50 protein-coding genes and 1 riboswitch (1 of these 51 running past the window's edge) are annotated in these 57,671 nt (G+C 46.1%); of the genes, 13 read left to right on the top strand and 37 right to left on the bottom strand.

Annotated features, from left to right (window positions below; genetic code table 11):
• The 7 genes from RT269_RS08725 to RT269_RS08695 all read right to left on the bottom strand — a co-directional run.
• Positions 1-348, bottom strand: the 5' end (the start) of a protein-coding gene (locus RT269_RS08725) for an NAD(P)H-dependent amine dehydrogenase family protein (protein WP_313181918.1). Its footprint begins 693 nt before the window's first position; 348 of the gene's 1,041 nt are visible here — the first part of the coding sequence; it begins with the start codon at positions 346-348; its stop codon lies beyond the left edge, outside the window.
• A 108-nt stretch (positions 349-456) separates the two neighbouring features.
• The gene (locus RT269_RS08720; protein WP_313181917.1) at positions 457-1,311 is read right to left on the bottom strand and encodes a MerR family transcriptional regulator; all 855 of its coding nucleotides are present in this window, start codon (positions 1,309-1,311) and stop codon (positions 457-459) included.
• A 263-nt stretch (positions 1,312-1,574) separates the two neighbouring features.
• Positions 1,575-2,534, bottom strand: a complete 960-nt coding sequence (locus RT269_RS08715; protein WP_313181915.1) for an ABC transporter ATP-binding protein — start codon at positions 2,532-2,534, stop codon at positions 1,575-1,577.
• Positions 2,521-3,525, bottom strand: coding sequence for an ABC transporter ATP-binding protein (locus RT269_RS08710; protein WP_331664115.1), 1,005 nt, complete (start codon positions 3,523-3,525; stop codon positions 2,521-2,523). The genes RT269_RS08715 and RT269_RS08710 overlap by 14 nt, the downstream gene beginning before the upstream one ends.
• Positions 3,526-3,534: 9 nt before the next feature.
• On the bottom strand, positions 3,535-4,404 hold the full coding sequence (locus tag RT269_RS08705; RefSeq protein ID WP_313181912.1) for an ABC transporter permease: 870 nt from the start codon (positions 4,402-4,404) through the stop codon (positions 3,535-3,537).
• A gap of 4 nt (positions 4,405-4,408) precedes the next feature.
• A complete protein-coding gene (locus RT269_RS08700; RefSeq protein ID WP_092240164.1) occupies positions 4,409-5,344 on the bottom strand; it encodes an ABC transporter permease in 936 nt (311 codons plus the stop codon).
• Positions 5,345-5,357: 13 nt separating this feature from the next.
• The gene (locus RT269_RS08695) at positions 5,358-6,896 is read right to left on the bottom strand and encodes an ABC transporter substrate-binding protein (protein WP_313181911.1); all 1,539 of its coding nucleotides are present in this window, start codon (positions 6,894-6,896) and stop codon (positions 5,358-5,360) included.
• A gap of 206 nt (positions 6,897-7,102) precedes the next feature.
• Here RT269_RS08695 and RT269_RS08690 point away from each other — a divergent pair, with 206 nt between their 5' ends.
• A complete protein-coding gene (locus RT269_RS08690; protein ID WP_313181910.1) occupies positions 7,103-7,801 on the top strand; it encodes a response regulator transcription factor in 699 nt (232 codons plus the stop codon).
• Positions 7,802-7,805: 4 nt separating this feature from the next.
• Positions 7,806-9,293: a sensor histidine kinase gene (locus tag RT269_RS08685; RefSeq protein ID WP_313181908.1), complete on the top strand. Its 1,488-nt coding sequence runs from the start codon at positions 7,806-7,808 to the stop codon at positions 9,291-9,293.
• Positions 9,294-9,543: 250 nt separating this feature from the next.
• Here the strand turns inward: RT269_RS08685 and RT269_RS08680 are convergent, their stop codons facing one another.
• From RT269_RS08680 to RT269_RS08670, 3 genes are read right to left on the bottom strand one after another with little or no spacing between them, the layout of a single operon-like run.
• On the bottom strand, positions 9,544-10,272 hold the full coding sequence (locus RT269_RS08680) for a ChbG/HpnK family deacetylase (protein ID WP_313181907.1): 729 nt from the start codon (positions 10,270-10,272) through the stop codon (positions 9,544-9,546).
• Positions 10,273-10,289: 17 nt separating this feature from the next.
• Positions 10,290-11,615 (bottom strand): family 4 glycosyl hydrolase, encoded by a 1,326-nt coding sequence (locus RT269_RS08675; RefSeq protein WP_313181905.1) that lies wholly within the window; start codon positions 11,613-11,615, stop codon positions 10,290-10,292.
• A 5-nt stretch (positions 11,616-11,620) separates the two neighbouring features.
• On the bottom strand, positions 11,621-13,234 hold the full coding sequence (locus RT269_RS08670; protein ID WP_313181904.1) for a PTS transporter subunit EIIC: 1,614 nt from the start codon (positions 13,232-13,234) through the stop codon (positions 11,621-11,623).
• A gap of 186 nt (positions 13,235-13,420) precedes the next feature.
• Between RT269_RS08670 and RT269_RS08665 the strand changes: the two genes are divergently transcribed.
• Positions 13,421-14,182, top strand: coding sequence for a MurR/RpiR family transcriptional regulator (locus RT269_RS08665; protein WP_313181903.1), 762 nt, complete (start codon positions 13,421-13,423; stop codon positions 14,180-14,182).
• 44 nt (positions 14,183-14,226) lie between these two features.
• Here the strand turns inward: RT269_RS08665 and RT269_RS08660 are convergent, their stop codons facing one another.
• The 23 genes from RT269_RS08660 to RT269_RS08550 form a co-directional block, all read right to left on the bottom strand.
• Positions 14,227-14,970, bottom strand: a complete 744-nt coding sequence (locus tag RT269_RS08660) for an ABC transporter ATP-binding protein (RefSeq protein WP_313181902.1) — start codon at positions 14,968-14,970, stop codon at positions 14,227-14,229.
• 64 nt (positions 14,971-15,034) lie between these two features.
• Positions 15,035-16,045 carry an ABC transporter substrate-binding protein gene (locus RT269_RS08655; RefSeq protein WP_313181901.1) on the bottom strand — a complete coding sequence of 337 codons (1,011 nt, stop codon included), beginning with the start codon at positions 16,043-16,045 and terminating at the stop codon, positions 15,035-15,037.
• 22 nt (positions 16,046-16,067) lie between these two features.
• Positions 16,068-16,829 carry an ABC transporter permease gene (locus RT269_RS08650; RefSeq protein ID WP_313181900.1) on the bottom strand — a complete coding sequence of 254 codons (762 nt, stop codon included), beginning with the start codon at positions 16,827-16,829 and terminating at the stop codon, positions 16,068-16,070.
• Complete coding sequence (locus tag RT269_RS08645) at positions 16,798-17,094, bottom strand: thiamine-binding protein (protein WP_013271682.1); 297 nt, start codon at positions 17,092-17,094, stop codon at positions 16,798-16,800. The genes RT269_RS08650 and RT269_RS08645 overlap by 32 nt, the downstream gene beginning before the upstream one ends.
• Before the next feature lie 157 nt (positions 17,095-17,251).
• A riboswitch (TPP riboswitch) is annotated at positions 17,252-17,361 on the bottom strand.
• 47 nt (positions 17,362-17,408) lie between these two features.
• Positions 17,409-19,484, bottom strand: coding sequence for a heavy metal translocating P-type ATPase (locus tag RT269_RS08640; RefSeq protein ID WP_313181898.1), 2,076 nt, complete (start codon positions 19,482-19,484; stop codon positions 17,409-17,411).
• 44 nt (positions 19,485-19,528) lie between these two features.
• Positions 19,529-19,822 (bottom strand): DUF6110 family protein, encoded by a 294-nt coding sequence (locus RT269_RS08635; protein ID WP_313181897.1) that lies wholly within the window; start codon positions 19,820-19,822, stop codon positions 19,529-19,531.
• Positions 19,823-19,926: 104 nt separating this feature from the next.
• Entirely contained in the window at positions 19,927-20,541 is a 615-nt protein-coding gene (locus RT269_RS08630; RefSeq protein WP_313181896.1) for an HD-GYP domain-containing protein, read from the bottom strand.
• A gap of 44 nt (positions 20,542-20,585) precedes the next feature.
• Positions 20,586-21,041 (bottom strand): transcriptional repressor, encoded by a 456-nt coding sequence (locus RT269_RS08625; protein ID WP_313181958.1) that lies wholly within the window; start codon positions 21,039-21,041, stop codon positions 20,586-20,588.
• A 98-nt stretch (positions 21,042-21,139) separates the two neighbouring features.
• Positions 21,140-21,277: a FeoB-associated Cys-rich membrane protein gene (locus RT269_RS08620; protein WP_054740533.1), complete on the bottom strand. Its 138-nt coding sequence runs from the start codon at positions 21,275-21,277 to the stop codon at positions 21,140-21,142.
• Positions 21,278-21,339: 62 nt separating this feature from the next.
• Complete coding sequence (feoB, locus tag RT269_RS08615) at positions 21,340-23,523, bottom strand: ferrous iron transport protein B (protein WP_313181895.1); 2,184 nt, start codon at positions 23,521-23,523, stop codon at positions 21,340-21,342.
• Positions 23,524-23,597: 74 nt separating this feature from the next.
• Positions 23,598-23,816, bottom strand: coding sequence for a FeoA family protein (locus tag RT269_RS08610; protein ID WP_313181893.1), 219 nt, complete (start codon positions 23,814-23,816; stop codon positions 23,598-23,600).
• A gap of 16 nt (positions 23,817-23,832) precedes the next feature.
• A complete protein-coding gene (locus tag RT269_RS08605; protein WP_024291471.1) occupies positions 23,833-24,048 on the bottom strand; it encodes a FeoA family protein in 216 nt (71 codons plus the stop codon).
• A gap of 250 nt (positions 24,049-24,298) precedes the next feature.
• Positions 24,299-26,359: a M13 family metallopeptidase gene (locus RT269_RS08600; protein WP_313181892.1), complete on the bottom strand. Its 2,061-nt coding sequence runs from the start codon at positions 26,357-26,359 to the stop codon at positions 24,299-24,301.
• Positions 26,360-26,447: 88 nt separating this feature from the next.
• A complete protein-coding gene (rpsA, locus tag RT269_RS08595) occupies positions 26,448-27,545 on the bottom strand; it encodes a 30S ribosomal protein S1 (protein ID WP_313181891.1) in 1,098 nt (365 codons plus the stop codon).
• Entirely contained in the window at positions 27,526-28,377 is an 852-nt protein-coding gene (ispH, locus tag RT269_RS08590) for a 4-hydroxy-3-methylbut-2-enyl diphosphate reductase (RefSeq protein ID WP_313181890.1), read from the bottom strand. The genes rpsA and ispH overlap by 20 nt, the downstream gene beginning before the upstream one ends.
• Entirely contained in the window at positions 28,368-29,063 is a 696-nt protein-coding gene (gene cmk, locus RT269_RS08585; RefSeq protein ID WP_313181888.1) for a (d)CMP kinase, read from the bottom strand. The genes ispH and cmk overlap by 10 nt, the downstream gene beginning before the upstream one ends.
• Complete coding sequence (locus RT269_RS08580) at positions 29,060-30,316, bottom strand: NAD(P)/FAD-dependent oxidoreductase (RefSeq protein ID WP_313181887.1); 1,257 nt, start codon at positions 30,314-30,316, stop codon at positions 29,060-29,062. The genes cmk and RT269_RS08580 overlap by 4 nt, the downstream gene beginning before the upstream one ends.
• A gap of 116 nt (positions 30,317-30,432) precedes the next feature.
• A complete protein-coding gene (gene pap / locus RT269_RS08575) occupies positions 30,433-31,932 on the bottom strand; it encodes a polyphosphate:AMP phosphotransferase (protein WP_313181886.1) in 1,500 nt (499 codons plus the stop codon).
• Positions 31,933-31,957: 25 nt separating this feature from the next.
• Positions 31,958-33,079, bottom strand: a complete 1,122-nt coding sequence (locus RT269_RS08570; RefSeq protein WP_313181884.1) for an aldo/keto reductase — start codon at positions 33,077-33,079, stop codon at positions 31,958-31,960.
• Positions 33,080-33,310: 231 nt separating this feature from the next.
• Positions 33,311-34,642, bottom strand: a complete 1,332-nt coding sequence (locus RT269_RS08565) for a 6-phospho-alpha-glucosidase (RefSeq protein ID WP_313181883.1) — start codon at positions 34,640-34,642, stop codon at positions 33,311-33,313.
• A gap of 11 nt (positions 34,643-34,653) precedes the next feature.
• Entirely contained in the window at positions 34,654-36,261 is a 1,608-nt protein-coding gene (locus tag RT269_RS08560) for a PTS transporter subunit EIIC (RefSeq protein WP_313181882.1), read from the bottom strand.
• Between the two features lie 249 nt (positions 36,262-36,510).
• Positions 36,511-38,175, bottom strand: a complete 1,665-nt coding sequence (locus RT269_RS08555; RefSeq protein WP_313181881.1) for a glycoside hydrolase family 13 protein — start codon at positions 38,173-38,175, stop codon at positions 36,511-36,513.
• An 86-nt stretch (positions 38,176-38,261) separates the two neighbouring features.
• Positions 38,262-39,176, bottom strand: coding sequence for an AraC family transcriptional regulator (locus RT269_RS08550; protein WP_313181880.1), 915 nt, complete (start codon positions 39,174-39,176; stop codon positions 38,262-38,264).
• Positions 39,177-39,388: 212 nt separating this feature from the next.
• Between RT269_RS08550 and RT269_RS08545 the strand changes: the two genes are divergently transcribed.
• The 6 genes from RT269_RS08545 (at position 39,389) to RT269_RS08520 (ending at position 47,497) form a co-directional block, all read left to right on the top strand.
• Complete coding sequence (locus tag RT269_RS08545) at positions 39,389-41,206, top strand: sensor histidine kinase (RefSeq protein ID WP_313181879.1); 1,818 nt, start codon at positions 39,389-39,391, stop codon at positions 41,204-41,206.
• A 1-nt stretch (position 41,207) separates the two neighbouring features.
• Positions 41,208-42,743, top strand: a complete 1,536-nt coding sequence (locus tag RT269_RS08540; protein WP_313181877.1) for a response regulator — start codon at positions 41,208-41,210, stop codon at positions 42,741-42,743.
• Between the two features lie 107 nt (positions 42,744-42,850).
• Positions 42,851-44,128 carry an ABC transporter substrate-binding protein gene (locus RT269_RS08535; protein ID WP_313181876.1) on the top strand — a complete coding sequence of 426 codons (1,278 nt, stop codon included), beginning with the start codon at positions 42,851-42,853 and terminating at the stop codon, positions 44,126-44,128.
• 24 nt (positions 44,129-44,152) lie between these two features.
• The gene (locus RT269_RS08530) at positions 44,153-45,031 is read left to right on the top strand and encodes a carbohydrate ABC transporter permease (protein ID WP_331664113.1); all 879 of its coding nucleotides are present in this window, start codon (positions 44,153-44,155) and stop codon (positions 45,029-45,031) included.
• A complete protein-coding gene (locus tag RT269_RS08525) occupies positions 45,031-45,861 on the top strand; it encodes a carbohydrate ABC transporter permease (protein WP_313181875.1) in 831 nt (276 codons plus the stop codon). The genes RT269_RS08530 and RT269_RS08525 overlap by 1 nt, the downstream gene beginning before the upstream one ends.
• Before the next feature lie 16 nt (positions 45,862-45,877).
• Positions 45,878-47,497, top strand: a complete 1,620-nt coding sequence (locus tag RT269_RS08520) for a glycoside hydrolase family 13 protein (protein WP_313181874.1) — start codon at positions 45,878-45,880, stop codon at positions 47,495-47,497.
• A gap of 59 nt (positions 47,498-47,556) precedes the next feature.
• Here the strand turns inward: RT269_RS08520 and RT269_RS08515 are convergent, their stop codons facing one another.
• The 4 genes from RT269_RS08515 to RT269_RS08500 form a co-directional block, all read right to left on the bottom strand.
• Positions 47,557-48,294 carry a MurR/RpiR family transcriptional regulator gene (locus tag RT269_RS08515; RefSeq protein ID WP_313181872.1) on the bottom strand — a complete coding sequence of 246 codons (738 nt, stop codon included), beginning with the start codon at positions 48,292-48,294 and terminating at the stop codon, positions 47,557-47,559.
• Positions 48,295-48,472: 178 nt separating this feature from the next.
• Complete coding sequence (locus tag RT269_RS08510; RefSeq protein WP_313181871.1) at positions 48,473-49,792, bottom strand: aspartate kinase; 1,320 nt, start codon at positions 49,790-49,792, stop codon at positions 48,473-48,475.
• Between the two features lie 121 nt (positions 49,793-49,913).
• On the bottom strand, positions 49,914-50,495 hold the full coding sequence (locus tag RT269_RS08505) for a hydrolase (protein ID WP_313181869.1): 582 nt from the start codon (positions 50,493-50,495) through the stop codon (positions 49,914-49,916).
• Positions 50,496-50,542: 47 nt separating this feature from the next.
• Entirely contained in the window at positions 50,543-51,010 is a 468-nt protein-coding gene (locus RT269_RS08500; protein ID WP_313181868.1) for a DUF523 domain-containing protein, read from the bottom strand.
• A gap of 471 nt (positions 51,011-51,481) precedes the next feature.
• Here RT269_RS08500 and xdh point away from each other — a divergent pair, with 471 nt between their 5' ends.
• The 4 genes from xdh (at position 51,482) to RT269_RS08480 (ending at position 57,624) form a co-directional block, all read left to right on the top strand.
• On the top strand, positions 51,482-54,103 hold the full coding sequence (gene xdh, locus RT269_RS08495; RefSeq protein ID WP_313181866.1) for a selenium-dependent xanthine dehydrogenase: 2,622 nt from the start codon (positions 51,482-51,484) through the stop codon (positions 54,101-54,103).
• An 82-nt stretch (positions 54,104-54,185) separates the two neighbouring features.
• On the top strand, positions 54,186-55,217 hold the full coding sequence (locus RT269_RS08490) for an XdhC/CoxI family protein (protein WP_313181864.1): 1,032 nt from the start codon (positions 54,186-54,188) through the stop codon (positions 55,215-55,217).
• A 101-nt stretch (positions 55,218-55,318) separates the two neighbouring features.
• Positions 55,319-56,524, top strand: coding sequence for an FprA family A-type flavoprotein (locus RT269_RS08485; protein WP_313181862.1), 1,206 nt, complete (start codon positions 55,319-55,321; stop codon positions 56,522-56,524).
• Between the two features lie 206 nt (positions 56,525-56,730).
• Complete coding sequence (locus RT269_RS08480) at positions 56,731-57,624, top strand: LysR family transcriptional regulator (protein ID WP_313181861.1); 894 nt, start codon at positions 56,731-56,733, stop codon at positions 57,622-57,624.
• The last annotated feature ends 47 nt before the right edge of the window (positions 57,625-57,671 follow it).

The raw sequence follows: 57,671 nt of genomic DNA, 5'->3' as shown, positions 1-57,671 counted from the left end.
AGCAGTGGTCCATGGATAGATGGCTTCCTCACAGGTCGTCACCACATTGATTCCTCTGGAAACACATTTCTCGAAATGAGGATATACATCCTCCATAAAGCTGAACAGGGTTACGACGGCGATGTCTGCATCGCACTCATCAAGAACCGCATCTGCATCGCTTCGGATGGGAACACCGATTTTAAACCCAAGGCCGGCAAATTCCCCTGCATCCATGCCTACCACATCAGGGTTCACGTCAATGGCTCCTACAATTTCCGCGCCATTTTCATATAAATATCTCAGAATATACTTTGCCATTTTTCCGCAGCCATACTGTACCACACGGATTTTTTCATTATTCATCATCGTCGTCATCCTTTCTATAATAAGAACCTGTTATGGAGCCTAGCTCCTGATGCATTCATTATAAAGGTTATAGATGGTATCAGGTCAATGGAGCAAAATCACCAAATATCAGGACATACGGACCGGTACCTGCAGGCGCAGGAACATGCCCCTTTCTTTATAGTCAAGAGGCATCTCAACAATGACTTCGCAGATGTAATCTCCGATTACCGTATAGTGATTCTCTTCTATGGCCGCCAGCAGCCGGTCAATATATTCTTTTTCTTTGGAAAACCGGTCACAATATATGCAAAGATAGGAATTGGCCGGTATGACGGTAATCAGTTCTTCCTCAACGTATTCCTGGTCCACGAACACGAACACCTGAGTGGAATACAGGTTTCGTTTCATAAAATTCTCCCGCTTTAATATGGTCCCTGCATTGGCAAAGTAAAACGGAGATATCTTACGGGTTCCCATATCCTCCTTTAAGCTGCGTAAAAGACGTTCGTATTCATCGATTTCATAGTCATAAAAATTGGTTTTCGTCTCTTTTACATACATCCGGCGTTTTGGTATGTACTCCATAACAATGGCCCCATCGGGAGGAGCCGCCTCATAACGGTCATAGCTGTCAAGCGTCCGTTCAATGGCGCGTTTTTGAAGATTAAGTTCCACAATCTTCTGGTCAATGGCATCTCTGTTCTCCCTGAGGAGCTGTTTTACCCGGCCCATATCCCACTTTTTCATGTGAATCCGGATCTCCTTTAAGGGCATCCCTAAGGCTTTCATGTACCGGATCATGTCAAGCTGGGCGCTTTGGCGAATGTCATAGTAGCGGTATCCGGTGTTTTCATCCCTGTTTACGGGAGAAAATAACCCTTCCCGGTCGTAAAGCCTCAGGGTCTGCTCTGATATGTGATTGATTTTAGCCATTTCTCCGATCGTCATTTTTTTAACATCAAAATTTGTCAATTTTATCATATTCATCAATCTCCGCAGTCAATCATGGTGGTTTCTCTCTTTATTATACAAAATAAACTTGATACTTACAATAAGGTTTTTGATATTTTCTTCACATAGTTTAAGCAAAAACAGCGGGCTAAAAATAGCCCGCACAATTTATTTTAACTCTTATCGCTAAACAAATATCTAAAAATACCCTCTCCTCCACAGATTCCATGTATTGGCATTGGGTGGTATGATGAACTACGGTGGTATGGTGTACTACGGCGCCATAAGCTTTATTACTTTGCAAGCGTACACGCCACAAAATGATCCGGTCGCAGCTCCTTAAGCTCCGGATTCTTCTGCAGACATTGGTCGCAGGTGAAGTCACAGCGCCCAGAGAACCGGCACTCGTCGGGTAAGTTTACCGGGGAGGTGATCTCGCCCTTAATCAGCTGACGCTGCGGCCGGCCCTTTCCCACTACCGGCTGTGGAACTGCTGCCAGCAGTGCCTTGGTGTATGGGTGGATCGGCTCTGCGAACAAATCGTCGGAGTTTGCCTTCTCAACCATCTGCCCCAGATACATGACTGCGATATCGTCAGAAAAGTATTTTACTACCGACAGATCATGGGTAATGAAGATGTAGGAAAGGCCGCGGTCCTTCTGAAGCTGCTTTAACAGGTTTAAGATCTGTGCCTGAATTGATACATCGAGGGCGGATACCGGCTCATCACAAACGATGAGTTTGGGATTTACAGCCAGGGCACGGGCAATGCCGATTCTCTGGCGTCTGCCGCCATCAAGCTCATGGGGGTAGGAATTGACGTATCGGGATGAGAGGCCGACAGTCTCCATCAGCTCCCGTGTCTTTTTCTCGATGGCCGCTTTGCCGCTGACCAGTTTGTGTTGGATCATTGGCTCACTGATGAGCTGCATGACGCTCTGCCTGGGATCCAGAGAGGAAAAAGGATCCTGGAAGATGATCTGCATTTCCGTACGCAGCTTACGCATCTTTGAAGCGCGATAAGCGGTGATGTCCTGTCCGTCAAAAATAATCTTGCCGGAAGACGGCGGGGTCAGCTTTAACAGGGTCCGGCCGGTGGTGGACTTGCCGCATCCGGATTCCCCAACGATTCCCAACGTCTTTCCATACTCCAGCGTAAAACTGACACCGTCTACGGCATGAAGCTGTCCGGCCGGTGTATTAAAATATTTTGTCAGATTTTCAATTTCCAATACATAGTTACTTCCCGGCATCCTGATACCTCCTGAGCTTGAAATTTTTGTCCTCATAAGCCAGGCAGGCCACGAAATGGGTGTCACCATTTGGTTTCAGCTCCGGCTGTACCTGCTGACAGCGCTCTGACACATAAGGACAGCGCTCTGCGAAAGAGCAGCCTTCCGGTAAGTTCATGGGATCCGGCATCATACCCTGAATCGGTTCCAGCTCCTCGCCGCGCTTTTTTAAGTTTGGCATGGAGTTGAATAAGCCTTCCGTGTATGGATGACGGGTCTGATTGAAAATTTCATCGGCAGTACCTTTTTCCACGACCTTTCCTGAGTAGATAACCGCCACTTCATCACAGATCTCGGCTACAACGCCAAGATCGTGAGTGATTAAAAGCATAGACATCTCGTATTGTCTGATCAGTCCCTTCATCAGCTCCAGTACTTGTGCCTGAATCGTCACATCCAGGGCGGTAGTTGGCTCATCGGCAATCAGCAGTTTCGGATTACAAGCCAGCGCAATGGCGATGACTACACGTTGTCTCATACCGCCAGAGAACTGATGGGGATAGTCACAGGCACGGCTCTCTGAAATGCCGACCATCTTAAGCATTTCTTTCGCCCGCTCCATGGCTCCTTCCTCAGAAATATTCTCATGCAGAAGGATACTCTCTGCGATCTGCTCACCGATGGTCATAACCGGATTTAAGGCCGTCATTGGATCCTGGAAGATCATGGCAACATCGTTGCCCCGCATCCTTTCCAATTCCTTTGGGCTCTTCTCCAGCACATTGTCGCCATCCAGCATGATGACTCCGTCCCGGATAACTCCCGGCGGATTCGGCACCAGATTCAGAATAGAAAGGGCGGTGGTCGTCTTTCCTGCACCGGTTTCCCCTACCAGACCCAGTGTTTTTTTCTTGCCAAGCTGCAGATCAAGGCCATTCACAGCCCGGACACAGCCGTCATCTGTCTCATAATTGATCACCAGGTTCTTGATATCTAATATAATTTCGTTCATACTCATCACCTACTTTTTCAGTTTTGGATCCAGCGCATCCCGCAGCCCGTCGCCTAAAAGATTTAAAGCCAGTACCGTTAACATGATGGCAAGTCCCGGTATTACGCAGATATAACTGGAATTTCGGATAAAGTTACGTCCCTCGGAAAGCATTGCCCCCCATTCCGGTGCCGGGCTTGGAATGCCAATCCCCAGGAAGCTTAAGGAAGAGGCTGCAATGATGGTAGTACCGATGGAAAGGGTAATCTGAACAATGATCGGGGAAAGACAGTTGGGAAGGATGTGCTTTGCGATAACCTTCCAGGTGGGAAGTCCCATAGCATAGGCTGCCTCCACATATTCCTGTCCCCGGATGGTCATAACGGAAGCACGGGCGATTCTTGTAAATGCCGTGGCAACCGTCACACACAATGCCAACAGCAAATTCATCGTGTTGGTTCCGAACAAGGACACAATAACAACTGCAATCATAATATTCGGCACTGCATACAGGATATCGTTTGTTCTCATAACTACCTGATCGATTATGCCGCCGTAGTATCCGGCTAAGGCGCCGCAGATCACACCGACCACCAGACCGATGGCCACGCTTCCCACACCAATTACCAGGCTGTAGCGGGCTCCGTACAAGACTCTGGCGAATATGTCACGTCCCAGGTTGTCGGTGCCGAACCAGTGTTTCGCATTTGCCGGCTGCAGCTTTAATGCAGGGTTGATCCCAATCACTTCCGTGTCATAATCGAAAATGAAGCCGCTGGCAATGGCAACCACAACAAGCAGCACCAGAAAACCAAGACCGATCATGGCACCTTTGTTTTTCTTAAGCCTTCTCCAGACCTCCTGGGCCTGAGAACGGCTTTTTACAGTCTCTGCTGCCATGATATCACCTCTTTTTTATATACTGCGCCTTGATTCGGGGATCAAAGAATGCATATACTACGTCCACCAGTACATTTACGATACTCATGAGGACGCAGGACATGATAATCGCCCCGGTAACCATCGGCGTGTCCCGTTTGGAAATAGAATCGAAAATCAGCCTTCCGACCCCCGGCCAGGCAAATACGGTTTCGGCCAGTACGGATCCGGTCAAAACGTTGCTGAGCTGCATACCGACTACGGTGATAATCGGAATCAGGGCATTTTTCAAACCGTGGCGGAGAATCACCCGTTTCTCATCCGCTCCCTTAGCCCTGGCAGTTCGCATATAATCCTGACGGAGCACGTCCAGCATAGAAGAACGTGTGGTCCGGGTAATCAGTGCAGCTAGTCCCATGCCGACTGTCACAGCAGGAAGAATCAGGGATAATGGTCCATTACGGCCGCTGGATGGCAGCCAGCCCAGCTTTAGTGAAAACAGAAGCATGAGCATGAGTCCAAGCCAGAAGTTGGGCATCGAAACACCGAAAAGTGCAAATACCATCCCAAGATTATCCTTCCAGGTATTCTGTCGTATGGCAGTGTAAATGCCAAGGGGAATGGCAATCAGCACGGACACGAAAACAGAGGCGCAGGCCAGCTGCATAGTGGCCGGCAGTCTTTGTATGTAAGTCTCAAAAACATCTTTTTTGGTTACATAGGAGGTACCCAGATCGCCCTTTAGCATTCCGCCCATGTACTTGAAATAACGAATAACAAAGGGGTCATTAAGCCCTAGCTCTTCTCGGATTATCTCGATCTGGGCCTCTGACGCATTGTCAGGGGCCAGAGCGAGAACCGGATCTCCTCCCGTCATGTTCATAGCGGAGTAGATCAGAAACGAAGTTATCAGGATCACCGGGATCATGAGAAGCAGTCTGTTCAGTAAATATCGTCCCATAAGCAAACCTCTTCTATTCTGTCACGTAAGCGAATCTCCAGTCGTGGTTTCCGCCGCCATATAAGTAGGTGTCCTGCAGATTCTTATTGTAGGCAATGATTAAGTTCTTAATGTACAGCGGGACCTGAGGGACTGCCTCAACCAGGTACTTCTGCAGTTCCTTGGAGTATTCCAGGCGCTTGTCCGGATCTTTCTCAGTCAGAATCAAATCCGTCAGCTCATCCGCCCTCGGATCGGAGTAGTGATGATAATTGCTGCCGGAACCGGTGTAGTACAGGTCACGAAATACGAAATCAACCTTGCTGTCCTCGTTCCATCTCCACAGATACAGGCCCTGGGTACCGTTTACGCATTCGGTTTTCAGCGTAGCCGGCTCTACGGTCTGGATTTCGATATCCATACCGATTACTTTTAAGTTCGCCTGAATCAGCTGTGCTACCTGGCCGTAATCGCTCTCGTTGGAGATAAGCAATGGAATTTTGCCGCCTGGGGTATAGCCGCTCTCAGCCAATGCGGCTTTTGCTGCCTCCACATCATACGGGAAACCCACCATGTCATCGAAAAAGCTCCACAGGCCACGGTTTAAAATGGTAGTCTGGGTCTGTCCCTTCCCCATCAAAACCACATCAATGATTGATTCACGGTCGATCGCATGTGCCACCGCCTGTCTTACTTTTAAGTTGTCCCACGGAGCTTTTGTTACATTGAAGCCAAGATAGAACAGACGGGTTCCAGGTCTCTCAAATACGGTTACATTTTCATCAGCTTCCAGATCCGGCAAGTTGTCCATGGACGGATCGATACAGACATCAATCTCACCGTTTTGAAGGGCAATGGCTCTGGTAGAAGCTTCTTTGATCGGACGGAAGGTGATGCGGTCGGAGCCCCCCTTCTTGTCTCCCCAGTAATTCTCATTCTTTACGAAGGTTACCTGCTCATCCGGTTCCCACTTATCCAGCTTGTACGGGCCGGAACCGATCAGATATGGCTCGTCCATACCGCTCTCATAAGCTGCCTTGGACTGAATACTCACCGGAACAGAGGCAAGGGACTGTAAGAACTCGTTTGAGTAGCTGTCAATCACCAATTCCACGGTCAGGGAATCGATAACATTGACTTCAACAAGTCCCTTTAATACGCTGAGCTCATTTTGAAGGCCCATATCATAAGTGAACTTAACGTCCTCTGCAGTAAGCGGAGTCCCATCGGAGAAACACATGTTATCATACAGTTTGAACACGATGTGGGTGTCGTCCTTAAACTCCCAGCCGGTGCACAGGCGCGGCTCGATCGTGCCTTCGTTTGTGAAGAAAATCAGAGTTTCGTGAGTGAGCTTTAATACAATGTTGTTGGTCGCATCCTGTTGTTTCTGTAAATCCAGGTTGTTAATATCGGCGGCGGTTCCGATAACCAGTTCCTCTTTGCGGGAAGAGGTGCCCTCCTCAGACTTGGCCTGGCTCTCTGCTTTGTTGGTGCTTGGGCTTCCCCCGCAGCCCGTAAGAACGAACATAGCAAGACCTGCAGCAAACAGTAACTTAATCCATTTTTTCATCTTTTCCTCCTGTCACTTCTTAATGCATATGTTTAGATTCTACAAAGTTCTATCACATATGTTGATTTTATTGTTAATTTTATAATAAAATATATATATGGCAATCATGTGGCATTTTGCGTTCAAATTTGTGAACTCTTAGTCAAAAATGACATGGAAATGTCATAAATTCCTATTATAGTAGTTATAGAAAGGGAGGTACATGAATGATAACTATACTGATCTGCGACGATAACCGGCAGCTTGTTTCCGTACTAGCCGAGTATTGTGCCAAGGAGGGTTACACGGTACACAGAGCTCATGATGGACAGCAGGCACTTGACCTATATGAAAGAGAGGATATCGATCTGGTACTTTTGGATATCATGATGCCGGTCAAAGATGGATTCGAGGTGTGCCGGCAGATCCGCAGCAGCTCCACGATTCCCATTATCATGATCACGGCACGGGGAGAGGACTTTGAGAAGATCATGGGGCTGGATATTGGTGCCGACGATTATATTGTGAAGCCTTTTTCACCGGGCGAGGTGATGGCCAGGATACGCGCCATTATGCGGCGTATCGATCAGGCTTCGGGAAATCTGCAGCAGAAGCAGTTATTCATGTATGACAATTTAAAGATCTCGCTGGACAACCTTACGGTGACGGTAAATGAATGCCCTGTCAACCTGACAAAGAAGGAGATTGAACTTCTCTGGCTGATGGCCACCCACCGTAACAGGGTGTATACGCGAAACAATCTGTTGGATCTGGTGTGGGGCGTGGATTATTTTGGCGACCCACGCACCATAGACACCCACATCAAGCGTCTCCGGTACAAGCTGTCTGATTTAAGCCACCCTAACTGGCAGATCAAGACAGTCTGGGGCTCCGGATACAAGTTTGAGATCAGGCAGGAGCGGTGACAGAATGAAACGGAAACTTTCAGCGCAGATCCTTCTCTATTTTACCGCAGCACTTGTTTTGATGTGCAGTACGGTAGGAGGGATTTTTCTGATTATTTATACCAGAACTACAGTGCATAGCTATCGTTCAGGCTTCATACAGAAAACAGAGGCCATCGCCCACTCTCTAAGCGTGTATTTTGAGCGGGAGTTACCAAAGTATTATCCGATTGAGTCGGGGCTTAAAGAGCAAATGAAACAGTCCAACTTAAGTCTGGGCATTTATCTGGATTTCATGGATAACATTGCCTTAAGTAACCTATGGATCGTGGACAGCGCCACACAGACGATCCACGTAGAATTTGGCAAATATAATATCACCTATTCCTCCATTCCCGCAGATGTGCGGACACTTATTGATCAGGCCATGGGGGGAGAAACCTCCGTCAGTGAACGGTGGTCTGATCAAATGCTGGAAAAAAACTTCATTATTGCTTCACCGGTTCAGTTCTCTGATGGCAGGACGGTGGCGGTGGTTGTCATCCATGCCCGCACCGGCGACATGTTCTCCACAATTATGGAAGCTGGCTGGGTGCTGGCTGGAAGTATGCTCCTCGCACTGCTGGTGTTAATCGTTCCGTGTCTCATATTCTCGCGTAACATTGTAAATCCGCTGAAATGTATGGTAGAAATTACCGTAAGGATGACCAAAGGTGATTATACGGCAAAGACCGGCGTGAAACGCCAGGATGAGCTTGGAGTCCTTGCGGGTAACATCGACATACTTTCCGTACGGCTTAAAGAAGCGGACCGCCAGCAGGCGGAATTAGAGCAATTGCGGAAGACTTATATCTCTAATATTTCCCATGAATTACGCACTCCGGTGGCGGTGATCCGCAGTTCCCTGGAAGCACTCTGTGATGGGGTTGTGACCGGTCAGGAGCAGGTAGAGGCATACTATAGGGAGATGCTTTCGGAGAGCGTACATATGAACCGGATGGTCAATGACCTTTTGGAACTGTCCCGATTGCAAAATCCCAGCTATCATATAGAAAAGCAGCCGATTGACTTTATGATGGTCGCAGAGGATGCGGTCCGGACCTTGAGGCATATCGCACAAAATGCTGAGCATGTCATAGAACTGAATACAAAGGGCGGTGAAATATTTCCTTTCTGCGGGGATTATGGCAGATTGCGCCAGATGTTAGGAACCGTGTTGGACAATGCCATTAAGTTTTCGATACCGGGAGAGCCAATCCGGGTGTCGGTCACTATTGATGTCAGCGGCTGTACTGCAATAATCAGCAACAGGGGGACCGGCATTCATGAAAAGGATCTGCCCCATGTGTTTGAGGAGTATTATATGTCTATTGGCGAAGCCAACCGGACAGGAACCGGTCTTGGTCTGGCAATTGCGAAACGGATTGCGGACCGCCATGGCATTGGCATCGAGGTTACGTCAGTGCCTGGTGAGAAAACTTCTTTTATCTTCCGGATCCCCTGGCAGAGATGATTGTAGAACTTACCAAACAAGCCTCTGGCTGTTTACAGATAACAACAGCAGCTCCCCCATAGTATCATTTTCCAGACAAGGAGAAAAGGTGTGGTTTTTCCCTGTCGAACCTATACCCGTTCTGTCGGAGCAGACTACTTTTTAAGGCGCAAAAAACCTGCAGAGTATGATATTTCTCTGCGGGTTTTTTATCCTTAATTCTTAGCTTTCCAATATAATGCATTGGATCGGGCTACTCCCTGTTATATGATCACAACTGACTGTAATTGATCAATTCGACCGAATATTTTTGCAGCAAATCTTTTGTCTTGCTGCTAACCAGAAAATCCAGTTCCGCAAGGCGCTGCAAATTGTAAGAGGATGATTGAATCAGATATGAGTCCACATAAGCTGGGTGGCTCATCAGTTCCACATATGGTCTTGAAGAGATATCGTCCATATGATCGTACACATAAGACAGCCCCGGTTCCCCGTGGTACGTGCGGAATTGTATAAAATCCACGTGGGGAAAGCCTGATATATCGTGGTTTCTCAGAGGCAGCTTGTATTTTTCAGCGAGTGCCCTGGCTGCCGCAGCCATAACAGGATTGCTGTCCGTTGTAAATAAGTGGGAGTCCAGATGGGTCGGTTTTTTACCCGTCACCTCCACAAACCGTTGGTATTGAGCCTCCAGCTCTGCCAGGATATCCTCCGGCAGATAATTGTAGGAGGCGGACAGATTTCGTGGCTTAATAAAAGACCCGTCCTTTCCGGTCAGGGTGCTGCCGTTGGTTAAAGGCTGCCCAAGGGCGATGTTTAAATGCAGGCCGACTCCCAGTGAGGGGCATTCTTTTGACAGGCCGGCAGCGTGCCGGAAGCCTGGAGTATTAGTTAAAAGTGTAGTGGATGTAAGTACCCCCTGCAGATGAGCATCTATGATCCCATAATTGACAGCCCGGCAATAACCGAAGTCATCTGCATTTATAATCATTTTACACATAGATACAATCCTTTCTGTCAGGTCAGTTTGGGCCAATAGTCTTTGTTTTCTTCCATCAGTCGGTCCAGGATCTTTCTCGCTTTCTTGGCATCTGTGACGGTGCGGTTTAACGTCAGCGCCTGCAATGCTTTTGTGTAGCTGCCTTCAAAATAAGCTTCGCAGGTCAGGCGTTCGTAGGCGTACTGGTTTTCCAGCAATGCTTTATAAAAAACAGAGACAGGTCCGGTGTGGAATGGTTTCGGCCCGCGGCTGCCCAGCAGGCAGGTCACTTCCACGACTGCATCATCCGGGAGGTTCTCGATGATACCTTCATTTTTAACCATTATAATATAGTACGCATTTTTATTTAAATAAATAGCTTCCGCTATGGAAAGGATCATATCACCGTGAGCTTCATTTTTTACTACATGGATTCCTTCCAGACTGTTTTGACTGACTGCCCGCCGGCATTCGGAAAACACATGTTTTTCACGGCCATCCATGACTTCGTTTGCTCTGGTATAATTGGGGTTCAGCTTGGAAGCCTTGTACTCGGGATAGATATAGTATTGGAGGTAAGTGGAAGGCACATACTCATCAAAATCATGAACCATATCCTGTACCAGTGCGTAAGTATCCAGCCAGGAAGGGTCGCGCTCAGCGGCATCGGCAGGCAGAAAGCCCTTATCCTTTATCCGCTCCTTTAGATGGGGCAGCAGATCCTGGCCGTTCTGATTGTAAAGATGGGTAAACCATCCAAAATGGTTGAGTCCGAAATAGGTGGGTTCCAGGGATTCGGCCGGTACATCGAGTAACTTGGCGAAAGAATGAATCAGGTTGATCGGCTGGTCACAGATATTGAGAATCCTTTTGTCATCAGGAAACTCCCGCTGCAGGCCGTAGGCTACGATTGCGGCTGGATTGGTATAATTCAGGATCCATGCATTTTGGCTGTGTTTACGCACATCCTTTACAATTTCGATCATGTCTTTTAAGGAACGGATCCCGTAGGCAAAACCGCCGGGTCCGCAGGTTTCCTGACCGAGCACTCCGTATTCCATGGGGACTTTTTCATCCTTTTCCCGCATATGATATCCGCCTGTACGGATCTGAACCATGACAAAATCAACGGAGTCATAGGCTGCGTCTTTGCTTGTTGTGTAGGTGACTTTAACTTTAGGAGCGTGCAGGCGGAATAGCAGCTGCGCATATTCTCCAATAGGAGCCTGACGTTCTGCGTTAATATCATAAAGAACCAGATCTGTGACCGGGAGAGTATCCATGTGATGGATAAATGCATTCAATATTCCGGGAGTCCATGTGGAACCACCTCCCACGATCGTAATCTTTAACTTATGTTTCATTTTATTTAATCCTTTCCTGTATGCTTCGCGTGATACAATGCTTTCACATCTCTTGCAATGCTTTCAACCTTCAACCCGTAGATGACCTGTATTTGATTGGCTGAAGGACATACGATGCCTGATGCACCGGTTGATTTTAAATTGTGCTCCTGGACCAGGGCCATATCCTTGATGGTAACACGCAGTCTGGTAAAGCAATTGTTGATTTCATCGATGTTCTCTCTGCCGCCTAAGTATTCCAGGATCTGTTCCGCCAGCTTTGTGCCGCTTCCGGAATTTACAATTGCCGTTTTTTCGTCTTCTGTATCAGCCCCTTCATTTCTTCCGGGAGTTGAAATATTAAACTTTCGGATCAGGTAGGTAAAGCCGTAGTAGTAGATAACTGCCATACCGATGCCGATCAGTACCACAAGGTACCATTTGCTCTGAGCCCCCCGGAAGATACCGAAAATCGTAAAATCAATCAGCCCTGCCTGAACGCCCCCCACGCTGCAATGGAGCAAAGCAGCCGTCATATAGCCGATCCCTGTCATAATTACATGGAACAGGAAGAGCACCGGTGAGATAAACATAAAGGAAAATTCCAGCGGCTCTGTAACACCTGTAAGGATTGAAGCGGTTACGCTTGCGGAAAGCAGTGCCTTGACTCTTTTTTTGTTTTGATCATCTGCAGACCGGTACATTGCGAAGGCTGCAGCCGGAAGGCCGAAAATAACGATAAGGGAGTGCCCCTGTCCTACGTAACGGGCGCCCATCTGAAATACATCATTTGGGACCTGGCTGTTTGACGCAATGGCAGTATTAAAAATATTTAACGCGCCCATGACAGTCTGATCATCTATGGTCGCTGTTCCGCCTACCGGTGTAAAGCGTACCACCTGGTTTAAAATATGATGAAGGCCGGTAGGGATCAAAAGCCTGTTGGCAGCACCGTATACAAAAGGTCCGAATACTCCGATGGAGTTGATCCAGTTGCCGATCAGTCCGATGAATGTGTTAAAGAACGGCCAGATAAAGTAAGATGCGATCCCAGCCAGTGGAATGGTAATAATGGTAATCAGTGGGACAAAGCGCTTTCCACCGAAAAAATTAACGGCGCTTGGAAGAGTGATCGTGTAGAACCGGTTATGTAAAGCGTTTACAAGAAGTCCTACCAGAATGCCTCCGAATACATTCATGCGGAGAGTGAAATATCCCAGCATGGTCTCATACTTAGCATTTACAATGGTTGCATCCACCTGTGACATCCCCTGTTCCATAAGCTTGCTGATGCTTGTGGATTCAGCGGTAATACCGTTCAGCCCCAGAATGTAATTTAACGTGTAATGAAATACAAGGAAGCCCAGGACAGCGGAAAATGCCGCAGTCGGTTTTTCATCCTTTGCCATGCCGATAGCGATGGACATACAGAAAAATAAAGGCAGGTTTCCGAATACCAGTCCGGCCAGCTTACGGATAAAACCAATAAAATTCTGGACATAAACAAGATTTGCAAATGTTTCCCCTACAATTGCGCTGTTCTGCATTGCTGCTGCAAGACCGCTGAATATACCGGCGACTGCTATGGTAGAAATGGGCAGAAGCAGCGATTTTCCAAATTTTTGCCAAAACTCTTTCATTTAAGACCCTCCGTCTCCTTAATGTAATGATTTCAATACCGGTATGAAATTATAGCTTTATAATAAAGGATTATTTTAGATTTACAAGTGTTTGGAAGTATATTATTATTTATATACGAAAAGTATAAATAAACACAATATGTGTATTATTTCACATCATGAGAAAAGGGCTACGGAGGGTGAAAGATGAATTTTTTTGACCAGCTGTCAAACAGGGGAATAAAGCTGAATCCAACAGAAGAAAGAATTGTTAATTATTTACTGGAACATTACGGCATATTGCAAGATTTAAAGATCGCCAAGGTGGCGGAGGAGTTATATCTGTCACCCAACTCCATTGTTAGACTTTGTAAAAAGCTGGGCTATCACGGGTTCAGTGAGCTGAAATACCAGATCATACATGACCGGAGACAGTATGGAATAGAGGCCGCTGAGCATCAGACCTCTGTTATGGACAGCTTAAAACAGACACTGGCCATCAATTCACGGCAGAACATTGAGAAAACGGCAAGGCTGATCTATGAAAGCCGCCAGGTGATATTCTTTGCACTGGGTCTTTCCAGGATCGTGGCTCTGGATCTGGCTAAAAAGCTTGAGCATTTAAATAAGATCATTATTGTCCCTGATGACCGTGATAACTGCATCTTATATGCCAATAACTTAACACCGGGACAGATCGCTTTTTTCATCAGTTACTCTGGAAGTACCGATATCATATGCAAGCTCTCCTACATTGCCCAGACCAGGGGAGTTCCCATCGTAACACTTACAGGAATGAGTCAGAACCCGATTTCCGGCAGCAGTGTGGTAAGCCTGTATGCCTATTTTAGGAAACTGAACTACAAGGATGCCGATATTACATCACGGATCGGTTTTTATCTGGTGACAGAATTGATTCTGGAAGAATATATGAAGCTTTTTCGTTTGGAGCAGCATGATATTTTTTAACATGATTCAAACAAAAAAGCGGGCTTTTAAAAGCCCGCATACAATCATATCCCTTCCAAATGCTTTAAAATCTCCCTCTTATATTCCAGAAATTCCTTTGAAATGTTAAAATCCTTATCCCGTGGTTTTGGTTCCTTTATGATGATTTCCTTTGTGATCCTGCCGGGAGATCCGGTCAGCATACAGATGCGGTCTGATAAAAGAATGGCTTCGTCAATGTCATGGGTGATAAAAAGAGTGGAAAGATGAATGTCATCCATCACCTTTAAATACCATTCATGCACCCCGCGCTTGGTCATCATATCAAGAGCGGAAAAGGGTTCATCAAGAAGAGCGATGCGGTTGGAAAACAGATACGTCCTTAAAAGGGCTGCCCTCTGCCTCATACCGCCGGATAGCTGGGAAGGGTACTGTTTCTCCGTCCCCTCCAGTCCAAACTGCTTAAAATATTCTCCCGCCTTTTTCCTGGCCTCTGCTTTCTTCATGCCCTTAATAAGAAGGGGAAGGGCCACATTGTCCACGATGGTGCGGTATGGCAGCAAAAGGTCCTTCTGCAGCATATAGCTGACTGATCCCGGTTTTCCGGTGATTTCTTCTTCATTCAGATACACATGTCCTTCATCCGGCAGAGATAGTCCTGCAATGATATGAAACAGTGTGGTCTTTCCTCCTCCGCTGACTCCAAGAAGAGATACCAGCTCTCCTTCCTTAAGCTCTAAGGATACGCCTTTTAAGACCGTCTTTTCATCAAAGGATTTTGTAATGCCTTCCACCTTTAAGTGTGTCATGGTTTCCTCCTTTTTTTGCAGGCTTTCCTGCATCTGGCAAATGTAGAGGTCAAATCCTCTAAACTTACTGAGGCAGATAATCGTTTGAAAATCCGGCATTTTCCGGAATCTCAGGACTGGAAAGGCCATTCTCATTCAGCCAGCCATAAAACCTGTTCCACCGTTCCGGATCTATAGATCCCCACGCTTTCCCATCGTCCTGATATTTATCCGCCAGATATTTCTGACTTTCCATCACCAGCTTTTCATCAAGCTCCGGCGCAGCCTTAAGCAAGATACGGGCAGCCTCCTCCGGGTCTTTTCCTGCATCCTCATATCCTTTGCTCACAGCCTTTAAAAAGGCTCTGGCTGTCTCTGGCTCCTGCTTTAGGAAATCATTTCCCGCAATAATGACCGGCGTGTAATAATCAAACGCCGGATTCAAATCTGCAAATGCAAAGTAATCCGTATCAAGGCCTTCCACTTCCATTTTGACACCTGCCCATGCATAAAAGATCCAGATGGCATCCACTGTTTTTGATTTTAATGCGGAAACCTCATCGGTAACAGTGCTGGGAATCAGCTGCACTTTGGAAAAGTCGCCTCCACTTTCTTCTACCACATCTTTGACCATGGCCTTTTCCACCGGAATATCCCAGGTAGCATATTTCTTTCCTTCCATTCCCTTAGGAGATGCCATCCCCTCACCTTTTCTGGAAATTATACCGGAGGTGTTATGCTGGATGACCGCTGCCACTGCTGTTATGGGAAGGGCATTTTCCCCTGCCAGGGCCGGAGCCATGGAGTCCTGAAAGGACATTCCAAACTGGGCTTTTCCGGAGGCTACCAGAACTGCCGCCCCATCCTCAGGAGGCTGAACGATTTCTACCTCAAGCCCTTCGGCTTTAAAATATCCCTTTTCCTCAGCCACATAAAGTCCGGTATGATTGGTATTGGGAGTCCAGTCCAGAACAAATGTCACTTTTTTTAAATCCGATGAATTCGTGTTTGCCGCCTGTTTCCCGGTTCCCCCGCAGGCAGTGAGAATTGCGGCAGCCGCTGCCGCCATTAAGATTACCAAACCTGATTTTTTCATATATTCCTCCAATTGTGTCATATCACTGATTATCCCATGGCATGCATTTCTTAGAAAGCACGTCCACTCCTTTCATAAGAAGAAGGCTGATGGCCGATATGAGAAAAATGACCGCAAACATCTTATCAAAGGCAAAGGATTTTTTCACCCGGGTCATGTATACGCCCAGTCCGCCAAAGCCTCCCAGCCATTCGGAGATGACCGCCCCGACCACGGCATAGGAAACCGAGATCCGAAGACTTGCAAAAAACTGCCCCATAGCTCCGGGAAGCTTGATATAGCGAAATATTTTTACGCTTCCGGCTCCCATGGATTTTAAAAGATTCACCGCATCCGGATTCACTGACTTAAAACCCGTAAGCATGCCCACGGTAATGGGAAAGAAGGTGGTTAAGACAATAAGGATCACCTTAGGCGCCATTCCGTAGCCAAACCACAATACCAAAAGAGGGGCGATGGCAACCGTGGGAACGGTCTGTGTCAGAACGATAAGCGGATAAAAAGCCCGGTAAAGTCCTTCAAAATGATCCATGATCACAGCGATCACAAAACCGGTCGCCACCCCCAGGAAAAGCCCGGCAAACGCCTCGGCAAGGGTGATTCCCGCATTGACTGCCAGTACCGGGAATTCCGTGGCCAATGCCCTTCCGACACTGATGGGCGAAGGGAGCAAAAAGCGATCCACAAGACCGAAAGAACTGATCCCCTGCCACAAAACCAGAAGCCCGATAACCGCAGAGCAGGACCAAAGCTTACTTGTGATGCTTAGTGACTTTCTTTTCAATGGTAAGTACCTCCCCTTCCGGCCGGTAGGTGACTTTGATATAAGCGGCAACAGAGGGAGCACCTGCCCTTATGGCAATGTGCTGGCATTCCTTAACAATGTCCATCAGTTCATCATAGTCCCCTTCAATGGCGGTTTCAAAAGGCCCTACATAATAGTTCAGTCCTGTGCTCCTGATATAATCGATCACCTGGTCAACAATACGGATCAGTTCCTCATCATTCTTTGCCTCAGGCAATGTCTGGATCGCTACGCTTGCATTCATGTCTTTTCTCTCCTTTTTGTGTGATGATATAAACAAAGGAAAACTCGCATTGCAGGTTTTTCTTAGTTGTCACGGCATTCGCCGAATGAATATGCAAGCATATTCATCCGGCTCATTGCCCGCGCAAAAAACCCGCCCGGATATCCGGGCGGGTGAACAGGCTTAGCCTGAAAGCTTCCTACGCTGGCATTATCCAGATCAGGTTACAGGGTTTAAAGCAATACTGCCTTATCTCAGCCGGACGTTGTCCAGCACCCCTTTCAATTTTCATTGCAAGTATACATCAGGAAATCGGAAATGTCAATCCCGGCTTCCTAGGACAGCAGATTCTGCATGCTGCTTAAGCTGATCCACAGAGTGGACGTATTATGAAGCAGCGCCGAGGCTGTGGGAGTCATGATCCCACCGACTCCCAGAAGGATAAGGCCTGTATTAAAACCAACGATGCTGCTGTAATTTTTATGTATCCGCTTCATCAGGCTGTCGCTTAACAGCTTCAGTGTAACGATTTCATAAAGATTGTCTGCCGCAATGGTGATATCCGCGATTTCCCTGGCGATCTCAGCGCCGTCACTGATGGCGATCCCCACATCTGCTGCGGAAAGGGCAGGCGAATCGTTGATCCCGTCCCCCACCATGATGACCACATTCCCTGATGCCTTTTCCCGTTCTACAAAACGGGCCTTTTCCTCAGGGAGCACCTCTGAATAATATTCATCTACTCCTACTCTGGCGGCAACCGCCGCTGCTGTCCGTTCGCTGTCGCCTGTCATCATGACCGTTTTTTTAATCCCCGCCTTTTTAAGGGAGTTTATGACTGCCGCAGCCTCCTCCCGAAGGGGATCTTCAATGCAGATCACTGCCGAAAGCTTCTGGTCAACGGCGAGATAAAGGTGGGAACAGTCTCCGGGCAGGCTTTCAAATTTCTCCCGGTAAGCCTCATCAATCTTGCAGCCTTCATCCTCAAAGATAAAATGATGGCTGCCAATGACCACCTTTCTGCCATTTATGTATGAGGCGATACCGTGAGCCACGATGTATTCCACCTTCGAATGCATTTCTTCGTGCTCAAGCCCCTGGTTTCTGGCAGCCGTCACCACTGCCTTTGCCATGGAATGAGGGAAATGCTCCTCCAGGCAGGCGGCGATCCGAAGCATTTCTTCCGGTCTCTCTTCTCCAAAGGTCACCACGTCCTTCACTGTTGGCCTTGCCTTTGTAAGAGTTCCGGTCTTGTCAAAGACAATGGTCACAGCCTCTGCCATTGTCTCCAGATACCTGCCTCCCTTAACGGTTATGTGGTACATGCCCGCCTCCCTTATAGCCGAAAGCACAGAAATGGGCATGGCAAGCTTTAACGCGCAGGAAAAGTCCACCATCAGCACGGAAAGTGCCCTTGTCACATTTCCCGTAAGCAACCAGGTAAGGGCCGTGCCCATAAGAGTATAGGGCACCAGCTTGTCCGCCAGATGGCCGGCCTTGTTTTCCATGGAAGATTTCAGCTTTTCTGATTCCTCAATCATGGTAACGATCTTTTCAAACCGGGTGGAACCGGAAACTTCCCGGACCTTGATGGTCAGTTCTCCTTCCTCCACCACGGTCCCGGCATAAACGTATCCGTCCGCCTCCTTTTTTACAGGAAGAGCTTCCCCTGTTAAGGAAGCCTGATTCACCATACCTTCTCCATAAATCACGGCTCCGTCAAAGGGAATGACATTTCCCATGTGCACCACCACCTCATCCCCAGGTACAATGGAGGAGGCTTCCACCAGCACTTCCTGTCCTCCGCTTAAGAGCCAGACCCTGCTGACATTTAAGGACATGCTTCTGGCTAAGTCTCCAACGGATTTTTTATGGGTCCACTCCTCTAAAAGCTCTCCGATCCCAAGTAAAAACATGACCGAGCCTGCTGTCTCCAGTTCCCCTCGCAGCGCAGATACGCCGATGGCCACGGCATCCAGGACCGCCACCTCAAGCTTCCCTCTAAGAAGAGACTTAATCCCCCTGACCATGTATTTCATAGACTGAAGCCCGATATGGAAAGTCCTTAATGGGCCGGGAATGAAAAGTTTCCTTACTGCCCGCACCATCACTCTGCCTATAAGTTTCTCCTGATACCTGGCAGTCAGTTCACGTCCCGAATGCTCAATCACCCCTGCAGGCACAGAAACAGAATCATACTGAAAACACTTCAGGGCTTCCAGTATTTCCTCCCTGCTTCCAGCGTAGGAGATGACCGCATCGCCAGTGCGCTCATAGACTTTAACCCCGGTCACATTTTTCAAATTGTGAAGGTAATACAACAAAGTGTCGGCTTCCCGGCAGGTCATCCGCTGCTGGGAAAGACGGACCCGGAGCCTTCCTGGTATCTCATGTTTGATGATAAATTTCACGTCTGATCCTCCCTATCGGAAACGGGGTCCTTTTCTTTTGTCTTTTATTGATCCTTACCACTGCCGTCATCAATAATTTCCGATTTCTCCGCAGCCTCAGCTTCCTTTGCGGCCCGCTCTTCATTGATATGCTTTGCTTCCGCAAGGATATCCTCTGCGTTCTCCTGAACCAAGGTGGCCGTCTTCATCACGCAATCCTTTGCCCGCAAAGCGGCGGCTGTACAATTGGTGTAGACCTTCTTCGCATCCTTACTGGAAAGAAGCCTGACTCCCGCCGTTCCAAAGAGCACGCCTCCGGCAAAGATTCCTGCCTTTTTAAGCTTTAAAATATCCCACATCTTTCGTATCCTCCTTTTGTACTTCCAGATTTTACCTTTGTAGTGCAATCATATCAAGCATATTTTTACCAGTCAAATATAATCCTGTTTAATGATAAATTTTATCATCTGCCAGCTGTTTTAGTCACCTGGTCCCAATGCTTTAACGCCAAGGCCCCGATTACCGGATCGTACATCACTCCCAGATTCTTTTCGATTTCTTCATAGCAGTGTTCCATAGAATAAGCGCTCCGGTATCCCCGGTCCGATGTCATGGCATCAATCGAATCGCAGATGGCTATGATCCGCGCTCCCAGAGGGATCTTCTCTCCCTTCAGCCCTTCCGGATATCCTTTTCCGTCAAAGCGTTCATGGTGATAAAGGACAATATCCTTCAGCTCCTTTAAATGACGGGACTTGCTTAAAATATCAGCCCCAATCCTGGGATGCTTTTTCATGGCCGCCCATTCTTCCTCGGAAAGCTTTTCCGGCTTATTTAATACAGAATCAGGAATCCCGATTTTCCCTATGTCATGAAGGTGAGCGGCTATATGTATCTTCTCTATTTCCTTTTTATCAAGCCCTAAAAACTCCGAAAGGGCCAGCGCCATATCGCTCACCCTTTGGGAATGCCCCGCTGTATAGGGGTCTTTGGCATCCAATGCACTCACAATGCATTCGATGATTTCATGATAATCCACGCTGCCTGAACATAATTCTAATTCTGGTCCGCTATCCATAGTTTCTATACTCGTTTCTTTGGTTAGTTTATCCTAACTACATATTAAATGCAATCAGCATTCTCACATTCACAGGGCTTTACTATAATAGAAGATATTTTCTGACCATCTAAATATCCGCAGGCGCTAAGCCCTGCCTGGACCACCTGATTCCAGTTCTTGGCAGAAAGCTGATAAGTAGTCTCATCGTCTAAAACCACCGTACACGCTTCTTCCATAGGACAAGTTTCCGAATAGACGACCTTATACATGTTCTTCCGGCTGATGGCCCCGATTTCTTCCAGGATATTGACCATCCGGTAGACGGTCGCAGCGCCGATGGACTCATCCACGCCTGATGCCTTATAATAAATCTCCTTGCAGCTGGAACATTCATGCTCCAGTATGACATCCAGCAGCGTACAGCGCTGCTTTGTGATCCTGCAGCCTCTTGCCTTCAGCTTCTCAATGATCAGCTCTTTCTGCATTTTTGTCCTGTGATAGCTTCTGGAGTCAGGCATTTTTCTTTTCTCATTGATGTTCGTTTGTCTCTCCACTTGCGTGCCTCCGTTTACAGGTATTTTAAGGCTTTAACAGCTTTTTCTTTCTGCCGCCTCAATTAATGGCAATGTCCTCCGCAATTTTTGCATTCTCCGCCGCACTGAATGGATTTCCCGTTCTTTTTATCACGAATCATGCTTTTTACTGCCAATGCTACCGCTCCGGCAACAACGACTAAAACAACCAGTGTTCCCATAAAGTACCTCCTTATATTTTGAGCCTGCAGGTAAGGTGCAGGCTCTCAGCTGTGGCTGGAGCTTATTTAGCTCCTGCCACGCTGCTTAAATGAATATTTGATGTTTTGTCTTCCTTTGACGGTCTTACCAGCAGGTAAATGAATCCTGCGATCAGGGCAAAGGCAACGATAGTAAAGATTCCAAAAGTTCCTGTGAAAATCAGGGACCCGATCTGGAAAACGCAAAGGGATACGACATAAGCAAGAAGTGTCTGATATCCGACGGCAAACCAGAACCATTTCATATTGTTCATCTCTCTTTTGATAGCTCCCATAGCCGCAAAGCAAGGGGCACAAAGAAGATTGAATATCAGGAAGGAATATGCTGCCAAAGGAGTCATGCTGCTTGCAAGCGTTCCCCAGATTTCAGATCCGTCTTCTGCAACTTCCGCAAAACCGAACAGGATACCGAACGTACCTACTACGTTTTCTTTTGCAATCAGTCCGGTGATAGCTGCAACCGCAGATTTCCAGTCACCCCAGCCAAGAGGTGCGAAGATCCAGCTAACTGTTCCTCCAACTGCCGCAAGAATGCTGTGATCAAGTTCCAAAGCGTCTAACATCCTGAACTGGCCGTCAACCCAGCCAAAGAAGGAAGTAAACCAAACAAAGATAGTTGCCAGAAGAATGATGGTACCTGCCTTTTTAATAAAGGACCAGCCGCGTTCCCACATGCTTCTTAAAATATTTCCAACGGTAGGCATATGGTAAGCCGGAAGTTCCATAACGAAAGGAGCCGGATCTCCTGCAAACATTTTTGTCTTCTTTAAAATAATTCCTGAGCAAATGATGGCTGCTATTCCTACAAAGTAAGCACTTGGAGCCACCCAGGCTGCTCCGCCAAACAAGGCGCCTGCAATCAAAGCGATGATGGGAAGCTTTGCCCCGCAGGGAATAAAGGTAGTTGTCATGATCGTCATCTTACGGTCACGGTCATTTTCAATGGTACGGGAAGCCATAATTCCAGGCACACCGCAGCCGCTTCCGATTAACATCGGGATAAAAGACTTGCCGGAAAGACCAAACCGGCGGAAAATACGGTCCATGATGAAAGCAACTCTCGCCATGTAGCCGCAGGCCTCCAAAAACGCCAGGAAGATGAAAAGCACCAGCATCTGAGGCACGAAACCAAGAACAGCGCCGACACCGGCTATAATACCGTCAAGAATCAGTCCCTGCAGCCAATCCGCACAGCCTACAGCAGTTAAAACACCTTCTACAACAACCGGCACGCCGGGAACTTCCAGACCAAAGAGGCTGAAGCCCTCTCCGAATACGCCGTCATTGGCCCAGTCAGTCGCCCAGGTTCCAACAGTTGTTACCGATACATAATATACAAGAAACATAACCAGCGCAAAGATAGGCAGAGCCAGGAAGCGGTTTGTTACGATCCTGTCGATCTTATCTGAAATTGTCAGCTTTTCTACCTTATTGCGTGTAAAACACTCATGGATGATGGTTGAAATATATACGTAACGCTCATTGGTGATGATGCTTTCGGTGTCGTCATCCATTTCCTTTTCGATCCGGTTGATTTCTTCCGATACATCTGGCACATGCTTCATCTGGGTCTGGATCTTATTATCCTTTTCTAAAAGCTTGATGGCAAAAAAGCGCTTCTGCTCTTCCGGAATCTCATTCCCCAGCTTATCTTCAATAGAATCCAGAACAGATTCCACTTCCGGTGCGAATTTATGGACTGGAACCGTATTGTTTTTTAAATTTGCCAGGGCTACGGCCTTCTTTGCTGCTTCCTGGATTCCGGTTCCCTTTAATGCGGAAATCTCCACAACGTCACAGCCCAGCTTCTGGCTCAGTTTCTGGATATGTATCTTGTCTCCGTTTTTCTCAACAATATCCATCATGTTAACTGCCATGATCACCGGAATACCCAGTTCCATAAGCTGTGTGGACAAGTATAAGTTTCGCTCAATATTGGTTCCATCTACGATATTCAAAATCGCATCGGGGCGATCAGTGATCAGATAATTTCTCGCTACCACCTCTTCCAGGGTATAGGGAGAAAGCGAATAAATGCCGGGAAGGTCCATGATGATCACATCCTTATGGCCTTTCAGCTTTCCTTCTTTCTTCTCTACTGTTACGCCCGGCCAGTTCCCCACAAACTGATTGGATCCCGTAAGCGCGTTAAACAGTGTTGTCTTTCCGCAGTTTGGATTACCTGCTAATGCAATCTTAATTGACATACTCTACCTCTTTCTGCCTGTCAGCACCTGATTTGTCAGGTATTAGTCATACCTAACTCATTGGTAAAAAACAATTATTCTACAAGGATCATATCTGCATCCGCTTTCCGCAGAGACAATTCATATCCTCTTACCGTCACTTCGACCGGATCCCCAAGGGGTGCAACCTTTCTTACGTAAATGTCCACACCTTTTGTGATTCCCATGTCCATGATCCGTCTCTTGACCGGCCCTTCCCCGGTGAGCTTTGTTACTTTAACTGTTTTTCCGCATGGAATTTCCTTTAATGTCATTGTCTTTTCTCCTTCTCTATTCCACCAGGATCTTATTGGCCATATCCTTCCCAATCGCCACTCTGGAATCCTTAACGTTTACAATCATATTTCCGCCCATTTCAGAAACAACGGTCACAACTCCACCGGAAACAAAACCCAGATTCTCTAAAAAGCGTCTTGTTTCTTCCTTGCCGCCTACCTTGCGGATCACATTAGGTTCACCTGTTTTCACCATTGTCAGAGGCATCATCCATCATCTTCTTTCTTTTTCATATTGCCCTTGCATTTCTGGCAGGGGCCAGCCCCGCACTGCGGAACGATAGGTATACCTGTAATATATTCCTTTATTTATATTAATGAGAATCATTCCCATTACGCAATAGTTAGTATACACTAACGCAGGGCAATTGTCAAGATTTTTGTGAAATCTTTTTGTCCATCACGGAAAGAAAAGCTGCGGCAAAATAACAACTATCTTGCCGCAGCCCCTCTATATTGTTTTACCAGATTTTCACCCGCTTTTGGGGTGCCACGTACATGGCATCCCCCTCCTTTATTTCGGGATAAGCCTTATAGAAAGCGTCGGAAGCGCTAAGCACTGCATTAACCCTCACCTTGGCTGGAGAATGAACATCCGTGTTTAACCTCCTGATCATGCTTTCCGGTGTATATTTCGCTGCCCATATGGTTGCAAACTGCTCAAAAACCAGCTTTAGGCTCTCTGCATCATCTCCCACTATGGAGGTGATGCAGGCCATGGAACCGAGATCCGCGATATTCTCATTTAAAGTCTGTGCTCCGTTTACGTGACGTCCTTTATAACCTTCCTGCCCGTCATAGTAGGCCACCACCTGGTCCGCCAGCTGTTTAAATTTGGCCCTGTCCTCACTGGTCCACCATACATGGTAATTTCCATTTTCGTCATAAAGGGAGCCGGAGGAATCAAAGGCATGGCTGACTTCATGGGCAATGACCGTTCCGATCCCTCCCAGATTCGATGCATAATCCTTGTCAGCATCATAGAAAGGAGCCTGCAAAATGGCGGCAGGGAATACGATTTCATTTCCAGTGGGATTATAATAGGCATTCACCGTCTGAGGCGTCATGCCCCATTCCGTTTTATCCACCGGTTTACGGACCTTTTCCCTGTTCACAGTATTTTGGGCCTTTGTCAGGGAGATGACATTATTAATTAAGTTTCCCCCTTTTTCAATTGGTGTAATGGTGGCTTTTGCATAATCATTGGGCCATTTATCCGGATATCCGATCTTAAGGGTCATGTTGTCCAGCTTTTTAATTGCGGCTGACTTTGTTTCTTCTCCCATCCAGTCCAAACCCATAATCTGCTTTTTGTAATTCTCAAGGATATGGCGGACCATCTCTTCAATGGCCGTCTTATCTTCCTTGGAAAAACGCTTTTCCACGTACAGCCTGCCGAATTCAAACCCAAGCATATTCTGGGTCCTTTCACTGGCCAGCTTCTGGTCTGTCTTTCTTTCCTTAATTCCGTTCTGTGTATTATTCCAGTCCTGATAATTATCTCTGATTTCAGGGGTAAGGTATGGCGCGAAATCATCCACCAGGCAGAATATGGAATAGTTCTTTAAAACAGGGAGATGATCGTTTGTCAGGTACTTACCGATTTTTACCATCTGCGCCTTCTGGGTCACCACTAAGGTTTCAACATCGTCCAGTCCGGCCGGCGTAAGATAAGAGTCGGCAGCACCTTCCGGAAGCAAACCTTTTATATCCTTCATGGAATAAGGGTTGTATATGATATCAGGGTCATTTTGCTGGCTTAAGGGAAGGGCACTTGCAGCCAGATCCTTCTGGAGCGCCATAACATCAGCGGCCGCCTTTTCTGCCTCCTCACGGCTCATGCCCGTATATTCCAGGGTACTTCTGATGTAGTCCTGATACTGGTCCATCAGCATTGCCTGGGTCTTATCCTCCAGTGTTTCCTTTCCAGGCCCCAGATCCGCCCCATCCACATACAGGGCATACCGGCTGGAATCCTTCAAATCTTCCATCCACTGTACCGTAAGAATGCTGTTCACTCCCAGATCTCCATAGATGTTGCCCACTGCTTTCAAATACCCATCGATGTCTGAGGCATTGCTTAACTTATCCAGATAGGGCTTAAGCTGACCAAACCCTGCTTTTTCCCGCCCTTTCATATCCAGGGCCGTCAAATATAAGTCCGCAATTTTCTGCTCCAGGGAACCTGGCTTTGCCTGTTTCCGGTTCTTTACAGCCTCTTCCAATACTCCATCAAGAACTTCATAGGAGTCCCTATCCAGTTGGTAAAAATAACTCCACCCGCTGGAATCCTTTGGTATTTCCACCTGGTCCAGGATTTGCTGGTCCACATATTCATAATAGTCATCCTCCAGCCGTACTCTGTCTGACTGATCCGCTGCAGCGCTTCCCGCTTCCCCCTGAACGTTGACCGGCTGGGCCGCTGTCTGCTCCGGCGGTGTCTCCGCCTTCTTCCGGCACCCGGTCAGGAGAAGAGACAGCATTAAAATGGCTGCCAGACAGAACTTGATCCTGTTTTTCATATTGTACCTCACTTCTTTCTACAGGTTTTTTGCACTAAAAAGGAAGTGGATTTCTCCACTTCCTTATCGGTTCTATCTTCTATTATGCTTAAACTTCGTCAGAATATACTGCTCCACCGTCTGCAGCCTCATCCTGTGACTGAAGTGCTTTGATGCTTAAACTGATCTTTTTATCGCCTTCGTTGAAATCAACCACTCTGGCCTCGATTTCCTGGCCGATCGCCAGAACATCAGCAGGTTTATCCACATGCTCCTTGGAGATCTGGGATACGTGAAGCAGTGCATCCACGCCTGGCTCCAGCTCAACAAATGCGCCGAAATCCGTCATACGTGCAACTCTTCCGCTTACTACGTTGCCTACTGCATATTTTGCAGAAGCATCCTTCCACGGATTTGTCTCCGGGAACTTTAAGCTGAGGGCGATCTTATCACCGTTGATATCCTTAACCAGGACTTCTATTTTCTCTCCGGCCTTGAAAGCTTTCTTCGGGCTCTCTACTCTGCCCCAGCTCATCTCGGAAATATGAAGCAGGCCGTCAGCACCGCCAAGATCAATAAATGCACCAAAATCGGTTACATTCTTGATGGTACCTTCTACCACATCACCTGTATGGATTCTTTCAAATAATTCCTTCTGCAGCTCGGCTCTTCTTGCTACCATGATCTGCTTTCTGTCGCCGATGATTCTTCTTCTCTTAGGATTGAATTCGGTTATTACAAATTCAATCTCCTTATCTGCATACTTGGATAAATCCTTCTCATAGCTATCGGATACCAGGCTAGCAGGAATGAAGACTCTTGCTCCATCTACAACCACACTTAAACCACCGTCAAGTACCTGCGCAACTTTTGCAATAAGTACCTCGTGGCTTTCAAATGCTTCTTCTAATCTCTTATTGCCTCTGTCTGCTGCCAATCTCTTGTAAGACAGGGCTACCTGGCCTTCGCCATCGTTTACCTTGATGACTTTGGCTTCCATCTCTTCTCCAACCTGTACAACCGTTGTAAGATCTAAATTCTGGTCATCCGTGTACTCACTACGCGGAATGATGCCGTCAGACTTGTAACCTATATTCAAGACGATTTCATCTTCTTTTACGTCGATGACTTTACCAGTGACGATCTCTCCTGTACGTATAGTTTTCAATGATTCTTCTAACATTTGTTCAAAACTTAATTCTGACATTAGTATGAACCTCCTCGATAATATAATTCGGGGTTGAAGCCCCGGCTGTAATACCTACGCTGCGCACAGAATTTCCACAATCAGGATCTAAATCACCTAGTGTCTGGATATAGTAAGTGTTCTTACATTCCCTTCGGCATATTTCGTACAGCTTCTGGGTATTGGAACTACTTTTTCCGCCTATAACAATCATGGCATCCACTTCTGAAGCTATCCGCTTTGCTTCCACCTGTCTTTCCTGTGTTGCATTGCAAATCGTATTTAAAACAAGTATATCATACCGCGTTTCAGAAATTTTTTCAACTAAATCTTGAAATTTATTGTAATTAAATGTCGTCTGTGATACAATACACAGCTTTTCCCCTTCCGATAGAGCTAATCTTTCCACTTGCTCGGGTGTTTCCACCACTAAAGTATTGTCATTTCCCCAGCCTTTAATACCTTCCACCTCTGGATGGGATTCATTCCCGATGATAAGAAGCCGCCTGCCCGCCTGATTTTGCTCCTCGGCAATCCTGTGGATCTTCTTCACATAGGGACAGGTTGCGTCTACAATCTCGATCCCGTTTTGCTCCATGATCTCATAAATCCGCTTCCCTACTCCGTGGGACCTTATGACAACGACTGCGTCTCTGACCTTCTCAAGCTCCTCTTCCGAATGAATGACCTTTACTCCCTTTTCCTCTAAATCACGCACCACTTCCTCGTTATGGATGATGGGGCCATAGGTATAGATGGGCTTGTCATCTCTTTTCAGCTGTTCATAAACCTGTTCCACCGCCCGCTTTACTCCAAAGCAGAACCCGGCGGATTTGGCAACGATCACTTCCATAGGCTTCCTCCTTCTGCTTTTCTTTCCTGAAAAAGTGCAAGAATCCGGTCCACTACCTGAGGAATGGTCATGGAGGAAGAATCTAAAAGGACTGCATCCTCTGCCTGCTTAAGGGGAGAATTCTCCCGGTTCATATCCCGGTAATCCCGTTCAATGATATCCTTTTCAATGTCATCAAGGCTGCATTCTTCTCCCTTTGCCTTAAGCTCCTCATACCGCCTTCTAGCCCGGACCAGGCTGCTGGCCGTTAAATAAATCTTTAAGTCCGCCCTGGGAAGCACGCAGGTTCCAATATCCCGGCCATCCATAATGACATTTTCTTCTAAGGCCAGATTCTGTTGAAGCTCCACCAGTTTATTGCGCACCGGCATGTAAATGGAAACCGCAGAAGCCATGGCGCTGACCTCCTCTGTACGGATCAGTCCGGAAACATTTTCACCGTTTAAGATCACCTGCTGCATCCCGTTCTCATAGGCAATGGTTACGTTCACCTCTCCGGCCGACTTTGAAATCCCTTCCTCATCACCTGCCGGTATCCCATTTCTCAAAAAATGCAGCGCCATAGCGCGGTACATAGCTCCCGTATCCACATAAACGAAATGAAGCTTTTCTGCAACAGACCTTGCAATGGTGCTCTTTCCTGCACCGGCCGGTCCGTCGATGGCTATATTATAAACTTTTTTCATCCTTTGAATTTCTCCTCTCCGGCAGCACTTCCGGCCGCCCATCCCGTAGACCAGGCGATTTGCAAATTAAAGCCTCCGGTCACTGCATCTAAATCCAGCACTTCTCCGGCAAAATAAAGGCCGGGAAGAAGCTTGGATTCCAGGGTGGAAGGGTTAACCTCCTTAACAGAAACACCTCCCTGGGTGATGATGGCTTCATTGTAGCCCCGAAGTCCTGTAAGCGTCAGAAGAAAGCCTTTGGTTGCGCGGACAAGACGCTGGCGTTCTTCCCTGGTGATTTCATTGACCTTCTTCTCCGGCGGGATTTTGCTTCGATCCACCATGACCGGCACCAGCTTGGAAGGATACAAATGATCCAGAGAATTCTTGAACTGCTTGTTTGCGGCCTCTTCAAAATCCCGCAGAATCCTGGTGTCAAGCTGTTCTTCGGAAAGAGCCGGCTTTAAGTCAATGGAAAGAGTCAGAGGCCCCTTCTTCAGTTCCTTTACCGCATAGCTGCTGGCGCTTAAAAGTACCGGACCGCTGACCCCGTAATGGGTAAACAGCATTTCACCGAATTCCTTATAAACCACCTTTTTTCCGTTTAATATGGATGCCTCCACATTGCGCAGGGATAAGCCCTGCAGCTCCTTTACCACCGGCTCCTCTGCCACAAAGGGAACCAGGGCGGGAGAAAGAGGGGTAACCTTATGGCCGGCTTCTTTTGCCAGCTCATAACCGTCTCCTGTGGAGCCGGTGGCCTGATAGGACAATCCGCCGCAGGCTGCGATCACGGAATCTCCGTACACCTTTGCCTTTTTCCCGGCCTCTTTTATCACCAGCCCCAAAAGGGCGCCATCCTCTATCAAAAGATTCTCCACCTGGGTTCTGTAATGGATGGAGACTCCAAGATCTAAAAGCCTTTTTGTAAGAGCCTTTATTACATCTGAAGACTTATCGGAAGCCGGAAACACCCGGTTGCCCCGCTCTGTCTTTAAGGGACAGCCAAGCTCTTCCAGCACGTCCATCATATCAAAATTGGTAAAGCCGTAAAAGCTGCTGTAAAGGAATTTGGCATTGGTCACTACGTTTCCGAACAGCTCCTCTGTATCACAGGCATTGGTCACATTGCAGCGTCCCTTGCCGGTGATATAGACCTTCTTTCCAAGTTTTTCATTTTTCTCAAAAATGTGGACGGTACCGCCCTTCATGGCTGCTGCTATTCCAGCCAGCATACCTGCAGCGCCACCGCCCACGATTAAAACCGTATTCATGCCTATTCCTCTTTCTATCCCTGAAAGGGATTTCCCCTTTTACCCGCAGGGTGTTTTCTCCTGCTTTCATTCACCATTTTTCTACTTTACACGAAAAAGAGCGAAAAAACAAGCGGTCATGAATTTTTCTTACTTTTTTTTATCTCTGACTCCAAAGCCTCCACAACGGTTTTTAACACCTTGATCCTGGCATAATACTTACAGTTCGCCTCCACGACCACCCATGGAGCATAGGTGGTGGAAGTACGTACCAGCATCTCATTGACCGCGGCTTCATACTGATCCCATTTTTCCCGGTTTCTCCAGTCTTCCTCCGTGATCTTCCACTGCTTGGACGGATTTTCCTGACGCTCCTTAAAGCGTTTTTCCTGTTCTTCCTTATCAATATGGAGCCAGAATTTAATGACAACGGCACCGGCATTTGCCATGTGGTTCTCCATCTCGTTGATTTCCTGATAAGCCTGCTTCCACTCAGCCTCGCTGCAAAAGCCCTCGATCCGCTCCACCAGGACCCGGCCGTACCAGGTCCGGTCAAAGATGGCGATATGGCCTGCTTTGGGCACATGATTCCAGAAACGCCACAGGTAATGGTGGACCCGTTCCATATCATTGGGAGCCGAGGTGGGATATACCTTATAGCCTCTGGGGTCCAGATGGCTGGTCAGGCGCTTGATCGCACCGCCCTTTCCTGCCGCATCCCAGCCCTCAAAGCCCAGGACTACAGGGATCCTTAACCGGTAGATCTGGCTGTGAAGGGATTCCAGCTTTTCCTTTAGCTGTCTCATCTCCTTCTTATATTCTTCCTTTGTCATGGTCTTTGATAAGTCCACGCCGGATAAGACTCCGCTCTGGTATTTCTCCGAACGGACCGGCACCTCTTTTTCTTTTCTCTCTCCCCTAAGCTTCCTCTGCCTTAGGGCATCCTCTAAGCAGTCCGCCACCTGTGTTATGATTTTTGCGGAGGCATATTCCCTGTCAGTGCCTTCAATGATGGTCCACGGGGCGTAGTCCATATCCGTCCTTTGAAGCATTTCCTCAGAGATCTCCAGAAAACGGCCGTATTCCTTATTCCTTCTCCAGTCCTCTTCTGTCACCCGCCAGCTGGTTTCCTTCGATTCTTCCAGCCGGTTAAACCGCTTTTTTTGCTCCTCCTTAGAAATATAGAGGAACAGCTTTATGATGACCATGCCGTCATCGGTCAGCTGCCGCTCAAAGGACTGAATATCCTGAAAAGCCTCTGGCAGAGCCGCTTCCGGGATCTTGCCTTCAAACCGCTCTATGGTCACCTGCCGGTACCAGCTTCTGTCAAAGAGGGCGATCCTGCCCTGGGCCGGAAGCTTGGTCCAAAAGCGCCATAAAAACGGGCGCATCCGTTCCTCTTCCGTTGATTTATCATTGGCATATACATCAAAACCCCTGGGATCCAGCGCCTGGATCAAGCGGTTGATCTGGGTGCCCTTACCTGATGCGCCCATGCCCTCGAACACGATCATGACAGGAATTCCTGCCTCCTTGCACTCCCGCTGCAAAAGTCCCAGCCTTTCGCTCTGCTTCGTTTTAGTTTCTTTATAGGTTTCTTTGTCTATTTTTTTTGATAAATCAAGTTTCTCCAGCATAAACCGTCCCTCCTTTGTTTAAACCTTAAGCCTGAAGCTTTGCAAATACGTGAGCTACTTCCGGCATAACTTCACTGATCTTAATCATCTGCGGACATTCCTTTTCGCAGTGATGACATGCCTTACAGCCTTTTGCATTTACCGGCATGGTCTCGTATCCGGCCTTTGCCTCGCTCTCTTTATGGGCAGCCGTCATGTTATAATAAGAGAAAATCTCCGGGATCTCCAGGCCAAAGGGACAGGGGAGGCAATAACGGCATCCGGTGCAGCCCACCAAAGCCATGGAATCAAAGATTTCTTTTGCCTCTTTATAAACCTGTTTTTCGTCCGGCTTTACCATTTTGATATGGCTGCGGTCTGCATAAACCAGGTTTTCCTCAAGCTGCTTTTCGTCGCTCATTCCGCTTAGAAGAAGGCTCACCTCCTGCTGGTCCCATAAAAAATCAAGGGCATATTCCACGGTTGACTTTCCCTCCGGGAATACCTTTTTAACATGATCCGCAGGATCAGCCAGCTTTCCTCCAAGAAGAGGCTCCATCACAACCACCGCAAGTCCTTTGTCTGCCGCAGCCTTCAGTCCCTTTACTCCGGCCTGATGCTCTAAATCCACGTAGTTATACTGAATCTGGCAGAAATCCCATCCATCATAATAATCTAGGATATCCTGAAATACATCATATGAATCATGGAAGGAAAATCCAAGATATTTTATTTTGCCTTCTTCCCTGGCTTTTTCCATGCGCGTTACAAGATCGAATTTTTTGACCTTATCTTCAAAACGGTCCCTGCTTAAGGCATGAAGCAAATAAAAATCAATGTGGTCTGTCTGAAGCTTTTTAAGCTGCTCATCTAAGATCTCATCAAAATCTTCTGGCTTCTCAAGCTTCCATACCGGACATTTGGTAGCCAGATATGTTTTCTCCCGGTAGCCATCCCTTAACGCGTTTCCAACGATCCTTTCGCTTTCTCCCTGATGGTAAGGATATGCCGTATCAATGTAGTTCACTCCTTCATCAATGGCATGGCGGATCATGGACACCGCCCGTTCTTCATTCACCTGTTCCTCCTGAAGAATCGGAAGTCTCATGGCTCCAAACCCCAGGGCCGATACCTTAATTCCTGTTTTTCCAAAATCACGAAATTGCATAATCTTCCTCCGATTTATATGTATTACGGCTTTTTCTGCCCGCCGCTCTTACATTTATTGTACCATATTTCATTTCCGTACCATAGACTTTTTTCTAAATCCGAAGAATATAACGTCAGGTAAAAAGGATCAAACGAAAGCACCGCGGCAATACTGAATTTCAGTACACCGCGGTGCAAAAATACTCCCCTGTTATGCAATATCAGAGCCGGATCTGTTCTGATAATTATTTTATCTTAACTCCGGCCAGTAGTCCTTGTTCGCCTCAATCATTTCATCCAGGATCTGCTTTGCGGCCATCGCTGATGGTATGGTCTTATTTAATGTAAATGCTGCTAATGCTTTGTCATAGCTTCCCTCTATTGCCGCCTCTACGACCAATTTTTCGCAGGCCTCCTGCTGCTCGATCATTCCTTTAAAGAAAGTCGGGATTTCCCCTACTCTGGTGGCTTCCGGTCCTTCCTTGGTAATATAGCAGGGGATCTCTACCATGGCATCGTCTGGTAAATTTTTAACAGCCCCATTGTTCATGACCATAACCAGATGACGTTTCTTTAAATTGAATGCCAGGCTCATGGCTACTTCCACGATAAATTCCCCATGAACGCCGGTAAAAAACGGAGTCATATCGATTTCTCCAGTTGCTTCAAACTGTTCTGCTGCCTGGAAAATCCGTTTTTCTCTTCCATCCATAACTTCATTGGCTCTTGTATAGTTCTTATCTGAATGTTTTACAATCTCATCCCCTAACAGATAGTACTGCATGTAGGTATTGGGCAGATAATCCGGGAACATTCTCATTAAATTCTTTGCATTGTCAAAGGTGTGTTTCCAGGATGCATCATTATGCCGTACTTCACTTCTTTCATCAGGAGGCATATAGCCATGCTCTCTTACATAAGCCTTTAATTCTTCCGTCCGGTCCTCTTCTCCAACACGGATTTTTGTAAACCAGCCAAAATGATTTAACCCAAAGTAATCCGGCTCAATATCTTTTCTGTCACAATCCAAAATGTTAGCCATGTTTCTCATGATCGCTACCGGCATATCACAGATATTTAAGATTCTGGCATTTGGCCGGAGCTGATGCATTGCTTTTGCGACAATGGCCGCCGGATTGGAATAGTTTACGATCCAGTAGTCCCTGCTTGCATATTTTTCACAATAATCAATGATTTCCACCATCGGATAAATGGTTCTTAAGCCATAGGCAAGGCCGCCTGGTCCGCAGGTTTCCTGACCAACCACGCCATATTTTAAAGGGATCTTCTCATCAAGCTCTCTCATATGATACAAGCCTACCCTCATCTGGGCAAAGATAAAATCTGCATCCGTAAACGCTTCTTTGGGATCCGTTGTAAGAACCAATTTCACTTCCGGATCAAACATTTCAATAACCTTTTTTACCAAAACTCCAACCTTGTCCTGGCGTTCTTTGAAATTATCATAAAGCCTTAATTCGGAAAGTTTAAATTGATCCTTCTGATCCAGAAGGCTCTTAACAATCCCCGGCGTATAAGTACTTCCGCCGCCTACAATGACTAATTTAAACGTTCTGTTCATAGTGATTCCTCCTATTTTTGTGATTCCATCTTTTCTAATGCATCATCCACCAAGGTTCTCATTTTAGAGACGCTAAGGCCGTAAACTACCTGGACATCATTTCCCTTTTTCATAATGCCGGCGGCTCCGGTTCCCTTTAATGCCTCTTCGTCAATCCTTGAATTGTCAGCAATTTCTACCCTTAACCTGGAAAAGCAGTTTTCCAGACTTAAAATATTTTCTTTCCCGCCTAATGCTTCTACGATGATCCTGCCCTGGTTCAACCGGTCTTCCTCAGTCTCTCCGTTTCCGGTCTGTTTTGCCTTTAATTCTTTTTTTACTGCTGCTGCATTGGCATTTAGATCCAAAGCCATATCCGTATCATCCTCCTCGCGTCCCGGAGTTTTTAAGTTCAGCTTTTCAATCATAAACTTAAAGACAACGAAAATCACAACGATCTCCACAAGGCCGACCAGTACATACAAAGGCCATAAGGTTCTTCCGATTCCTGCCGGAAGATTTAATACAAGGAAATCCAGGATGCCATTGGTGGCACAGACACGGACGCCGATCAAATAAACTACCATCTGAAAAAAGCCATCCAAAACAGAATATACCAGCCATAATAAAGGAGCTGCAAAAATAAAGGTAAATTCCAGGGGTTCCGTAATTCCGGCGATCACAGCAGTTAAAGTAGCCGGAATCATCTGAGCCTTTAAGTTCGCCTTTTTCGCTTTCCTGGCTGTTACATAGAAAGCCAGCGCCACACCGATGATACCAAATGTCTTCATCAGGCCATAGGTCAGGAAACGGCTGGTATCCGGCATCATTCCGGCTGTTGGATCACTTAACAGCGCCAGGAAGATCGGCTTTGCACCAATCACGCTTTCTCCGCCGATCACCGCCTGTCCTCCAACCGCCGAATAAAGGAACGGCGACCAGATTAAGTGATGCAGACCGGTGGGGATCAAAAACCGGTTTAAGAATCCGTATACAAATACACCTGCTGCACCGGCAGTACTCATAAAACCGGTCAATGCGGATATTCCGTTTGCAACTCCCGGCCACACATAAGTCACGCCAATGCTTAATACCGCAATCACCGGAATCATGATCATGTAAACAAGCTTGCTGTTGCCATAAGGAGCGAATCCACCTTTAAACTCGGTATCACAGTGTTTGTTGTGGACAAGAGCCACTAAAACACCGATGATCATACCAAGGAACACGCCCATATCTGTTACATGAAAGCCTAACTGAATCGTTTGGCCCGTACCATATAAGGCACCGGCAGTTGCCCCTTCCACCATCTTTCCTGACAGCTCCAGCCACTTGCTGTTGGCGCCTAAGAACATGATGTATGACATCAGCGCTACGAATGATGCATCTGCTTTTTTCTTTTTTGCCATACCATTTGCAATTCCCACACAAAATAAAATACTTAAATTCCCCATAATGGAATTCAGCATACTGTTAAAAAATTTGCCTACCGTCCACATCAGTCCACCTTCTGAAACAAATGCGGTATTGGTCATGATCGCGGTTAAAGCGATCATCATACCTACGACAGGCAAAAATAACACTGGTCCAATCATCGCTTTGGAAAAGCTTTGCATGGATTTTACTACTTTATCCCTCATCTCTCATTCCTCCATATATAGTTGTTTACACTGGTAATTACCTTGTGGTGGGATTTTATCATACTTAAACACAAATCAAAATATATTCTGTATTATTCACAACATGTTGACCATATAGTGAACATATTTACTTCTGTTCCTTGTATATTTTAATGCCAGATCAGGAAAGAGACATAAAAAAGCGTTGATACTCGATTCTTATTACGAAATGAGTGTCAACGCTATCCTATTTTACATCACTTATTCCTGTTAAACTTCCATTACAAGGAACTGCCAGCCCTTTAAATGAATCCTGGTCTCGTCATAAGATACTTCCTGATCGTTATTGATCAAAACGGTCTTTGGCATCCGGGGAAGAGGAACATCCTGTGCATCTTTTTGAAAATTTCCAATGATCAGGAGTGTTTCCGGCCCTTTCCGGTAGTAAGCCATAATATTCTTTTCATCCTCAAGAACAGGTTCCAGGGTCCCATAGATGATGGTTTCCTTCCACCTGGGATGTTTCCTTAACTGGATCAGCTTTTTATAGAACATGAAAACCGAATGATCCTGGTTCATCTGGTCAGCCACATTGATATCCCTGTAATTAGGGTTCACCTTCAGCCAGGGGGTGCCGTTTGTAAAGCCTGAATTGGCCGATGCATCCCACTGCATGGGAGTTCTTGCGTTATCCCTGCTGTAACGGCTTACAATGCGAAGCGCCTCTTCCGGTGAGTACCCTGCCTCCAGAGCGGTCTGGTACTGGTCAAGAGTAGCAATATCATCCACTTCGTCAATGCTTGAAAAGACCGTATTTTCCATACCGATTTCCTGTCCCTGATAAAGAAAGGGGATTCCCCGGAGCATAAAGTTTAAACCGCCAAGCATCTTTTTGGCTTCCAGGCTGCATTCCCCTTCCGGAAGGTAATGGCTGACCCCTCTTGGCTCATCATGGTTTTCAATGATGTTGGATAAAAATCCGGTAGTGCCCACGTGCCTTTGGGCAGCAAAGCAGCAATGCTTATAATCTTCCGGAGTAATCGCTTTGGCATCGTACCAGCCCTTTTCACTTCCTCCGAATATGGTTTCATTAAAATCAAATTTGCTGGAAAAGTAACCATTTTCACCGATAAAGGCTTCTAATTCTTCCGGCTTTTCATCAAAGACCTCTCCAACGGTAAAGGCATCATGAGGCGTAAAGCAGCGGTCCCGCATTTCGCTTAAAAACTCACCGACTCCATTGGCATTGGACAGCATTTCCTGGATGCTGCATAAACCATCTGCCCGGTCCGGTTCATAATCCTGTAAGGGAAGGGCCTTTTTTATATTAATGATTGCATCGATCCGGAAACCGCCCAATCCTTTATCCAGCCACCAATTGATATTTTTATAGACTTCCTCCCGGACTGCTTCATTTTCCCAGTTTAAGTCCGGCTGTTTCTTATGGAACGAGTGGAGATACTGCTTATTGGTACCGGGAATATCGCTCCATACGGAATTCCCAAAATAAGAACGCCAGTTGGTAGGTGATTTACCGTCTTTTTTCTCACGGATATAAAAGTAGTTTCCATATTCGCCATCCGGATCGGCACACGCCTTTTTAAACCATTCATGCTCGTCGGAGCAATGGTTAACGACCAGATCCATGACGATATACATCTCCCGTTCTTTCGCTTTTTCAATGAGTTCCTCCATATCCTCCATGGTCCCGAACCTGGGGTCTATGTTGTAATAATCGGCAATGTCATATCCCTGATCTGCAAAAGGGGAAACGTAAATCGGGGAAAGCCACAGGATATCCACACCTAAGTCCTTCAAATAATCCAATTTACTGATAATCCCTTTTAAGTCTCCAATGCCGTCCCCATTGGTATCCAGAAAGCTCTTTGGATAAATCTGATAAGCTGTTTTATCATGCCACCATTTCTTAGTCATCGTATGTCAACCTCTCTTTTCAGTAGTAGCCTTATTCTACCTCTCAGAATAAGATTTGTCTTACGCTTCTATGATTAAAAAATTCACTATTTTGACTTTTCTTTCCGATATTGTAAGGGAGTCGTTCCGGTATACCTTCGGAATATTTTCAAAAAATTTCCAAGGTTGAAAAAACCGGAATCCAGGCATATGTTCATGACCGGGAGGTCGGTGGTTTCCAGTAAAGTGATTGCCTTGCGGATCCGGTAATCATTGATGTATTCGGTGGGAGTCCTGCCAAGAGCCTTTTTAAAGAAGCGGCAGAAGTACTGCTCGTTCATATTGGCATGAGAAGCAAGGTCACGGATATAAATCTTTTCCCTGTAATGGTTCCTGATAAAGGTAATGGAGGCTTTGATCAGTTCTACCCGGGTATCCGCGTTGCGGAAGGAATCGGAATACAGGCGGAACTGGTACAAGATGGAAAGCATTTTAAGAAGGGAAGCTTTGATCTGGAGCTGGGAGATCACAGCTTCAAAAACGTCTTCCTCCTGCTCTAAGCCTTCCTCTCCGCCAAAGGAATCGGTCACATTGGTAAAGCAGTCCAGGATAGATGCATAAGACGGATGATCTGGCTGAAGGCATCTGGGTAAGGAAAGCTCATTATTTTTTAGGGGATTGATTAAGTACATCTGAGCGGAGTCATAGGCGTCAAAGCTTAAAAGCCCCGGCTGGAATACGATGGCATGCTCCTCTTTTAAGCCTTTGGACTCACTGATGATTCCGTGAAGCTCTCCCGGATTGATAAAAAAAATACATTCATCCGTAATTTCATAGGACTCCATGTTGACTAATAAGCGAAAATGCCCCTTAAGGAAGTGGATCATTTCAATTTCCTCGTGCCAGTGGTGCTTTACTAAAATGCCCTTTTGCGCTGATTGTGTCCGGTAGATCCCACAGGGAAAAGAACTGGTGCCATGGGGACGTCCCTCTTTTAATTTGGATTTTATCTCTGGATTCATGATTATCCTCATTTCCCGGCCGTTTTTATGCCTTTTCGTCAGGCAGATATCCGCAATCCGCTTCGCTGCCTGATTCGGTTAAGCATACGGTATGTTACGTGTATCATAACACAGGGAGGGAAAGGGATTCAAGCAAAAGCATACTGGTCAAGAGGACATGTTTATAGTACACTTAGTAACAGAACCCAAGCCAGAATACCAGGAGGAATACAATGATCAGACGATTCCGCAGATTATCCTTTCAGTACAAAATACTGCTTACCTATTTGCTCTTACTGCTGTTTACCGTGGTTATTTTTGCCATCTGCTATATTCAAGGGGTCTCTTCTGCCCTTACCTACAACATTGAATACATGAAACAGTCGAACCAGCAGAAAAACATGAACTTAGATATTGCCATGGGAAATAACAGCTCCTTAAATCTTCTGCATCTCATCGATCCCAAGATCAATGTCATACTCCATGAAAAATCCAGCAATATGACCCCAAAAGACCGTTATGAAAGAGACTATTATATGCAGACCGTTCTTAAAATGCTCACGGTCATCAATCCCCATGTACAAAGAACAACCATCCTGACATCTGCAGGAGACACCTATTGCAGCATAAACAATATATCAGAGGACTATATCGGAAACGCATGGAAGACCATCAAAAGCGTTGATTGGAAAACAAAGAGCCAGAAATACTATACGATCCCCTATCCCCAGAAAATAGGCAATACCGCCTATTCCCTGGTAACGGTATACCACCAGCTTTCGGATATCGGCGAGTATAAGGCCTATGGATATCTGCTGGCAGACTTGGATTTTGGATCCATTGCAAAAGATTTTAATTCCACAGATGCTGCCGACGGTCTGGCATCGTCCTTTGCTATTGTATACAAAAACCAGGTCATCTACAATTCCAGAAACGCCCACATCAATCTGGAGACCGACCTTTCAGAAAAGGAAAAGCAGGAGGCCTTTCCTCATCTGGAGCAGATTGAGGCCTCCGGAAAGGGAGCAGGGGAGCTTTCTATAAATGGCACCCTCTGCATAGCCGCTGTTTTAAAAAATGACCCCACCGGCTGGTATCTGGTGCAGTATATCCCAAAGCACCTATTGATCAACACCAGTATGGAAAGCATGTTAAATGTCATGGCATGGGTAATGCTTATCCTGACCGCTGCCGGGATCTTAAGCTTTATATTATCCAAGCAGGTCAGCCGGCCGATTAAGGCACTGGCAGAAACCATGGACCAGGCAAGGCAGGGAGAAGTAAAGCTTTTAACAGGATTAAAGCCCAGGGAGGATGAAATCGGCAACTTAATTGAAATCTATAATGAAATGGGAAAGAGGATCAATGACAGCATTACCAAACTGTATATTATGCAGATCAATCAAAAGCAGACAGAGCTTAAAATGCTTCAGTTCCAGATCAATCCCCATTTTTTGTATAATGCGCTGAACACGGTTACAGCCATTGCAAGGCTGGAAGAAATTGAAGATATCCCAGCCATTACAGAAAGTCTGTCGGATATGTTCCGCTATAACATAAAAGGGACTGATTTTGTAACCGTAAAGGATGAAGTGATCCAGCTAAAGAACTATATCCGCATCCAGTCCATCCGGTTCCCCGGGCGCTTTGCAGTGAAGTATGATATCCCCGGGGAATACGAAAATAATGGGGTTATTAAATTCATCCTGCAGCCCATTGTGGAAAACTCCATTCAACATGCGTTTAAGGAAAAACGGGACCAGGACTATTTAAAGATCTCCGTATCGCCGGATTCGGAAGACTATCTTTTGATCTCTGTGTACGATGACGGGTGCGGTATGCCAAAAGAGAAGGTGGATGAATTAAACCATGCATTATGGAATACAAAAACCAACACCCTGCTGGGGGAGGATGGAACAGGCATTGGGTTAGCCAATGTAAATGCAAGGCTTAAAAACTTTTACGGAGAAGATTGCGGAATTGTGGTGGAAAGCCGGTACGGAAGCTTTACCTGCATTCACATGCGGATCAAGAGGAACAGGGAGGGATAGAATGAAGGTCATCATTGCGGAGGATGAATATTACGCAAAGAAAATGCTCGTTAAGCTATTAACTAATATGGATATGGATATCACCGTATGTTTGGAAGCCGAAACCGGGAAGCAGGCAGCAGATTATCTTGCCGGCAAGGACGCAGATCTTGTGATCACCGATATCCGAATGCCGGAAATGGACGGGCTGTCCCTTGCAAGCTATGTGGAAGAACACTGCCCGGCAACGGATGTGATTATCGTAAGCGGCTATTCGGATTTTAACTACGCCAGGGAAGCGATGAAGTATGGGGTCCGGTATTACCTTACCAAGCCGGTTAAACCCGAGGAACTGGAAAAGGCCATATGGGATATTACAAAAGCCAGAGAAGAAAAGAAAAGGCTGCTAGAGAAGCAGGTGGACCGGAGGCTTTTGCAGGAATCCCTCCAATATGTGAATATCTCCGGCATTCTTTCTAACCGGGCCCTAATGGATACCTTCTGTGATCTTTGCGGCGGACAGCTAAAGAAACGCTCCTACCAGATGGTCTTATTGCAGGGGAAACAGCGTATGAGCCGGGAGGAGGCAAAGAAGCTGGCAGAATTCTTAGAATCCGCATCAGACCACGACAATATCCAGGTCTTTTATTTCCAGCAGCCGGACGAGGTGATTGCCATGAAGTTTGACGGGCAGGAGGTGCTGTGGGACCAAACGCTTATCCGCCGGCTGAAGCAGGGACTGCCTCAGAGGGAAATAGAAATCACCTGCGGCATAAGCAGGATTTACAAAGGGGAAGAACTGCTGGGGGACGCTTACCGGGACTGTGTTTATGCCATCAACGGAAGACTGCTTGATGAAAAGACCAGAGTGTTTGAATATGAACCGGAGCTTTCCATGGAACAGATCTTAACACAGCAGGAGGAGCTGTCGATCTACGAAAGTGTGATGAAGGGAAGCTACCAGCAGGCAGAGACTGCTCTCCGCCAGTTTTTTGAAACATGCAGGTCGGGACGCTGGAATGTATATTCCTTATACAGCGGAATCATGCAGATTTTTTCCGTAATCAGCAGAGCCTATTGCAGCAGGGAGGCTTCTTCTGAATCAGAAGAGGTAAACCGGTATCTTCTGTTTTCCTTCAAATCAGATCTTTATCAGTTCCGGACCATGGAAGAGCTTGAGCGGTATATGTTTAAAATCCTGGAAAACACCTGCGGCTCCCAGGAGGAAAAAGGAAGCATCATCGAGGAGATCAAGAATTACGTATCCTTAAACTTCCGGTACGAGATTTCCTTAAATGAACTGGCAGCCCATAAGTATTTTCTGAATTCCAGTTATTTAAGCCGTTTGTTTAAATCAGAAACAGGGATGAACTTTTCCAAATACTTAATCACCTACCGTATGGAACGGGCAAAGGAGCTTTTAAAAAATACGGTTTTTAAGATAAACGAAATCGCCGATTATGTAGGCTATAATGATACCTCGTATTTTATCCACACCTTCAAACGCCTTTATCAGATGACCCCCGAGCAATATCGCGCCCAGGAAGAAAAAAGGTAAAAAATGTTTTACGAAACATCTCAGATACCTTATATAGGCGGCTGCGATTTGTTTTGTATAATGGAACTACCAAATAACAGGAAACAGAAAGGGCGAGGATGATGTATATGAAAATGAAAAAAATGTTGGCAGTTGGTTTGACCTGCTCCCTGGCAGCGATGCTGGCTGCAGGATGCAGTGAATCAGGCAAGACCTCAGGCAAGAGTTCCGATTCCGGAGTCGCACACCTGGAGTTTTTCTCTTCAAAAATGGAAAATGTATCTACCATGCAAAAGCTCGTGGATAAATTCAACACACAGAATACCGATGTCCAGGTCACTCTAAATTCCCCGGCAGATGCGGGAACTGTATTAAAAACCAGGATGACCAAGGATGATCTGCCGGACATCATCGCCTATGGCGGCGATAACATCTATACGGAACTTACGGAAGCTGGGATCTTATTGGATTTAAGTGACCAGGAAGTATTAAAGACCATAAACGATTCTTATATGCAGATGGTCTATGATATCAATGGGGACAAGGCGGAAAAGGCATACGGTATCCCGTTTGCTACTAACGCTTCCGGAATCATCTATAATGCAGATCTGTTTCAGCAAGCAGGTGTAACGGTTCCTGAGACCTGGGATGAGCTCATTGAGGTATGCGAAAAGCTGACCGCAGCAGGCATCCAGCCCTTTGAATTAAGCTTTAAGGATAGCTGGACCATCTTACCCTCCTGGAACTCTCTGGCACCTGCAACACAGCCCGAAGGCTTTTTAGAGGCGAAGAAAGAAGGAACAGCTGCTTTCCTTGGCACCCATGAAGAAGTTTTGGAAAAGTACAGCAAGCTGGTGAATTATGCCCAGACAGACTTTATGGGAACTTCCTATGATGACGGCAACCGCAGCTTTGCAAATGGCGAAGCCGCAATGTTAATTAACGGCGTGTGGACCGTACCTGAAATCAAAAAAACCAATGAATCCATCAATCTTGATATGTTTGCTTATCCGGCAACCAATGATAAGAGTAAAAACAAGGTTGTATCCGGGATCGATGTCATGCTTATGGTGACAAACCAATGCAAAAACCCGGATGCTGCCAAGCGTTTTGTGGCATTTATGCTGGAACCGGAAAACAGCCAGCTCTATATAAACGAGCAGTTTGCATTTTCTCCGGTGGAAGGCGTTGTACAGGAGGATGCTTCGGTGGCCGGCCTGGCAAAGGATATTGCAGATGGAAAGGTTACGGATTTTGTAGACCATTATTATCCCAACGGTTATAATCTGTCCGCTATTTTATCCGAGTTTTTCTTAAACAAGGCAAATGGTATGGATGAAAGCGAGAACATAGCTGCAACACTGAAAAAGTGCGATGAACAATATGATATCCTCAATACCCGTTAAGCCTGGTAAAAGGAGGATAAGGCATTGAATAAACAGAGAAGCAACCATATCAGTCCAGCGTTCTATCTTATGGTAGTTCCCGTGGCAGCACTATTCTTTTTACTCCATACGGTCCCCTTTCTAAAGGGCATCTTTTACAGCTTTACGAACTGGAAGGGCTATGGGAACTGGGAATTTATCGGGTTTAAAAATTTCCTGCAGTTTTTTAAGGATCCTTCCATAAAGCAGGCCTATGGCTTTACCTTTCAGTTTGCGCTTTCCGCCACTGTCCTGGTCAACGTGTTAAGTCTGGCGCTGGCATGCGGGCTCAATGGAAAGATTCGGGGAAAGAATTTTTTAAAGGCGCTTTATTTCCTGCCATATATGCTGGGAACTCTGATCATCGGTTTTGTATTTAACTTTATCTTTGGCAATATCATTCCGGGTTTTGGAAAATTGGCAGGTATCCCCGGACTGAGCGTAAATATCCTTGGTACCAGCAAAGCATGGCTGGGGGTTTTGTTCGTTACTATCTGGCAATCCATGGCCTTTAACACCATGATATATCTCTCCGGCCTTCAGACGGTAGACAAGGATATCTATGACGCGGCATCCGTTGACGGTGCCGTTGGCCTCCAGCGGTTTATCAAGATCACCTTCCCGCTGATTGCTCCTTTTTTTACCATTAATATGGTATTGAGTGTTAAGAGTTTTCTTATGGCATTTGACCAGATTATGGCAATGACAGGGGGAGGACCCGGAACTGCGACCACTACGATCTCCATGTTGATTTATAAGCGGGGATTTGACGGCGGACAGTTTGCTTATCAGTCAGCCAATGCCGTTATTTTATTCTTGGTTGTGGCGTCAATTTCCGTATTCCAGCTGAAGCTTTTAGAAAAAAGGGAGGCGAAAATAAACTGATGAAAGAGAAAGAAAAGACCAATTGGCTCCTGACAATCCTTCTGTCAGTAATCGCTGTTTTCGTGATCCTGGGCCCCCTATATATTACTGTTGTAATAGCCTTGAAATCACCGTCGGATATGGAACATGTACTGGCTCTTCCCACTTCCCTGCACTTAGAGAATTTTTCTAAGGCATGGGAGCTTACCGGCTATCCCAGGAAGTTCTTAAATACATTTTTTATCACAAGCATCAATCTGGTGTTTACCATCCTGACCAATTCCATGGCGGCTTATGCCATTATACGGAATAAGGATAAAAGCAGATTTTTCAATCTCATGTATTATTATTTTATCAGCGCCATGTTTATCCCTTTTAATGTGATTATGCTTCCCCTGGTAAAACAGGCCTCAGCCTTTCATTTGGATAACATCTATGGCATCACATTAATTTATATTATATTCGGACTACCTATGAATACGTTTCTTTATTCAGGTTACATCAAATCCCTGCCTGTGGCATTAGAGGAGGCGGCGAGGATCGATGGGGCGGATACGTTCCAGACCTTTTGGCGCATTATATTTCCGCTTCTTAAGCCCATGAGCGCTACGGTGGCAATCCTGTCCTTTATGTGGACCTGGAATGACTTCCTGATGCCCCTGGTTTTGTTAAGCGATGCAAGCCAGCAAACCCTGCAGCTGGCCCAGTATGTGTTTAAAGGCCAGTTCTCCACCCAGTATAATCTTGCCTTTGCCTCGTATTTGATGGTGCTGCTGCCAGTTTTAGCAGTATATGTTTTTTGTCAGAAATGGATCATCGCAGGAGTGACTAGCGGTTCTGTAAAAGCTTAAGGGAAGGAAGAAGAAAATGGACAGAAAATGGTGGAAACAAGCGGTTATATATCAGATTTACCCCAGAAGCTTTCAGGACAGCAACGGGGATGGAATCGGAGATCTTCAGGGGATTATCTCCAGACTTGATTATTTGAAAGAACTTGGGGCAGATGCTCTCTGGCTCTCCCCGGTCTATTGTTCCCCACAGGATGACAATGGTTATGATATATCCAATTATCAGGATATTGATCCAATGTTCGGGAATTTAGAAGATATGGAAGAACTGATTAAAAAAGCAGGCAGCCGTGGGATCCGAATTATCATGGACCTTGTTTTAAACCATTCTTCCGATGAGCATCCATGGTTTACGGAGGCGAGAAAAAGTAAAGATAACCCCTATCATGATTATTATGTATGGAGAGATGGCGTGGAAGGAACTGCTCCAAACGGGCTAAGAGCCGCTTTTGGCGGTTCCGCCTGGGAGTGGGTTCCGGAACTTGGGCAATACTATTTCCATCAGTTTTCAGTGAAACAGCCGGATTTAAACTGGGATAACCCAAAGGTACGCCGGGAGATCCAGGATATGATCCTTTGGTGGATGGAGAAGGGAGTCGGCGGGTTCCGGCTGGATGTCATCGATTTAGTTGCCAAGGAGCCTGACCGGATGATCACAGCTGATGGTCCAAAGCTCCATGAATTTATACAGGAATTAAGCAGGGAGACCTTTCAGAAAGGTGATCTGGTCACCGTAGGGGAAGCATGGAGTGCAAATCCGGAAAATGCCGTTCGTTACAGCAATCCGGATGGCAGTGAGCTTTCCATGGTATTCCAGTTTGAGCATATCTGCCTTGACCAGAAAAAGGGCGGAGAAAAATGGGACTTAGCCCCTCTTCCCTTCCTGGAATTAAAGCGTGCCTTATCCACCTGGCAGGAATCCCTTTACTGCAAAGGCTGGAACAGCCTGTTCTGGAACAACCATGATCTGCCGAGAATCGTATCCCGCTGGGGAAATGATAAGGAATATCGAATAGAATCTGCCAAAATGCTGGCAATCCTCCTTCATGGAATGCAGGGCACCCCCTACATCTACCAGGGCGAAGAACTTGGAATGACCAATGTTCGGTATGATATGGAAGACTACCGGGATATTGAAACTTTAAATATCTACAGGGAAAGGACCGGGGCCGGATATAATGAAACGGACGTCATGGAGTCTATCTATACAAAAGGCCGGGATAATGCGAGAACACCGATGCAGTGGAATCATGGCAGAGAAGCTGGATTTACAGATGGAACTCCCTGGATCAAGGTGAATCCAAACTATTTGGAAATTAATGCAGAGGCCGCAATGGCAGATGAAAACTCTATTTTTTACCTTTACCAGAAGCTGATTGGGTTAAGAAAAACCTACGACGTATTCGTAGATGGGAAATACCGGCTCCTGATGCCGGAGGATCCCGATCTATTTGCCTATACCCGCACGCTGGAAGAAACTACTTTGCTTGTAATTTGTAATTTTTACGGTAAAACAGTTCATTTGCAGCTGCCGAAAGAGCTTGACCGTGAGAAAAAGCAGTTAATCAGCTCTTATACGGATGAAGGCCTTACAGATGTGCTCAGGCCGTATGAAGCAAGAATGTATCTGATTAAGTAATTGAAAGGAAGAGAGCCGGAAACGGCTCTCTTCCTTTGTTTGTCAGCCATGGGCGTCTTTCACTGGCACTCATTTAGTTCTTCTAATACCTGGCTCATTAAATATTCAAATACCACAATCACCCTTGCATAAAAATAATTGGACTGCAGATTCCTGTCATCCAGCGTCTTATCATCCAGAATCGGAATATTGACGGTGGACGAACGGCCAATATAATTGCTCTGTTCTCCTGTAAAAGATACGATATCCACCTGATTCTCATTTGCATAATCTACAAGCTTTGCAATGGTATCTGTTTCCCCGCTCTTGGAAACCACGATAACAAGTGATGCACCAAGACGGTTTTTATCATAGACTGCATAGGCATTGGTCTTAATCACCCGGAAACCGGTTACCAAAAGCTTACGCTCCATATATTCCGCCAACGGTGTGGAAAATCCGGTAGCAGATACCAAAATAATATCATTTCTGTGTTTTTTTAACTGGCCCATAAAATCATTTAGTAATTCATCTGGTATATCGTTGATAAAGCTGGTAATATCCGATAGCCTTTCTTTATTTTTCCTATGGCTTGTAATCATAAAATTAAGACGGTATATCATATCGGTATATCCGGTATATCCCAATTTTTTTGATAATTTGATGATCGTTGCAGCCGATACAAAATTTTGGGTTGCAACTTCACGTACAGCCATATGAAGTACCTGTTGATTATTTTCCAGAATATAATTTAATATCTGGGTTTCCGTATCTGTCAGCTTGTATTTATCCGCCAGTTTATAAACATCAAATTTCATATCGTCCGCTCACCTTAATCCCTTCCCTTTTTATGATATCCCCTGCTGTCAATATCATTCATTCCAAGGTCCATCAATCGGGGACCTTATACAGCATCCCTTCTTTAAGCGATACTCGTAAGGTGCGCAGGAAAAAAGACAGGCTGTCAGGTACTTCCCTTCCGCCTGTCTTTCTGTCTTAGACCTCTGTCGTGATAAATATATCATAAATTGCCTTGATCGCTTCCTCAAAATCCGCGTTCTTTACGCCAATGATGATGTTGAGTTCACTGGATCCCTGGTCAATCATTTTTACGTTTACCCTGGAATGGGCAAGGGCCGAAAAAATCCTTCCGGCAGTCCCTCTGGTCGCCTTCATGCCACGGCCCACCACTGCGACTAACGCCAAGTCTGATTCCATCTCTAAGAAATCTGGTTCTACGGCCCTGTGGATCCCTGCAATGACGGACTGCTCATGATCTTCAAACTCTGACTGATGGACAAAAATGGTCATGGTATCGATTCCCGACGGCATATGTTCAAAGGAAATCCCGTACTTTTCAAATACCTCAAGCACCTTTCTCCCAAAACCGACTTCCGTATTCATCATGGCCTTTTCAATGTTGATGGAGCAAAAGCCCTTCTTTCCTGCAATTCCCGTAATGGTATAATGAGGCTTTCTGCAGGTGCTTTCCACGATTAAAGTTCCTTTGTCCTCAGGCTTATTGGTGTTCCGGATATTGATGGGGATTCCTTCTTTTCTCACCGGGAAAATAGCATCCTCATGGAGGACACTGGCTCCCATATAGGCAAGCTCTCTTAACTCCCGGTATGTAATGGTCTCGATGACCTCAGGATTCTTGATGATCCTGGGATCTGCCACCAGGAAACCGGAAACATCCGTCCAGTTTTCATACATATCCGCATGAATGGCCTTTGCAACAATGGAGCCTGTTATATCAGAACCGCCTCTGGAAAAGGTCTTTATGGTCCCATCCTCCTTCGCTCCGTAAAAGCCCGGGATCACAGCCCTCTCCACATGTTCCAGGCGCTCTGAAAGCTCTTTATTGGTAAGCTCTGCATTAAAATTACCGTCTGCATCAAAGAAAATCACTTCAGCTGCGTCAATGAATTCGTAGCCTAAGTATTCTGCCATCACCATTCCATTTAAGTACTCTCCCCTGGAAGCCGCATAATCACGCCCTGCCTTTTTAAGGAAATTTTCTTCAATGGTCACAAACTCATGATCCAGATTCAGATTAATGTCAAGTCCGTCAATGATCTCCATGTAACGCTCCTTGATTTTATCCAGAATCTTTTTATAGCTTTTTCCATCTGCTGCCCCATCATAACACTGGTATAACAGATCAGTCACCTTTTCATCCTTGTCATTTCGCTTGCCTGGTGCGGATGGCACCACAAACCGTCTGCTCTTGTCCCCGCGGATGATCTCGCCAACTTTCTTAAACTGCTTTGCGCTGGCCAAAGAGCTTCCTCCGAATTTCACAACTTTTTTCATAGGCCTATCTCCTCTGATACAGGTTATCATTACATATTTAACGGAAATAATATCCTAATTGGTATCAGCTGTCAAGTATTTTTCGATAACCATGCATAATTTTCCATATTTATGCATAAACTTACCCTTCCATCTCCCGGTTTATCTTCTCTTCGCAGGAACGCATGGCAAGGATGGTTTTTTCAAACAGCTCATCAAGAGTCCAGCCCAGATTTTCTGCGCCTGACGCGATCACTTCCCTGGAACAGCCTGCCGCAAACTTCTTGTCCTTAAATTTTTTCTTAAGGCTTGAGACTTCTAAGTCCATAACGCTTTTTGAAGGGCGCATCCTTGCAGCCGCTCCGATGAGTCCGGTCAGCTCATCTGCCGCAAACATGATCTTTTCCATCATATGCTCCGGCTCTACCTCAGAACAGATGCCGTAGCCATGGCTGCATATGGCATGAACGAGTTCTTCTTCCACCCCGATTTCTGAAAGAAGCTCCGGGGCCTTTTTACAGTGTTCCTCCGGAAACTGTTCAAAATCCACATCATGAAGAAGTCCTGCGATTCCCCAGAATTCTTCCTCTGATCCAAATCCCATTGCTCCTGCGTACCAGCGCATGACCCCTTCCACGGTCAGACCGTGAAGGATATGAAATGGTTCCTTATTATATTTCTTAAGTAACTCCAGTGCCTGTTGTCTTGTGATTGCTGTATTCATATCGCCTGCGTCTCCTTATCTATAAAATTCTAAGTTTATTGTTTCCTTTAAAAAGACTCTATGCTGCTTTCTCCTGATACATGGATTCCGTTTTCTTCCAAAAGCCTTGCGGTCACACCATCTCCTGAAATCTTTGTCCCTGAAAACGTCCCGTCATAAATCCACCCATGGCCGCAGGAAGGACTCCGTTCCTTTAAAATCGCCCGCTTACAGCCATATAGCCTGGCCAGCTTTAAGGTTTCTTCTGCTCCCTTAAAAAAACTGTCTGTCACGTCTTTTCCTGACCGGTCCACCACGCGGAGCTGATCGCGGCCGTCTGTTACCGCTTTAACAATCTGCTCCGCAGGCTCTCTTGGCGTTTCTAAGCCTCCAAGCTGCTCCGGACAGACCGGTATGAAATTGTATTTCTCTATAAGCCCAATCAGATTCTCCTGTCTGCCGTTTCCGCCGTCATAGCGGCAGTTGACTCCCAGCAGGCAGGCACTCACCAGTATGTTTTCTTTTTCTCCGCCCATCTTCCGCCTCCTTTTTCAGTACTTCTTTCACACCTTTTTGTAAAAAAACATCCTCCAGGCAAAAGCCCAGAGGACATCAATTCTTAGTCTTTTTTTATTATAACATAAGGAGTAAAATTTGCAATATTTTTGAAGTTTAAAATATTATTTCAGTATATAAAAATTTGTTAGATAACTCATAAAAACGCCTTTATTTTCCACCTCTATTTATAGATTTTATCTATAAATAAAAGCGTGGAAACCTCCTGTTTAAGCGAAAAAACGCATGTTCTAACTTTTTTTGTATGAAACTAAAAATTTTTTATATTTTCGTGGAATATCAATTGTTTTTGTATCGTTTATATGTTAAAATGTATGAGAAAGAAGAAACACAAACGCCATCTTTAACAAAATTATGCAAGAGAGTATTGTTAAAAACAATGTGCGGAATTATATAATATCAACTAAGAATGAAGAGAGAGAGGAATTGTCATGTATGTAGTAAATGTCAACGGCAAGGATTACCAGTCAGAAGAAGATCTGGCATTAATGGATTTTCTCAGAAACAGACTTGGAATCACCTCCGTTAAAAACGGTTGTAAGGAAGGTGCCTGCGGTACATGTACAGTCATTGTGGATGGGAAGACGGTCCGTGCCTGCATAATGAAATTGTCCAAGCTGGAGGGCAAAAAGGTACAAACCATAGAAGGATTCACACAGAGAGAACGGGATGTCTTTGTCTACGCCTTTGCGGCAGCAGGCGCCGTACAGTGCGGTTTTTGCATTCCTGGCATGGTGATCAGCGGCAAATGCTTAATCGACCAGAATCCCAATCCAACCAGAGATGATGTAAAACAGGCGATCCGTACAAATATCTGCCGTTGTACAGGCTATACCAAAATAGAAGACGGCATTTTGCTGGCAGCAAAAATGTTCAATGAAAATTTAGAGGTTCCTGAGCTTAAGCAGACTGCTGCCATAGGAGAAAGAACCTGCCGTGTGGATGCGGAAGCAAAAACACTGGGTACCGCCAAATATGCGGATGACTATTATCTGGAAGGCATGCTATATGGAAAGAACGTGTTCACCAAATATCCACGGGCTAAAATAAATGGAATCGATACCGGCAAGGCTCTTGCAATGCCCGGAGTAGTCGCTGTCTATACGGCAAAGGACATACCTGGAGACAGGTATATCGGACATCTGGCACATGACTGGCCCGGTATGATCGATGTAGGCGAAGAAACAAAATGCATCGGAGACACCCTTGCTATCGTAGTGGCTGAAACCATGGAACAAGCGTTGGCGGCAGTAAAAGCCGTAGAAATAGATTGTGAAGAATTAGAGCCCATCCGCTCCCCAAGGGAAGCTATGGTACCAGGTGCTCATCAGGTTCATGGCGAAGGCTTTATGCAATTTGGCAAATTCAGAACTCCGGTAAATAACCTTCTTGACCACGAGGAAGTAAAACGGGGTGACGCAGAGACAGCTCTTGCAAATTCCAAGTATATTGCAGAAGGCACCTTCTTTGTTCCGCCGACAGAGCACGCTTTTATGGAACCGGAAACTGCTGTTGGTATTCCTGAAGGTGACGGAGTTAAGGTAATTACCGGAGCACAGGGTATTTATGATGAACATCACGAATTAAGTGCATATCTTGGCATTCCTATGGAGAAAGTAAGGATTCAGAGTGCTTTTGTCGGCGGCGGCTTCGGCGGAAAGGAAGATATGAGCGTTCAGCATCAGGCTGCTCTTTGTGCATATTTATCAAAGAGACCTGTAAAAGTATCCTTCTCCCGTCAGGAAAGCATTAATTATCATCCAAAGCGTCACGCCATGGAAATCTACTGCAAGATCGGCTGTGATGAAAACGGTATTATCCAGGGTATGAAGGCAAGGCTTCTCTCTGATACGGGAGCTTATGCTTCTTTAGGCGGTCCGGTACTTCAAAGAGCCTGTACCCATGCGGGTGGACCATATAATTACCAGAACGTGGACATTGAAGGAGATGCTTACTATACCAACAATCCGCCTGCCGGTGCATTCCGCGGATTCGGCGTAACCCAGTCCTGTATGTCAACGGAAGCTTTGATCAACCAGTTAGCAGCGCAGATGGGAATTTCCGGCTGGGAGATCCGTTACCGCAATGCCATCAGACCTGGCCAGTCCCTTCCTAACGGGCAGATCGCTGATGAGGGCACCGGTATGGTGGAAACCCTGGAAGCAGTAAAAGAAGATTTTGAAAAATATGAGGCAGACCCCAATTATTTCGTAGGAATTGCATCTGCTATGAAGAACGCCGGAATCGGTGTTGGTCTTGCAGACGTAGGCCGCTGTATCTTAAGAATACGTGACGGAAAGGTTGTTACAGGCTCTTCTGCTGCTGCTATCGGCCAGGGGCTTCAGACCATAACCTTACAGATGGTCTGTCAGACTACAGGTCTTGCGCCGGAACAGGTAATCGTTGGACATCCGGATACAAAATACACACCAGACTCCGGAACCACCACCGCTTCCCGCCAGACCGTATTTACAGGAGAAGCAATTCATATTGCCGCAATGAAACTGAAAGAGGATCTGGATGCAGGACATTCCTTAAGCGATTTGGAAGGCAAAGAATACTATGGCGAATTTGATTATAAAACAGATCCGATCGGCAGCGACAAACCAAATCCGGTAAGCCATATTGCTTATGGATATGCAACACAGCTATTTGTTCTTGATAACGAAGGAAAAGTTGTCAATGTAATTGCAGCTCATGACATAGGCAAGGCCATCAATCCCCTTGCAGCAGAAGGACAGGTGGAAGGCGGTGTTGCAATGGGTCTTGGTTATGGACTGACCGAGGACTTCCCATTAAAGGACAGCATTCCTCAGGCTAAATTAGGTACTTTAGGCCTCTTTAAAGCACCGCAGATGCCTCCTGTCGACGTACGGTTCATTGAAAAAAATCCATCGGATGTAGCATTCGGAGCAAAAGGTGTGGGCGAGATCGTATGTGTTATGGGAGCACCCGCTTTGCAGAATGCTTATTTCAAAAAGGATGGCGTATTCCGTTACAAACTTCCTTTGGACAATACGTTCTACCGTAAACCAAAGCCGGCAAAAAAATAGTTACCAGAATACCCAAAAAAGGGCGGAATGTTTACCGCCCTTTTTTATTACAAAAGCGCGAGGCAGCAAAAGGAGGACTCATATGACAGCAGGTTTTTATGAAGAATTAAAAAATGCCGATGAAAACACAAACTTAATCAGCCTGACAATCGTCGAAGGACAGGGGCTTGGAGCCAAGGCCCTGTGGTCGAATGGAAAAATCATCTGCAGGCAGGGGGCTGAAAAAGCTTTTGATGTTTTTTCAGAGGATTTAAAGAGCATTGACAAAACCCAGACCATAAAATCTCAGGACAGCACTCTGTTCTGCGAATTTGTGACAGGAGAAAAGTACATGGTGGTATGCGGGGCCGGCCATATTTCCATCCCGATCATCAGAATCGGAAGGATGCTGGGATTTCATGTTACAGTGATTGATGACCGGTTATCATTTGCCAATACAGCAAGAAAAGAAGGGGCTGACACCGTTATCTGCAGGCCTTTTGGGGAAGCCTTAGAAGAGATCAAGGGAAGCACCGGCCATTACTTTATCATCGTCACCAGAGGTCACCGGTATGACCAGGACTGTTTATCTAAAATCATCGGCAAAAAAAATGCCTACATCGGTATGATCGGAAGCAAGGTCAGGGTAAAGCTTGTAAAGGATTTTTTAGCAGACGAGGGAATCAGCAGAGAGCTGCTTGACCAGGTTTACACGCCCATCGGACTAAAGATCAACGCACAGACCCCGGAGGAAATCGCCGTGGCAATTATGGCGGAGATCATTCAGGTGAAAAACGGCAGTAAAAAAAGCTTTGGCTATCCAAAGGAAATCCTTGACGGTCTCACTTCTAAGGAGTTGTCTGATATGCCAAAATCCCTTGTCACCATTGTTTCCAGGAAAGGCTCCGCTCCCAGGGATGTAGGCTCAAAGATGGTAGTCATGCTTGACGGGACCACCATCGGGACCATCGGAGGCGGCTGTGTGGAGTCTGAGGTGTGCATCGCAGCAAGAGAAGTTGCCAGAGATAAAAAGCCGGTATTAATGAAAGTTGACATGACTCCGGGCAACGCAGAGGACGAAGGCATGGTATGCGGAGGCGTTGTAGAAGTATATATTGAGCCTGTCTTAAGCTGAACCCGCAAATTGGCCTTTAAAAAACACAATGACATTTTCTGAAATATATAGTATACTTCTATGGATGGATTAGTACGAACGAAAGAAAGGAAGGCTGCAACATGTATTGTGTAAAAACTATTAAAGATGATTTGTTCTGGGTTGGAGGAAGTGACCGCCGTCTCGCCCTGTTCGAAAACGCCTACCCCATTCCGAAAGGAATTTCCTATAATTCCTATGTCCTGCTAGATGAAAAAACCATTCTTTTTGATACTGTTGACCGGGCTATCACTGGACAGTTTTTGGAAAATGTGGAAGCAGTCCTTGGAGGACGGAATCTGGATTATATCATTGTAAATCATATGGAGCCGGATCACTGCGCTACTTTGGGTGAAATGGTCAGAAGGTATCCGGATGTAAAGGTGATCTGCAATGCCAAGACAATCCCGATCATCAACCAGTTTTACGAATTCGGAGTTGATTCCAGAGCTGTCGTCGTGAAGGAGGGAGACACATTCTGCTCCGGCAGGCATACCTTTACATTTTATATGGCTCCCATGGTTCACTGGCCGGAAGTAATGGTCACCTACGATACCACGGACAAGGTTCTTTTTTCAGCCGACGCCTTTGGCACCTTTGGCGCAATGAATGGAAACTTATTTGCAGATGAAGTAAATTTTGAACGGGAATGGCTGGATGAAGCCAGAAGATACTATTCCAATATTGTAGGAAAATACGGACCGTCTACCCAGACTCTTTTAAAGAAAATCGCGGATCTGGAAATTCAGTTCCTTTGTCCTCTTCACGGGCCTGTATGGCGTTCCGACATTTGCTGGTATATGGACAAGTATATTAAGTGGAGCAGTTATACTCCGGAAGAGAATGCTGTGATGATCGCCTATGGCTCCATTTACGGCAATACGGAAAATGCCGCCAACATCCTGGCATGCCGCCTGTCAGAACGCGGCATCCGCAACATTGTCATGTATGATGTATCCAATACCCATCCGTCTGTGATCATTTCAGAAGCATTCCGCTGCAGCCATTTAGTATTCGCTTCAGCCACCTATAACGGAGGGATTTTCAGCAGCATGGAGCATCTGCTTCTTGATATGAAAGCCCATAACGTGCAAAACCGCACCGTTGCTCTTATGGAAAACGGTTCCTGGGGTATCATGGCAGGCAAGAAAATGACTGAGATCCTTTCAGCCATGAAAAACATAACCATACTGGATCAGACCATTACCATCAAATCTTCTGTAAAAGAGGATCAGCTGGCTGAGATCGGGGCTTTGGCAAATGCCATCGCAGAATCTATCATAATATAAAATAGGTAAGAGCAAGGGAAATGGCCAAAAACCGCCATTTCCCTTGCTCTTTTTGATACAGAATTGTTATTATATGGGAAATGTGATATAATTTTAACTAATAAACTCATCAAATAGCGAAGCGGAGGGTCTGACCCCTTGGTCATTGCGAATATCCGATTGACCAGAAACCCAGAACCTTTCAGACATACAAAGGAGAATCCGCCATGGATACCCGTTATCTCAGTTATATTTTAACCATAGCCCAAAAACAAAATATGACAAAGGCCGCTGAAGAACTGTTTGTTTCCCAATCTACCTTAAGCCAGTACCTTTCCAAGCTGGAAAGCGAGCTTGGCACGCCCCTTTTCTTCCGGAGCAAAGGCCGCCTATCCTTAACTCCCGCCGGACAGCTTTATATTCAAGCCGCCGAAGAGGTAATATCCATCAAAAATATGCTTTACCAGAATATACAAAACTTAGATAACAGGGGCCATATCACGGTTGGTGTCACCTCCCAATTCGGGTTAAAAATGCTGACAGAAATCATTCCCGCCTTTAAAATGCGTTATCCGGAAGTCACCATTGAAATCTCTGAAACAGGTCTGCCCGCTCTCATAAAGCTTATCCTGGAAGAAAGCATTGACTGCGGAATCATGGCACTCAATACGACTGAACCTTTTTCACCGGACCAGGTTACCATATTGCGGGAAGAAGAAGTACTATTCTCCATTCCGGCCTGCCACCCTTACCGAAAAAAGAATCCGGATCATCCCATAAAAATCAAAGAATTTGAAGAAAATTTCGGTGACGAGAACATCCTTCTTTCCAAAAAAGGCTCCACCCTGCGCTATCTTACGGATGCCGTTTTGGAAAAAGCCAACTGGATTCCCCGCACCGTATGCGAAACCAACAGCATATCTGCGACCCGAAGCATGGTTGCCATGGGAATCGGCGTCACTTTTATCGGAGAATCCTGCGCCAGCGAACGGGAGCTGGTTGCCTATTATTCTGTGTCTCCCCGCCTCACAAGGCTCAATGCCCTTGTGACCAGAAAAAACTGGATCTTAAACCAGGCCGGGGCCAGCTTCTGCGAAGATATAAAGAATTTTTATAAATAAGTGTCTTCGACACTTCAACTCCCCTAGCCCCTCATTCATGAGGGGAA

This window comes from Lacrimispora sp., assembly GCF_032078915.1.
Lineage (GTDB): Bacteria > Bacillota > Clostridia > Lachnospirales > Lachnospiraceae > Lacrimispora.
This window is presented reverse-complemented; position numbering and strand designations above follow the sequence as displayed.

What these genes read in the sequence shown, in the direction of transcription:
- RT269_RS08645 (WP_013271682.1), bottom strand. Translation starts at nt 17,094, where the DNA reads ATGAATGCAAGCGTAGCGATCCAGACATTGCCTGAGGCAAAGAATGAT.
- RT269_RS08480 (WP_313181861.1), top strand. Translation starts at nt 56,731, where the DNA reads ATGGATACCCGTTATCTCAGTTATATTTTAACCATAGCCCAAAAACAA.
- RT269_RS08660 (WP_313181902.1), bottom strand. Translation starts at nt 14,970, where the DNA reads ATGACACACTTAAAGGTGGAAGGCATTACAAAATCCTTTGATGAAAAG.
- RT269_RS08540 (WP_313181877.1), top strand. Translation starts at nt 41,208, where the DNA reads ATGAAGGTCATCATTGCGGAGGATGAATATTACGCAAAGAAAATGCTC.
- RT269_RS08685 (WP_313181908.1), top strand. Translation starts at nt 7,806, where the DNA reads ATGAAACGGAAACTTTCAGCGCAGATCCTTCTCTATTTTACCGCAGCA.
- RT269_RS08720 (WP_313181917.1), bottom strand. Translation starts at nt 1,311, where the DNA reads ATGATAAAATTGACAAATTTTGATGTTAAAAAAATGACGATCGGAGAA.
- RT269_RS08560 (WP_313181882.1), bottom strand. Translation starts at nt 36,261, where the DNA reads ATGAGGGATAAAGTAGTAAAATCCATGCAAAGCTTTTCCAAAGCGATG.
- RT269_RS08700 (WP_092240164.1), bottom strand. Translation starts at nt 5,344, where the DNA reads ATGGGACGATATTTACTGAACAGACTGCTTCTCATGATCCCGGTGATC.
- RT269_RS08680 (WP_313181907.1), bottom strand. Translation starts at nt 10,272, where the DNA reads ATGTGTAAAATGATTATAAATGCAGATGACTTCGGTTATTGCCGGGCT.
- RT269_RS08690 (WP_313181910.1), top strand. Translation starts at nt 7,103, where the DNA reads ATGATAACTATACTGATCTGCGACGATAACCGGCAGCTTGTTTCCGTA.
- RT269_RS08570 (WP_313181884.1), bottom strand. Translation starts at nt 33,079, where the DNA reads ATGCAATTTCGTGATTTTGGAAAAACAGGAATTAAGGTATCGGCCCTG.
- RT269_RS08525 (WP_313181875.1), top strand. Translation starts at nt 45,031, where the DNA reads ATGAAAGAGAAAGAAAAGACCAATTGGCTCCTGACAATCCTTCTGTCA.
- RT269_RS08715 (WP_313181915.1), bottom strand. Translation starts at nt 2,534, where the DNA reads ATGCCGGGAAGTAACTATGTATTGGAAATTGAAAATCTGACAAAATAT.
- RT269_RS08630 (WP_313181896.1), bottom strand. Translation starts at nt 20,541, where the DNA reads ATGGATAGCGGACCAGAATTAGAATTATGTTCAGGCAGCGTGGATTAT.
- RT269_RS08605 (WP_024291471.1), bottom strand. Translation starts at nt 24,048, where the DNA reads ATGATGCCTCTGACAATGGTGAAAACAGGTGAACCTAATGTGATCCGC.
- rpsA (WP_313181891.1), bottom strand. Translation starts at nt 27,545, where the DNA reads ATGTCAGAATTAAGTTTTGAACAAATGTTAGAAGAATCATTGAAAACT.
- RT269_RS08520 (WP_313181874.1), top strand. Translation starts at nt 45,878, where the DNA reads ATGGACAGAAAATGGTGGAAACAAGCGGTTATATATCAGATTTACCCC.
- RT269_RS08695 (WP_313181911.1), bottom strand. Translation starts at nt 6,896, where the DNA reads ATGAAAAAATGGATTAAGTTACTGTTTGCTGCAGGTCTTGCTATGTTC.
- RT269_RS08500 (WP_313181868.1), bottom strand. Translation starts at nt 51,010, where the DNA reads ATGGGCGGAGAAAAAGAAAACATACTGGTGAGTGCCTGCCTGCTGGGA.
- RT269_RS08610 (WP_313181893.1), bottom strand. Translation starts at nt 23,816, where the DNA reads ATGACATTAAAGGAAATTCCATGCGGAAAAACAGTTAAAGTAACAAAG.
- feoB (WP_313181895.1), bottom strand. Translation starts at nt 23,523, where the DNA reads ATGTCAATTAAGATTGCATTAGCAGGTAATCCAAACTGCGGAAAGACA.
- RT269_RS08565 (WP_313181883.1), bottom strand. Translation starts at nt 34,642, where the DNA reads ATGAACAGAACGTTTAAATTAGTCATTGTAGGCGGCGGAAGTACTTAT.
- RT269_RS08665 (WP_313181903.1), top strand. Translation starts at nt 13,421, where the DNA reads ATGAATTTTTTTGACCAGCTGTCAAACAGGGGAATAAAGCTGAATCCA.
- RT269_RS08580 (WP_313181887.1), bottom strand. Translation starts at nt 30,316, where the DNA reads ATGAATACGGTTTTAATCGTGGGCGGTGGCGCTGCAGGTATGCTGGCT.
- RT269_RS08550 (WP_313181880.1), bottom strand. Translation starts at nt 39,176, where the DNA reads ATGAATCCAGAGATAAAATCCAAATTAAAAGAGGGACGTCCCCATGGC.
- RT269_RS08515 (WP_313181872.1), bottom strand. Translation starts at nt 48,294, where the DNA reads ATGAAATTTGATGTTTATAAACTGGCGGATAAATACAAGCTGACAGAT.
- RT269_RS08510 (WP_313181871.1), bottom strand. Translation starts at nt 49,792, where the DNA reads ATGAAAAAAGTTGTGAAATTCGGAGGAAGCTCTTTGGCCAGCGCAAAG.
- RT269_RS08545 (WP_313181879.1), top strand. Translation starts at nt 39,389, where the DNA reads ATGATCAGACGATTCCGCAGATTATCCTTTCAGTACAAAATACTGCTT.
- RT269_RS08675 (WP_313181905.1), bottom strand. Translation starts at nt 11,615, where the DNA reads ATGAAACATAAGTTAAAGATTACGATCGTGGGAGGTGGTTCCACATGG.
- RT269_RS08625 (WP_313181958.1), bottom strand. Translation starts at nt 21,041, where the DNA reads ATGCCTGACTCCAGAAGCTATCACAGGACAAAAATGCAGAAAGAGCTG.
- RT269_RS08620 (WP_054740533.1), bottom strand. Translation starts at nt 21,277, where the DNA reads ATGGGAACACTGGTTGTTTTAGTCGTTGTTGCCGGAGCGGTAGCATTG.
- RT269_RS08710 (WP_331664115.1), bottom strand. Translation starts at nt 3,525, where the DNA reads ATGAACGAAATTATATTAGATATCAAGAACCTGGTGATCAATTATGAG.
- RT269_RS08505 (WP_313181869.1), bottom strand. Translation starts at nt 50,495, where the DNA reads ATGAATACAGCAATCACAAGACAACAGGCACTGGAGTTACTTAAGAAA.
- RT269_RS08485 (WP_313181862.1), top strand. Translation starts at nt 55,319, where the DNA reads ATGTATTGTGTAAAAACTATTAAAGATGATTTGTTCTGGGTTGGAGGA.
- ispH (WP_313181890.1), bottom strand. Translation starts at nt 28,377, where the DNA reads ATGGAAGTGATCGTTGCCAAATCCGCCGGGTTCTGCTTTGGAGTAAAG.
- RT269_RS08670 (WP_313181904.1), bottom strand. Translation starts at nt 13,234, where the DNA reads ATGAAAGAGTTTTGGCAAAAATTTGGAAAATCGCTGCTTCTGCCCATT.
- RT269_RS08555 (WP_313181881.1), bottom strand. Translation starts at nt 38,175, where the DNA reads ATGACTAAGAAATGGTGGCATGATAAAACAGCTTATCAGATTTATCCA.
- RT269_RS08655 (WP_313181901.1), bottom strand. Translation starts at nt 16,045, where the DNA reads ATGAAAAAATCAGGTTTGGTAATCTTAATGGCGGCAGCGGCTGCCGCA.
- RT269_RS08705 (WP_313181912.1), bottom strand. Translation starts at nt 4,404, where the DNA reads ATGGCAGCAGAGACTGTAAAAAGCCGTTCTCAGGCCCAGGAGGTCTGG.
- RT269_RS08600 (WP_313181892.1), bottom strand. Translation starts at nt 26,359, where the DNA reads ATGAAAAACAGGATCAAGTTCTGTCTGGCAGCCATTTTAATGCTGTCT.
- pap (WP_313181886.1), bottom strand. Translation starts at nt 31,932, where the DNA reads ATGCTGGAGAAACTTGATTTATCAAAAAAAATAGACAAAGAAACCTAT.
- RT269_RS08535 (WP_313181876.1), top strand. Translation starts at nt 42,851, where the DNA reads ATGAAAATGAAAAAAATGTTGGCAGTTGGTTTGACCTGCTCCCTGGCA.
- RT269_RS08635 (WP_313181897.1), bottom strand. Translation starts at nt 19,822, where the DNA reads ATGTGGGATATTTTAAAGCTTAAAAAGGCAGGAATCTTTGCCGGAGGC.
- cmk (WP_313181888.1), bottom strand. Translation starts at nt 29,063, where the DNA reads ATGAAAAAAGTTTATAATATAGCCATCGACGGACCGGCCGGTGCAGGA.
- RT269_RS08490 (WP_313181864.1), top strand. Translation starts at nt 54,186, where the DNA reads ATGACAGCAGGTTTTTATGAAGAATTAAAAAATGCCGATGAAAACACA.
- xdh (WP_313181866.1), top strand. Translation starts at nt 51,482, where the DNA reads ATGTATGTAGTAAATGTCAACGGCAAGGATTACCAGTCAGAAGAAGAT.